The sequence below is a fragment of the Psychrobacillus sp. Z16_25 genome, from assembly GCF_056856695.1.
Genome location: NZ_JBXEOV010000021.1, coordinates 1 through 40372 on the forward strand (window position 1 = coordinate 1; position 40372 = coordinate 40372).

Below are 40372 nucleotides of genomic sequence, written 5' to 3' on the forward strand. Positions count from 1 at the left end.
AATGCGGGATAAAGTGAAACTTTGATTGGTGGGGGTTTTCTTTCATCCCCCACCAATCATTAGTTGAACCAATCGGGGCTTTTAGGGACAGTGGATCTCCCACTTAGCTGTCTCATTTCTTTTGCCATCTTGAAGTGGGAGTCATACTGTCCCTTAATGCGGGATAAATAATCTTACCAAGAATAACGAAGCTTTTAAAAAAAGTCGCCCCTAAGGACGACTTTTTTATTTTCCGAATGAAGATAAGAATTTCACTCTGTCTCCCATTGGTGGAATGTTATTATCTACCAAAGAGATTTCCAGTACAGCTGGTCCGTCTAGATACATCAGCTTGGAGATTGCTTCTTCCGTTAAATCATCCAGGCTTTCTACTCGGTAGCTCGGAATGTTCATCGCAGCGGCCATCGCTGCAATATTAATAGGCTCCTGTTCAAAGGTAGCGTGCACTCGTTTGTATTGTAGAGAATGTCCATGGTACACCATACCTAAGCGTGCGTTATTCATAACGACAAAAAGGATTGGGAGCTTGTACTCTTTTGCTGTCAATATTTCCATTCCATGCATAAAGAAACAGCCATCACCCGTAATTGCTACGGTAGGTCGCGCCGGTTCAGCAAGCTTGGAGCCAATAGCCGTTGATAATCCACTTCCCATCGCACCAAAATGAACATTGATATCAAAAGTAGCATAGTCTAGTACCTTCATGTTATGAATAACATAAGCCATGAACTCCCCAATATCAATTGTATATCTTGTAGATTTAGGAAGGTAGGACTGAAGCTGGAGTAACACATTTTTCGTATTGTAATCCCTGGTGATCAGTTCATCTATAGATGGCGCTGTTCTTTCCATGCTATTCTTCGAATATCCTAATGCTTCCAGCTCTTCTATTAACATAGAAAGACCTTCACCAATATCTCCTAAAACCGGCAGATCGATTGAATATTTTCTATTGAATACCGTTTCATCGAAATCCATTTGAACAGTAAAACGATTCTTTGTAAGATTGTCATTATAGTTATTGGTAGCTGTTTCTCCTAAGCTTGACCCGACCACCACTAATGCCTTACCATCTCCGGCATTAATGAGACTAGTAGCCTCTTCTGTTCCAGCAAATCCAAATACCCCTTTTACTAACGGATGATCTTCATTAAAGTATCCTTTTGCAACAGGAGTCGTCACAATTGGCCAATTAAGCATTTCTGCTACTGTTAGTAAAGATTCGACCGAATTTCTTACACCTTGTCCAGCAAATAGATAGCCACTCTTTCTTTCATTTAGCTCCTTAGCTACTTGACGAATCATTGCTCTTTCAGGCATAATTTCATGTTTTTCAAGTTTAACAGGAATTTCATCCCCACCCCATGGTCCTTGCTGAACATCAATTGGCATTCCAATGTGGACTGGGCCCGGGACTCCTGAAACCGCAATTTTGGTCGCCTTTACAATTTCCTTTAATAAATCCTTGGAGTCTCTAACTGTCACGCTATATTTTGTAACAGAATGAAAAATTGGATCAGCATCTAATTCCTGCGAAGCATTTAATCCTTCCGTACTCACTGGGACAGCTCCTGTTAAAAATAGGACTGGTAAGTGCTCACGCATTGCATTAGCTGCACCTGTTACAAGGTTTGTGCCTCCAGGTCCACTACTTCCAATACAAACACTTAATCTATTCCCATATTTAGCGTAAGCGGCTGCCATATAGGAAGCTGCTCCTTCATGCTTTGTAACGATTGGTGTAATCTCCGGCATATCGTATAGTTCATTAAAGAAGGCATTTACGGACCCTGCTGGAATGCCAAATACATGCTCTACTCCGATGTTTTTCAAATACTCTAATACAGATCGAACTGCTTTCATAATAAAAACCCCCTAGTTTTTTAAAGCAGATACTTCTCTCTAATCTGATCAGCTGGTAATGGCTTACTAAAATAGTAACCTTGCATCATATAACAATCTTTTGATAAAAGAAATTCTAATTGCTCTTTTGTTTCAACGCCCTCTGCAATGACATTCAACTTCAAATTCTGAGCAAGTGTAATGATAGTATTTGTAATGGCAGAGTTACTATCGTCTTCCGTACGAAGATCTTGCACAAATGACTTATCAATTTTTAGCGCATCTATCGGAAAGTTCTTAAGATAACCTAAGGAAGAATAGCCTGTTCCGAAATCGTCGATGGCAATCTTCACTCCCAGATCCTTTAAATGTTCCATTTTTTCTATCGTTACATCTGTATTTTTGATGATTTGATTTTCTGTTAGCTCTAAATGTAAGAATTCAGGAGCAAGATCGACCTCCTCTAGCACCTTTTTCACCATGTTTACCAAGCCTTTTTCTTCGAATTGACGGCTGGACAGGTTAACAGACACACTTAGCTTTTTATGCCCTGCATTATGCCATTCTTTTACTTGCTTACATGCATTCAGCAACACCCATTCTCCAATAGGGACAATTAACCCGGTATCCTCTGCAAGCGGTATAAAATCTGCAGGTGAAATGATTCCATCTGTCGAATGGTTCCAACGTAGCAAGGCTTCTGCCCCAAACATAACTTTTCTATTATAATCCATTTGCGGCTGGTAATAAATCTCTAACTCGTTATTATCTAGTGCTTTATATAGTGCGTTTTCCAGTTTGATACTATCTAGCGTTCGATCCACCATTTCACTTTGGAAGAAATGATGAGATGTCCCGGATTTCTCTTTCGCTTTATACATAGCAGCATCCGCATTTTTTATAAGCTCTTCCCCGGTTTCTCCATCCTTCGGAAACATGCTGATTCCAATGCTTGTCTTCACGAATACATCCGTTCCCATTAAGGAAAAAGGCTGCGAGAAAATATCGGATATTTCCTCTACTACATGTGACACGTCATTCGCACTAGTTACTTCAGGAAGGATGATTGTAAATTCATCGCCTCCTTGTCTGGAAACAATAGAATCTCTTGGAATGACAACTTGGAGTCTTTTAGATACATCTCTCAAAAGCAGGTCTCCATAGCTATGCCCCATACTATCATTTATTAGCTTAAATCTATCTAAATCCAGGTAGAGGACTGCCACCTGCTTATCCTCTTTTTTTGCTTTCGCAATTTCTTTATTTAATCTTTCCTGAAGCATGATTCGGTTTGGTAAATCAGTCAAACTATCAAAATACGCAAGGTATTTAATCTCTTCTTCCAATTTCTTTCTTTCCGTTATATCTTTGAAGGTCACTACCTTTCCTAGGGTAGTTTCTCCTTCTTTTATTAAAGAGACTACATACTCTACAGGAAAGTACGTATCATCCTTTCGACAAAATTCGCTGTGATTTTCCATGTTTAAATCTAGGTGCTGGGGAGTACAGAATATTTCATTGTAATCTTTCCCAAAGAGTTCATTTTTCTCATAGCCAAGCATAGACTCTGCTGCTGGATTACAAAAAGTAATTTTCCCTTCCAGATTTAATCCAAAGATTCCTTCCCCAGCCGAATTTAGAATCAGCTCTTTTTCCCTACTAAGATGTTGCAGCTCTGAAATCACCTTTTCTAATTCCTTGTTTTTCTCTAGCACCTCAGAGGTTCTTTCTTCAATAATTATTTCTTGTTTTTCCATATACAACAGGTTCGAAAAAGATGAAGCAGTTGCGTCTACAATGGACTGAGCTAAGAGTACATCAGACTCTGAATAACTCATCGTATTATCCTCTAGGTTAACTACAGCAATTGCTCCTAGCACCTCGCCCATTGACACTAATGGGAGCATAAACATCCCTTTAATGCCAAACGTTTTACACGCCTCGTGATTCGGCCGATCATCTGTAAACACATTCGGAATAAGTAAAGGCTTTTTCGATCGGATAACTTCCTGGAACACTAAGTCATTTTGATCAATATTGTGCGAATGATGTGTCCGTATCCAATCTTCCTCTGTCCAATCACTTTTTGCACTTAGACTTGCGGGCTTAATTTTTTTCTCAGCAATAGGATCTAATAAATGAACACCGACATTATCATTTCCCAACACCTTAGCTACGTAGAAAAAGCAACGATCTAATATCCCTTGCATCGAGGAGCACATAGAAAGCTCTCTAGTTAGATCCAAAAGCAACTGCTTTTCAGCTAAGAGAGCCTCTTTTTTCTTTAAATTCGTAGCGTTTTGAATAGCAACCCCTGCCATGTTGACATACGCCTCAACAGTTTGAATCTCTTCTTCTGTTAAATCCATTGGAATTCCATAGTCAAATAGAAAAGCAAGCCCAAATAATTCTCCTTCAAAAGAAATAGGAAGTGCTAACAACGATTTAATTTTAAAACCTTCAACAGCCCGAGGATCCGGTCTAGAATCCTTTGATGTATCAGGAATATAGATTGTTTTTTGCGTTTCAATAACCTCTTTCGCAAGCAAATCATATTCCGTCTCAATTAGGTGCATATCCAATGTCATTCCATTGATAAGCTCCGGCTTCCCTACGAACCCACGAAACCCATCCTCCTGTGGCAAGTAGATTCCTACAGAATCACATTGTACGATTTCTTCTGAAATTGCTTTTACAACTTGCTCTAGCACTTCCCTCAAATCTAACTTCGTATTAATCAACTTTGTAATATGTGCAAGACGAGAGTATCTCGTTTGTTCTTTCACTTTAGGTACCTCCAATATTCGTGCATTTTCGTTATAGTTCGACTTATTAGTATTTTCTATAATCATACCATTTTTCTTTCCGTTTTTACCCATCATTTTAATAAAAACACCACTATTATGAACAATAACCATTTATAAGTCCTTCTTTTTTCTGATAGTGAACTAGTGATTACTAATGAAAGATACAGGTGCTGCAACGAAGATAGGAAGAAACCACTTTGCAAACTTATATAAGGGAAAATTGTGTGTGTTGTGAGAAAGGAAGTTGATGACGAACGAAGGTCAAGGTAAGCATCTGATGTCTAGTTCAACTTTTTATTTTACGAGGTGATCGAAAAGATTATTTTACTAATATCAGACAAGTTAAAGCCATAAAAAAAAGAGTACGCGAGTTTTATCTCACGTACTCCATTTCTAATTTTATACACTTATTATAAGAACATCCCTGCAATTGATGCGCTCAATAAGGAAGCAAGAGCACCAGCTAATACTGCTTTCAATCCTAGGCGTGCAATATCTGCACGACGGCTTGGCGCAAGAGAACCAAGACCTCCTAGTAGAATTGCCATAGAGCTTAGGTTCGCAAATCCACACAAAGCAAAGCTTACAACGATTACTGTTTTTGGATCCAAAACTGCAATTTCAGGTGCGAAAGACATATAAGCAACGAATTCATTTAACACAAGTTTTTGTCCGATAAATGAACCCGCATCAATAGCCTCAGCCCAAGGTACCCCTATCGCAAAGGCAAGTGGGGAGAAGATATATCCAAGAACTTGTTGAATCGTTAGCCCTTCAAGACCAAATAATCCTCCTATGAAGCCAAGTAAACCGTTTAGCATTGCTATTAATGCGATAAATGCAAGTAGCATTGCCCCTACATTTACTGCGAGCCTTAAACCATCACTCGCACCACGAGCAGCTGCGTCCACCACGTTCACAGCAGCTGTATCTTTTTCTAGCATGAAGTTTTCTTCATTCACTTTCTCTGTTTCAGGCATGATTAACTTTGCCATAACTAAACCTGCAGGTGCAGCCATAAAGCTTGCAGCTAATAAATACTCCATCGGCACCCCAAGTACTGCATAGCCAACTAAAACGGAACCTGAAACAGATGCCAATCCACCAGTCATGACTGCAAATAACTCTGATTTCGTCATTCCAGCAATGAATGGACGAACAACTAATGGAGCCTCTGTTTGTCCCACAAAGATATTCGCCGCTGCAGAAATAGATTCTGCTTTACTTGTCCCAAGAAGCTTGGAAAGACCCCCACCAATAAATCGAATCATAGCTTGCATAATACCTAAGTAGTAGAGGACAGAAATTAAAGCGGAGAAGAAGATAATAATCGTTAACACAGAAATAGCAAAGACCGTTCCATGGGCTTCTGTATCGGCTAATGAACCAAATAAAAAGGATATCCCCTCGTTCGCATAACTAATAAGATTCGTCATGAAATCGGAAAGTTTTTGAAGAAGCCATCTACCCGCATCCCATTTTAACACCATAAATGCAAATAATAATTGGATAGCTAATCCACCCAATATAGTGCGAAGATTCAAAGACTTCTTGTCACTAGAAAATAAGAAAGCAATTCCTAAAACGACTAGGATACCACCTATTCCCCATAATATGTTCATTATTACACCTCTTTTTATTTCACCCCAGAATTGTATCGTAAATAAGCTCCCATTTAGTTCCCCTAAATCCCATTCATGAACTGAGCCACGTACATTTTATCATAGAATTTTCGCCCCAAAAGTTTAAAAAAAATTCGATTACTTACGAACAATAAATAATCAAATTTAGATAATATTTCATTATTTATAGGGATTATACTAGCGGACGGGTAGTACTTCGCTGCTAATACAGAAGTGTCAAATCAAACAAATAAAAGCGAGCACGTGAACGACTATCTTCACGTACTCGCTATTTCATTCATAAGCTTATCTCTTGTTTAAATTATAAAAACATACCTGCAATAGCAGCGCTCAATAAGGAAGCAAGAGCACCAGCTAAAACGGCTTTCAATCCTAAGCGAGCAATATCCGCACGGCGGCTTGGTGCTAGAGAACCAAGACCTCCTAGCAGAATCGCCATAGAGCTTAGGTTCGCAAATCCACACAAAGCAAAGCTCACAACGATGACTGTTTTAGGATCTAAGACTGCAATTTCAGGTGCGAAAGACATGTAAGCCACGAATTCATTCAATACAAGCTTTTGACCAATAAATGAACCTGCATCTATTGCCTCTGCCCAGGGCACCCCTATCGCAAAGGCAAGTGGGGAGAAGATATATCCAAGAACTTGTTGAATCGTTAGCCCTTCAAGACCAACCAATCCTCCTATAAAGCCTAGTAAACCGTTAAGCAAAGCAATCAGTGCGATAAATGCAAGTAGCATTGCCCCTACATTTACTGCGAGCCTTAAACCATCACTCGCACCACGAGCAGCAGCGTCCACTACGTTCACAGCAGCTGTATCTTTTTCTAACGTGAAGTTTTCATCATTAATTTTCTCTGTTTCAGGTATGATAATCTTCGCCATAATTAACCCTGCGGGCGCAGCCATAAAGCTTGCTGCTAATAAGTACTCCATTGGTACTCCTAATAATGAGTAGCCAACTAAAACGGAACCTGAAACAGACGCTAATCCACCAGTCATTACTGCAAATAACTCTGATTTCGTCATTCCTGCAATGAACGGACGAACAACCAAAGGAGCCTCTGTTTGTCCGACAAAGATATTCGCCGCAGCAGAAATAGATTCTGCTTTACTTGTCCCAAGAAGCTTAGAAAGACCCCCACCTATAAATCGAATCACGATTTGCATAATACCTAAGTAGTAAAGGACAGAAATTAAAGCGGAGAAGAAGATAATGATTGTTAACACAGAAATAGCAAAGACTGTTCCATGGATTTCTGTATCGGCTAATGAACCGAACAAAAAGGATATTCCCTCGTTCGCATATCCGATAAGATTGTTCATCAAATCAGAAAGCTTCTGAAGAGCCCATCTTCCCGCATCCCATTTTAATACCATAAAAGCGAATAATAATTGAATAGCCAATCCACCTAATATCGTACGTAAATTTAAAGACTTCTTCGCATTAGAAAATATGAAAGCGATTCCTAAAACGACTAGGATACCACCTATTCCCCATAATATGTTCATTGTTACACCTTCTTTTTGATTTGTGGCACCCCAGAATAATATCGTAAATAAACTCCCGTTTAGCATTCCCCTAAATCCACAAATAAAACAGATTAATTTGTGCATTGAACATTGTACATTCTACCATAGAATTTTTTTCTTAAGAACATAAAGAAAATTCGATTACTTATGACAATAAGTAATCGAATTTCAAAACGATATCAATATTTTTAAGCATTTTTGTTAAACATAAAAAGTAGGTCAACTTATTGAACCGTCACTCCACCTCTAATAGAAACTTGCTCACCTAAAAATATTATATTTAAAAAGATAATCATACGTAATGTCGATAAATAAATATTCATTATCCTCTAAAGGAATGGAAAAAGTACGAGTCATTTCACCTGTGTCAATATCGCTGTAGACATCAGAGAAAATGCCTCTTTGATCATTTTTCATTTTAATAATATTTTTTAAGAAATATGGACGCCAGCTCCAATTTTTATTTACCGCTTCAGTTTGAACATTCCATTCTCCATTTACCCTCATAATATTTGGTGATGTCTGAAAGCCTTCCTCATCACAAATATAAATACGGAAGGTACAATAATCCAATCTTCTTGCAAGCTCCAGCAAAAGCTGGGGAGCTTGACTTGTCGGTGCGGCCTGCTGAACCTCTTGCTCCAGCTCCCCTTCCAAACGTTTTAGTGTATTATAATTTTCTTCCAATAATCGCTTTTCTGTTGCGATAAACTGGCGACACTTATCCTTAAAGCTATTTTTTAATTGGTCACGAGGTATTAAATTAGTAGCCGCGTCAGCAAGATACTTCCCTTGATAATATCTTCCACTGTTTTTCCAAGCGAATTGAAGCTGATGCACTGTATCAATGCCCTCAAATAGCATATTTGCACCTATTTTTCTTGCAAGAGCGCCTAAAGAAGTAAAGAGGTCATTTTGAGCCCCCCAGGATTCGTAGCTAAGCTGCTCAATATTCACCTTAAGAATATTTGGCGACAACTTCTTAATATAATCTAAATGGCTTTCTGAACCTACTTGGTTTATAGCAATCTTTACTCCATAAGTTTTGTAATATCGCAGAATATTATTGAGCTGGTTAAAATCCCCTTTAAAATTATGTTCAGAAATAACAATAACAATTCTGGATAGCTCATCTTCAGGTATATACTGTTTAATAATGTCAAAGTAGCTCTCTCCATAATCTAACACTAAGAGATTAGCATTACATGGTAGGAAGATATCAAAGGTATTCGGCTCTGTTTTCAACTGAGAGAGGGCTGTATGTAAAATTTTGTGTTGTACCTCTACTCGATACTCTTCTGGTATATCTTCATCGTATGGAAAAGTATTTAAAGCAACCCAGTCCCCATTATTCATCAACTTCCCGGAGATTTCATATGCGACTACGACATGCTCATCTGCACTAAATATTGGTTGGTAAAATGCCGTTAAGCTATTTATATTAGTAAGGACTTCTATTGCATCCATTGAAAAACCTCCTCTTTAGAATTATCTGAAAAATGAAACCTTATCATTCTATCATAAGTTTTTCATTCCTTTTGTGCAAATCACATAATTGTATTTTTAATTGTTCGAATGAATTATTATACACTATTATCCTATAAGTTAGAATTGAAATTTAACTGTCACGGCTGCTTTCAAGATGGATTGACCCGGCTCGATCGGTGTACCCTCACTACTTTTTAACGCAGCAACTTCAAACGGTCTAATGGGAGATGGTCCCGCTGATTCTATGATCTCAATAGGCTGAGGCTGAACTGAAAGCTGCATCGCTTTTCCTATAGAATTTGCTTTAGAAAATGCATCGAACACAGCCATATTTAATGCTTTCTGATAGGCAACCGATGAACGGTCGACTAGAGGTTGTAGGGATGACACTTGATTCGCTCCGTTTTTTATAGCAGTATCAATTACACTGCCCACCTGTTGAAGATCTGTAATTCTTATGGTTAATCCATTTGTAATGTCATACCCTCTAAATATCTGTCTCCCATCTATATAGTCATAGCGCGGAAAAATCGTATAGGTAGAAGTTTGTATGTTCTCTCTTGGAACACCTATAGCTAAAAGGGAATCAATTACCTGACTCGCTTTTTTGGCATTTTCTTCTTGAGCCTTCGTCACTTCTACATCGGTCGTTGTAATTTCGAGACGAACCTCCCATTGACTAGGAGCTGTCATTTCAATCCCTTCACCGAAAACCGTAATAGTACGTGGGGAAGTATAAAAGTACATAGCCATCCATCCTTTCTCCTTCTCTTCCTATCTTATGCAAAAGGAAGAAGGCAAATGTTATCACATCTCATTCTAGAAATGATAAAGTGATTATAATGATTACTTGAACCGTTTTTGGGAGGATTGATTGCAATGAAGAAACAATATTACGTAAACGGAGAATGGAAAACATCAGAAAGCTATCGTCAGCTTACTAGTCCCCATACAAATGAAATAATTGCAGAAATACCACAAGCAACACGTGAAGAGGTTGAACAAGCAATAGAAATTGCCTATGACACAAGACAACAAATGGCTGCACTTACGTCACTTGAACGCGCTGAGATTCTCGAACATCTGGTGCGTCTCTTTAAAGAAAATCGTCAAAAGGCCGCTGAGTTAATTTCCTTGGAATCAGCCAAACCAATAAAATATGCACTTGGAGAAATTGACCGTACCATCGAAACCTACAAGTTTGCAGCCGAAGAAGCAAAGAGATTAACTGGTGAAATGGTTCCGATGGATGCAGCTAAAAATGGGGCTGGCCGTTTCGGTTATACTATTGAACAGCCAATCGGGGTCATTGCAGCTATTACCCCATTCAACTTCCCTCAAAATTTAGTAGCACATAAGGTGGGACCGGCGATTGCAGCAGGTAATCCAGTTGTTTTAAAGCCAGCATCTCAAACACCTCTATCCGCTCTATTTTTAGCAGAGCTCATCGACCAAACCGCCTTACCAAAAGGAGCCTTTAATGTGGTAACTGGAAGTGGAGGAACAGTTGGAAATACTTTAGTTGAAAGCACTAAAGTCAAAATGGTTACCTTTACTGGAAGCGCCGCAGTTGGAAAGGAAATTAAAAATAGAGCAGGGCTAAAAAGAGTGTCCTTAGAGCTAGGATCCAATGCAGGCTTAATCATCGACAAAAATGTAGACCTATCGAAAATAGTGCCAAAATGCGTAATGGGAGCATTCTCGAATCAAGGACAGCTATGCATCTCTCTTCAACGTACGTATGTGATGGAGGAAGTTTACGAAGAGTTTATTGATCAATTTACAAAATTGACGAAACAGCTAGTTGTAGGAGACCCATTAGAGGAAGCAACCGATGTAGCGGCGATGATCAGTTCAACAGAAAAGGAGCGTGCACTTAGCTGGGTACAAGAAGCAGTCGAGCATGGGGCGGAGGTCATTACTGGGGGCATTGAGGAGAATGGTGTATTTATGCCTACAATCCTTACGAATGTTGCAGCCATCTCGAAGGTTTCTTGCCAGGAGGTGTTCGCGCCAATTGTCGGGGTAAACCGTATTTCTTCTATCCAGGAAGGCATTGATGCCATTAACGATTCAAACTATGGGCTTCAGGCAGGTATATTTACAAATGATATTCAAACAGCGTTCCATGCCTCAAAAGAATTAGAGGTAGGCGGCGTGATTATCAACGACATTCCAACCTATCGAGTAGATCAAATGCCTTATGGCGGTGTAAAAGAGAGCGGAATAGGAAAAGAAGGAGTTAAATATGCTATTCAAGAAATGACGGAAACGAAGCTAATTGTTTGGAACCAGTTGTAAATTAGGAAATGCTGAGAGAAATCAAAAGAGAAGCAGTTATGATTCTGTATTACAATCATAACTGCTTTCTTTTTTTGAACCTTTGGTTCTACGCATCGTCGGACGCTTGGAGTGGAGGCCAACAGGATGTTGGTCAGGAAAATGTTGTCACACGACGTGACGTTCTTAGTTTTCCCTCCCCCGTAAGCCAGCACCCATCGCTAACGCGCATGGCTGTGCTGGCTTACCTACCACCCTGCTCCCGCAGGAGTCGCCGACGCTGCTCCGAACCAGTAGTGTCTACTACTAAAATTAAATTTTGATTTATAAATCTCAAAAAGGTCATCAAGAAAGAAATAGGTTTTGTCCCAATCTTTTTTATCCTTCTGTAGCCATTCTTTTACAAAGATAGAGGTACCTTCAACTGCCCCTATTCTGTTTTAAAAATTCTGCTAGGATACTTGTGTAGATCTCAGGCTGTTCTACATGTGCCAAGTGCCCTGCGTAAGGTACGATTGCCCCGTGAACAAATGAGTTGCTTAGTGGGTAGCTTAAAGCACCAGATGCCTCTACTTTATTTTTTTCTCCAACTAGGAATAAAACCGGAAAAGTAAAGGATTTAATCGCATTCATCTCCTCAAATGGATACCAATTCTCTTCCATCCCTAATAGTAAAAATTGTGTCCAGTCCGATTCATGGAGCGATTGAAAGTAACCTCTAGCTTCCTCACTATTTAATAAGTTATTCCATGTCGACACATCGGCTTCATGCTGCTCCTCCCAATCTTCAGGTTTATAAGGAAGAACCCCTGATAATGTCAACGTTCTTACATGCTCCGGGAACGACCTCCCAAACATAACTGCCACTATTCCACCAAGCGAGCACCCTACTATGTGAACCTTCCCCCATTGATAGTGCTCGATGGTTTCCTTTAAATCTCTCGCGCAGTCCTCAAAGAAGTTAGTGTAGTCCTCTGTAAACGACTTCCCATGCCCTCTCAAATCTGGCGTAATCACCTGAAAACTATCTTCAAAAAACTCTCTCTGATAAACAAAATCTGACTCTCCCACCTCTAAACCCGTATGTAGAAAAATTAGAGGCTCCCCTGAACCTTTTATGGTAGTATGCAACAACATTTTTATTCCCCCTTTCCAAGAACATACCATTACTTCCAGTGATTTACCATAATTAGTTTGACTAAATATAAGGAGGGGAAATGGATGGTTAAAGGAGGCGAAAACATATGCCATGGACTAAAAACGACTATCCAGACTCTATGAAAAATTTAGAGACACATGTTAGAGAAAAGGCTATAGAGATTGCAAATGCATTGTTACGTGATGGTTATGAAGAAGGAAGAGCTATTGCTATTGCAACATCTCAGGCAAGAAAAGCAATTAATGGCGATGAAAATAACAGAAGACAATATGAGGTACGAGCTCGCGAGGATGAATGGGTACTTGTAAAGAAGGATGGAGATAGAGCCATCTTCAAGGAAGATACAAAAGAAAAGCTATTAGAGAAAGCAAAGCCTTACGTAAATGACCATGACGGGATACTGGATATATACCAAGCTGATGGAGATCTAGAAACCCGACTATATGATTAATGCTTTAAAAGTGTTTCTTATAGAAATAGAGAAGCGCTTTTCTAATGATAGTCACCACCACACCACTTGACTTGTTGTATACAGGTGTATACATTAAGAAGAATACTACTGTATATGCAGAGGGAAGTGGAATAAATGAGAACTGATTCTTCTAGAGGACACTGTAAAGAAGGAAAAGAAAAGAGAGGGGCAAAAACCTTTCGTAGAGGTCGAGCGATAGCCTTTTTGGAGAGATTAAATACTAGAAAAGAGACCTTAAAAAAACAATTAGAAACTCCTGAGCTTCAAACAATTCATCCACACTTGGTTGGTGAGCTTAAGGCAATCGAAATGGTGATTGATGAATTTATTCAATTGTTCGAGCTTCATGAAGTAGAGGAAAATCAAAAAGAAGACGTGGAATAACATATCTAACCAACCAAATAAATAGAGGAGACCCCGAATTAACCGAGGCTCCTCTTTCTATTTTCATTTTCTTCAATTTTTACGCTGACTATGGCTCAAGAAAAGAAGGACTTAACTTCATTCTGATAATCATAGAAAAAATCAGGAATCTCTTCTTTTGGAAGATTTTCAATCCCACTGTTCGCTACACCGGAGAAATACCAACCTTGTTCTGTTCTTCCACGCTTGAAAGCTAAAAATACATCTTCTCCTTTACATTCATATATACGCTTTAGCTCTAACAAATTAGCGTATTTATCTGCTACCACAAGAGCTTTTTGATGTAATGTACCTGTCTTTAGCTGATCAATAGTATGTCGCTTACGCTCTTCCCATGTATTTTCTTTTTCCTCGGTATTATATGCCACCAATTCTTTTACTTCCGTGCCAAATTCGCGTTCAATGTCTTCCATTGTAACGTCTGTATCCTCCACTGTATCATGCAAATATCCTGCAACTACAACTGCGGCTGGCATTCCTGCATCTTCTAGGATTTTGGCTACATGGAAAGGGTGTCCAATATAAGGGGCACCTGTTGTTTTTCGGACTTGGTTCTTATGAGCCTCTTTTGCAAAACTCCTTGCTTTTTCAATCATTGTATCCATAATAATTCATCCTCTCTTGCCTAAGTGTTACTAAGAGCATTCGTTCTACATAAGCTGAAGATTTCTTTAGAAAACATACATATCATTTATTTATTAGTATAATATTTTTTTCATATCTACATCATCTATTGAGGAAGAATATGCTTCCCCATCTTAAAGAGAATTTTACTATGAAGCAATTAAAAACTAGAATGTTTCCATCTATCTGGGTCAATCATATGAGCAGTTAGAGCTTACAGACCCTAGAGCTGTTATCGTAACAGACGATGTGTTAGCAAGAGGTTGTGCTACAAATACATTCGTCAGCCATAAAACACTATACAAAAAGTATGAAGCAGTTTAATGAATTTGTAGCAGACCATCCAAGGCTCGAGTCTATTCTTATTCATTCAGACGATGGAATGACAGTAGCTAGACTAAATCTCGACTCTCTGTCCACTGCATTATATTTATATATTTCTTTAAAGAAAAGAGAAGACATTGAGTTAACAAGGTCTCCTCTTTACATTTTTAGCCGTTTCTCTACAATTGCAGCCAAAGCTTTTACCGTATCAAAGGAATCCCCTGGGAATTCTGCTCGAACAAATTCCGCCTTTAGCTCCTCCGCCACTGCTTGACTATCTGCTCCTATTTCATAATAAGATTCAATGTCCGCTACCAACGTCAAAAGCTCACAAGTAACAAATCCCTTTGCCCCTATAGACGCAAGCCTTTTCATTTCATCCTTTACATCAGGCAATAGCCATTCACCTGTTTGGCCTGCACTTCTATAGACAGTCCTCCAATTAGGGATGTTTGCTTGCTCTGAAATAGCTTTAGCCATCTCTTGAAACTGCTTTACGTATACATCATTCCCTTTAGATGTTATCCGGTGACTATGGGCCGTGTATAGCACATAGGAATCTGAGCGTATATGCGTCGGTATCCATCTATACGCTCGCCTTACTCTGTCGGAATAAACAGAAATTAGTTCAGGCGAGACATGCCAATTATCAATATGAATCAGCTCAATTCCACGAGCATTTTCTAGGCACTTTTCTACCTCTCGTTGAAACGCTCCAGTTACACTAGGTGTGTACAAGGAATATATGGTCATGGTAGCGATTGTTGTAACCCCATCCGAAAGCATTTGCTGAAGGGCATCGCTAGCAAATGGAGGTGTGTGCTTATAAGCATTGTAAACCTTTATTCCTTTTGGAAAACGTTCAGACAAAATGCTTTCTAGTCCTTCTGCAATTCTTACTGTTTGGGCGCCCAAAGGATCAACTGTTCCTAGCTCCCGAAATTTCCTTCCTACATCGGCTAATGCCACATCAGGTACAGATTCCCCGCTAAACAAGTGCTGAAAATATCCCGGTAGCTCATCGGTTGATTTAGGAGCACCGTATGCATATAACAATAAACCGATCATAGACGAAGCAATCCTTCCTTTTACTTTCTCTTTCTGGCTTGAAAGTCCTTTTCTATTTCCCTTTTCCAGGTTTTATTCAGTCTATGACCACGACGATAATTGGTAACGGCTTGACTTACTGCCTCGTAATTTAGTGTAGTACCTCTCTCATCGGCATGATAATTAACTGCAAAATCCTTATCTATCCCAAATTTCTCAGCAGTAGCTAATGCATCTATATTGGCACCTAAGAAGATAAACTCCCAATTGTATTTTTCTTTTTGGTGATTGATCATTTTTTTAATTTGTTCCGCTTTATATTCGCAGCTTGCATTTTCCATTCCGTCTGTTGTGATAACAAATAATACTTTCTCCGCTCGCTCCTTCTCGCTAACTCTCTTTTGCACGTTTCCGATTTTTTGAATAGTTGCTCCAATAGCATCTAGTAGTGCCGTCATTCCGCCTACTTGGTAGTCTTCCTCTGTAAGTGGTGACACTCCTTTAATAGAAAGTCGGTCATGGAGTAGCTCGTATTTATCGCTAAATAGCACGGTCGTGACAATAGCATCTCCTTCCTCTTTTTTCTGTTTCCTTAACATGGCATTGAACCCCCCGATTGTATCTGCCTCCAGCCCCGACATGGAACCACTCTTGTCAAGAATAAACACCAATTCAGTTAAGTTCTTTTTCATATCAATTCCTCCTCTTCGTTTGTAAATAGATGATATCAATTCTTTTTTCCCAGTAGGTCGCTTCGGAGGAGACAAATTTGATTGAAAATATAGACTTTTAGTAATTGAGTTTAATTTATTGAAATTAAATTTATCATAATATAATATATTCCTATAAGTTTAGTATGAATTTAAAAAGGCGGGATTTATTTGTTATATATGATTATTACCGGTTTAATTTGTGGCGCCTTACTAGGCTTTGTTATGCAACGTGGACGCTTCTGTCTTACAGGCGGATTTCGTGATATGTATTTAGCGAAGGATAATCGTATGTTTTATGCGTTATTAATCGCGATTGCAGTACAAAGTGTTGGTGTGTTCACCCTTATGGAGCTAGGAATTTTTGAATATAATGCAGGCACGCTTCCGTTGCTTGCAGTCATTGTCGGATCTTTCATTTTTGGTATTGGTATTATTTTAGCTGGTGGCTGCGCAACAGGAACATGGTACCGAGCAGGAGAAGGCTTGATAGGAAGCTGGATCGCTCTTGCAGGATATATGCTGATGGCAACAATCATGAAGTCTGGAGTGCTTGCACCTCTTAACGCACAAATTCAGTCATCACAGCTGCCAACTAACTCTATCCCAGAAACATTTGGTCTAAATGTATGGATTTTTGTTGCCATCCTGTTAGCAGTAGTTGCGTGGATTGTGTATAAAGAAGTGACGAAGCCAAAGGTATTTATTCCTTCTTTAAAACCGAAGAGAACCGGACTAGCACATATCTTGTTTGAGAAACGCTGGCACCCATTCGTAACTGCTCTATTAATCGGAGCAATCGCAGTTCTTGCTTGGCCACTTAGTGCGGCAACTGGCCGTGTGTTTGGATTAGGAGTTACTACTCCGTCGGCAAATATCCTTCAGTATTTAACTACTGGAGATTCAGCAGTTCTAAACTGGGGCGTCTTCTTAGTTCTTGGTATTTTCTTCGGATCATTTTTTGCAGCAAAAGCAAGTAGAGAGTTTCGTTTTAGAATGCCTGATGTGAAAACGGGTATTAATAGTTTCATAGGCGGTAATTTAATGGGATTCGGGGCTAGTCTTGCGGGAGGCTGTTCGATTGGGAACGGTCTAGTAATGACTGCTATGATGACATGGCAAGGTTGGATTTCTCTAACGTTTATGCTTTTAGGAACATGGACTGCTGTTTACTTTGTATTTGTCCGTGGTCGCAAGAAAAACAAAGCAACAGCTACCAAAACAGCTGTGAAACCAGCATAATTTAAAGGAGTGTATTTGAATGAAACAAGTATTAGAAGTAATGGGAATGGTATGTCCTTTCCCTTTAGTAGAAGCAAAAGAAGCAATGACGGAGCTATCCTCTGGAGATGAGCTAGTAATCGAGTTTGATTGTACACAAGCTACGGAATCTATCCCACGCTGGGCAGCTGAAGAAGGTCATACAATCACTAACTACGAACAATTAGATGATGCAGCTTGGACCATCACTGTTCAAAAGAAATAACGAAAGTTGAAAGCCCCCGAAAAATTTTTCGGGGGCTTTTATAAGGAGAAAATTGTATAGAATTAGTTTTAGATCTTAGAAGTCACTGATTTCCGTTACAGGCGCTTCGCTTTCCACGGGCACGGCCTCAGCCTTCTCCCTCGCTATGCTCAGTCCGAGTGCGGGCCAACAGGATGTTGGTCACAAAGGCAATGTCACACGATGTGACGTTATTACCTTTGTTCCTTTGCGCGCTGTTCCCGTAGGAGTCTGCACGCCTTTCACTTCAATCAACTTGTTTATGCTACTGAAAAATGTTTCACTAAATCAAATAATTCTATCAGGGCTTACTCCAACTATTTTCTTCTTTGGAGCTTCTAATTTTTTATTATTGGACTTTAATAAAAATAAGCCGGTGATACCTGCTACCACAGTGACTGCTATCACAATTAGATAAATCCGCGGCTAGACTCTCTTCTAGCCAGTACATTCTTGTAAAGGATATTGCCAGTACAAAAATCCCAGAATGTACCCATGTAGTAATCTCATCCATTCCCCCTGTTGTGTTAAGTGTTAAGCCCCTAGTAAATCCTGTTCAAACGCGAATAACGCTTCGTTGATTTCAAATATGTCGTATTGTTCTTGTTCAATAAAATATCGAATGATTAAATCAAATGTATGGCTTTTAGACAGTGTATAGCCAGCACGCCCCAATAGGTCCTCTGTTTCTTCAATGGTTAATTCCAAAGCGATTGCAAAGGCTACAGCTGTCTTTTTCATCGGTGTATAGTCTATGTTATTTTTAATTTTAGAAAAAAGCCGGCGGTCGATATTGGCTTTCTTATAGGTACCTACATCGGTCATTCCCTTTTCATCTATCAGCCAAAGCAAGCGTCTAGAGAAAGATTCATCTTTTTTATGAATAAGTTGCTCCAGGTCTGTCTTTTTTTCAAAAGTAGTCTCCGACACCTGAAGCATTTCAATTTCCTTCGGCATCCTTCGTAACTTATGGCTTAAAGTTTGAACTGTATGTTCGTCAATGTAGGCACGAATGGAACTAAATAGTTTTTCACTTAACACGAAAGCACTTCGATCAAATACCACTAGATAGACAAGTAGGTCGTGCTTCATAAGGAAGGAACTTATGGTAGATATTGCAACTTGGAGAGCTTGATCCTTCGGGTAGCCATAAATTCCAGATGAAATGAGGGGGAATGCAATGGATTCATATCCCTCTGTAATAGCTAATTGTAAAGTATTCAGGTAACAATTCTCCAATTGTTGCTGCTCCTTGTTAGATCCACCTCTCCAGATAGGACCAACTGTATGGATAATGCGCTTTGCCGGAAGCTGGAACGCCTCCGTCATCACTGCACCACCGACTGGGCAACTCCCTATTTCATTACAAGCAGCTTGCAATTGCTCCGCTCCGGCAGCTTGAAAAATTGCACCACATACCCCTCCACCCATTTGGAGCTGTGAGTTTGCTGCATTCACAATGACATCCACATCCATCTTGGTTATATCGTTTCGGACAATCTCAAATGGCATAATCTTTCTCCCTTCTATGATAATGGTTCTTCACCATTTGTTGCGGTCAACTAACATAATTTCATTTTAGTGAATACTAGGAGGCTTGAAAAGTGTGTTACACTACAAAAAAAGGAGGAGAATGGATGCAAACTTTTAACTACGAAGCTTCTTGGGATAGAGCAATTTCCAAACATGATCGACAAGAATTAGAGGCAGTATTTTCTAGCTTGGACACCTTTCCCCCTTTCTCTGTTATTCGTCATGCCGTGAATTATAAAAAAGAGCTTTTAGTTACAGCTATCGTACATAACACAGCTGATCAACCTTTGCTATTTCAAGAACAGAGAATGACGTATTCAATAGATGGAAAACAAATAGCAGAAAATACCTTCAGTCTTTCTTCATTCGTTGTTCCCCCAAAGACAAGCATGCCATGGACCTTTATTTTTCCTGCTGGCAGCTGGCAGGGTAATGAAGCTAGGCTTGGCGAATTGTATTTTGGTTAAGTAAACACGAAAAAAGAGCCAACCTCTGATATTGGCTCTTTTTTCATGAATATTGGGAGTTATATTAAATAGTTTTACAACTAATTTAATAACAATGGAAATCCGTCGAATGAAGCCGAGGGAAATGACCACTTGGTTACCTATACGTATAATGACTGCTACAAGTTCTTATTTGCTAGTAGCATAGTCACTCAACGCCTCTTTTATAGGCATTAGGATGAGCGTATTTTTTTCTTTTTACGTTTCACCCTTTATATTTGTAACCTCTTTTACATAAAAAATCAAATAGTTTACTATCAATTAATATTTATCTGATTTCCTTTTAAATGGTTAAACAAAAGCCGTAGCACCAAAACATTCGTGTTACGGCCTCCCTTAATCTTAAGCTTGCTTTTGCAAGTATTCTAGCAACCCCATGGAGCATACCCGCATATCCAATTCGATAATTGGGTATACAGGATGGTTCGGAGCAACTTGATGGGCATCCAGTGCAGTACGAATCCGTTCATTTAATCGAGCAGCTAATACTTCATGAGATTCTCCATCCGCAAAAACCGATTTTGCTTCCTTCATAAACACATCTAACCAGTTAGAAACCATGATCAGCGCTTGCTCAACATTGGCTGTCATTCCATAATGACCAAAATAGATGTAATCGAGCTTCATCTCTTTCATCTGATTGATTGCTACAAGCATAGCCTCTGTATCAAATTGGTTTGGAGAGGTAGAAGGCAAATAAAAACCGATTCCTTCCTTTGCAAGCTGCTCATAGCGTACGCCTACTGTATCCCCAGTAAACATTCCATTGCTTACTGGATCATAAATACTAAAATGATGATTTGCGTGACCTGGTGTATGGAAAAATTTCAGCGTGCAGTTTTCGCCAATTGATAAGGTTTCGCCATCTTCTTTTACGAGTAGCCTGTCCTCTGGGATAGCCTCTATCGGTGCAAAAAGACCATCAAAGTCATCCCCATAAACAGCTTTTGCTCCTGCAATCAGACGTTCTGGATTTGCAAGGTGTCTAGCACCCTTTGGATGAACTACTACCTTCGCATTCGGACAATCCTGAATCAGTACTCCTGCTCCGCCCGCGTGATCTAAATGAATATGGGTGACAATAATATATTTCACTTGTCCTAAAGAAAAACCTAACTTAGACAACCCTTCCTTAATATGTGGAATTGAAGGACTAGGACCTGTTTCCACTAATGTTAGCTCTTCCTCATCAATCACATAGGTCCCCGTTCTCTCGAGCAGTCCCAAATCCATTCCATCAATTAAATAAATTCTCCCATCATTGTGTAATCTCATAGCTTCACCCCTTGTATAAGTTATGTATATCATAGCATGCCTCAAAATCAAACGAAGGGTTCAAGTCCTATTCTTTTCATTTTTTTCAAGTTTCCGTTAGGGTGTAAGGGGGTAGGATTTTTAGAGATAAAGGAGTGGTATTTATGACAAGTAACATTTTCCAACCATTTACATTCCCTTCTGGGGTCACATTAAAAAATCGAGTGATGATGGCTCCTATGACAACCTATTCTTCCGAGAAGAATGGAGATGTCTCTGAACAAGAGCTTATCTATTATGCGCGCCGAGCAAGAAGTGGTATCGGTGCAGTTATTACAGCATGTGTCTATGCAGAGCCACTTGGTGTGGGCTTCCAATATTCTATAGGTGCTGAAGACGATGCTCGAATCCCAAGCTTACGCAAGCTAGCCAGTGCTATAAAGGATAACGGAGCTAAAGCGATCTTACAGATTTTCCACGCTGGCAGAATGTCTAGCTCTTCAATATTACAAGGTGAGCAGCCTGTTTCTGCGAGCAATATTCCTGTTCCTAGAGAAAATGCAGAAACTCCGCGTGAAATGACTCTGGAGGAAATAGAAAAAACAATCGCATCCTTTAAAGAAGCAACACGTCGTGCGATAGAGGCCGGTTTCGATGGAGTAGAGATTCATGGTGCCAACACATATCTCATACAGCAATTCTTTTCCCCTCATTCAAATCGCCGAACAGATCAATGGGGTGGAACACTCGAAAAAAGAATGGCTTTTCCTTTAGCGCTTGTTGATGCGGTAAAAACTGCTGTAAAGCAACATACTTCTAATCCATTTATCGTCGGTTACCGTCTCTCTCCAGAGGAGCCTTTCGAGCCCGGTATTACTATGCAAGACACATTAGCACTTGTCCGTACACTTGCCGATAAAGGCTTAGACTATATCCATATTTCTGCTTCCGAGTTTATGGGTGGTTCTATTCGAGATAAAGAAGATACAAGCTCCCGTATTGCTTTAATTCAAGAAGAGGTAGGAGACAAGGTGCCGATTATTGGTGTTGGAGCATTACAAACCAAGGAACAAGTAGAAAAAGCTCTAAACATTACTCCACTTGTAAGTCTCGGCCATGCCCTTGTTCAAGATCCTGAGTGGATGCAAAAGATTGAACAAGGAAAAGAGGATACAATTTACCAAGCAGTATTCAAAAGTAAACGAGAAGAGCTCGATATCCCGGATCGTCTATGGGATGCAATTACGCAGAATCCCGGATGGTTTCGAGTAGAAGAATAAAAAACAAAGGGCGACGGTTCTCCGTATCGTCGGACGCTTGGAGCGAAGGCCAACAGGATGTTGGTCAGGAAAACGTTGTCACAGGATGTGACGCTTTTAGTTTTCCTTCCATAAAGTGAGCCACAGCCGAACGCTTACGCGTGCCGTTGCTATGTCTCACCTATCTCCCTTCTCCCGTTGGAGTCGCCGACGCTGCTACGAACCAACAGTGTCTCTTACTAACATGAAGTATTGATTAATAAACCAAAAATAGTATATTTCCCATCAACAATGGAATGGCTTTGTATCTGGCTCCGTTTTTATTTGACAGGTTATTTCAAAGTGCCTTACCAGCCACCTTATTCTACTTCCACAATAACATTTACAATGGAAGCATCATGCCCTTTAATTCGTAAAGGTGCTGTGAATGCTGATAGTAGCTTTTTTCCTATTAACGGTTCGGGATTTATATCCTCATAGATGAGCATTGTCGGCTCGCTATACTTTTCGTGATTCAAAAAAGCATGATGAACTGCATATCCATTGTCTCTTGCTTCCGTCAAATTTTCTATACTGAGGGTATCAATCGCAACAGCCTTACAGTTCGGCAGCTGCGTTCTTATGTACACTGCTGCATCCGGCGAAACTGCAGGAAAATTATTGGAGTATCTTTGGAAATCACTCTCTCTAAACTTCCAGTGGCCTGTATTAAAAATAAGAATGTCTGCCTCCTGAAGCTCTTCTCCGTAACTTTGTAGAGTCTCTATCGTTACAAACCCATTTGCCCCGACCGGACAATCTATTAATAAAGGCTTTTTGTAAATAAAATCTTCAATAGGAATGGCATCAATCCCTTTCCCATTGGTCATATGATGCCAAGGAGCATCTACATGCGTACCAGCATGTAAATACATACTCAAGACACTTCCGTTCCAGTCATCCCCTTTTTCTTTTCGCTCTCTTGGCTCTAAGCGCACCTCCGGTAAACCCGGGTAGACTGGCATCCCCTCGTAAATCGGATAACCAATTTCCACATACTTCGCCATTCCCTTCACTCCCCCTTCAAGTTTCTGCAAACTTAATTTTACCATATTCTTCTATCGTAGCGATGTTAAATTGACTATATATTCAAATAATTACAGCTTTCATGTTACCTTCTATGTGAATCACTAGCTCAGTTGGATTTCCAAAAGGTTTCCATCAGGATCAACTAGATAGGAAGCTCTCCGTTTCACACAGAAAATGTACAGGCTCTTCAAAACAAGTAAATCAGATTAAGAGGACATCACAAATTGATAACAAAATATCATGTCCTCTTGCATTTACCAATAGTTTTTCATTAAAGAGCTCGACCAAGTAGGCTGTTTAACTTCTGCTCTAGGGAGAAACTCTTTCATTAGAGGTTTAATATCTATGATTGGTGTTCCGTCGATAGCATCTAATCCTTTTACTAGTAAGGATCGATTTTTTACCTCCTGAAGCTCCACGATAGTAACCCCCAATTTATTCGGTCTATTTTTTCCCCTCTGCGCAAATATCCCAACTTCCGGAAACTCATTGTTATTTCTTGGATGTCTCGCTTCATACTGGATGTCGCCATCGCTTACCTGATTGAAATAAAAAATGATCTCTAAATGGGAAAATTCCTGTATGCCCTTTAATGAAGATTCTAGAATACTTTCTGCTAGCTCAATTTTTGACAAGACTGAACCCCAGTTATCGTCGACAATGTCCGCTCTATCGTTCTTTACAAATGCTATCGGTTGAATAGAAAATTCCATATTTCATCCCCCTATCTATCGCTATCATAACAAAGGCTTAAGCAAGATAGAAAATACCGATTCCTTATACAAATCCATAAGTTTCTCTAATATAACAAATAGGAAGCCCAATAACTCGGGCTCCCATATGTTAAATTAAATAAAATAAACCACCATTGATGATCTCCATTTTTATACGGGGACTATACTGCTCCTCCATTGCCTTCTTCTCCAGCTCATAGATTTCTGGTTTTTCTTCTACATCTACATAAAAGTACTCCAGTACCTCTAAATCCCTTCGCCATCTTTCCTTTGCTTCCTCGGCCCATGCATGATCATCGCGTAAAATCATTTGCTCGACAAATTCCTCTAATCTTTCCAACGCCCTGCTAGGTTTAATCACGTAAGGGAGGTTGAATATATTACCGGCAGGCTTACTATCGAGCCGAAGCTCTCTCAGCCTATCTTGAAAATTTTCTTCAACCATCCCTGTCATAAGGTTCACTCCTAACGAATGAAGCATTTCCTTCGTCTGGTCACAGTAATAAGAAACCTTATAGTTTACAGCGAGCCAAGGGGTACGGATTGTCTCCATTTTATCGCTAGCGACCTCATACATTTGTACAAAGGAGCCTAGCTCTCGGGTTGCTTTAAAGAGTAAATTTAACCTAGGAGACCCAAAGTGAATAGTTTCTCCCCTAATGTCCCCTTGAAGACTCAATCTGTCTGTAATGAGGGTGAGCTGAGCAGGGTTTGGTTCGCCTCCCGAGCTCTCTATATATTGCCAATAATAAGGACGATTCATTACCTTCTTGTCCATATCGACGGTCAACTGAACAGTTAGGTAATGCGGATGCTCTGTCAAAATGAGACATCCTGTTTCTTGAAAGAGAGTTTGAAGATAATTGTGCACTTGTTGTGGATACATACTCTCCCTCCTTTTCTATATAGATTTCTTATACGTAGAAAGGATATCGTCTAGCTCTCCCACTACCTTTTCAAACACACCAATCTTTTCGTAAAGTAAATCTAAAATATGCTGCTCTATCGTATCTTGGATGGCAAGATTGTAGATATGCACATCATGCTCTTGTCCTAACCGATGCACACGTCCAATCCGTTGCTCGAGCTTCATCGGATTCCAAGGAAGGTCATAGTTGATCACATGGTGGCAAAATTGAAGGTTAATACCCTCTCCACCTGATTCCGTAGCTATTAATACCTGGACCTTATTCTGGAATAGCTGCTTCATCCAGTCTCGCTTGCTTTTATTAAACTTCCCGTTAAATAAAACACTGGAGATTCCTTTTGTACTCAAATACCATTGTAAGTAGATTTGACTTGCTCGATATTCGGTGAAAATAATGACCTTATCATTCGCGTTCTGGATAATTTCCAATGCCTTCTCTGCTTTTGAATTCACCTGTAGACCCATCATTTTCTGCATTAAACTCTGAACAAATGCTATCTCTTCCTTACCTGTACACTTTGGAAGCATGTTGTTTAACGTCAGACAGGTTGCTTCTTTACTACTACACATCTCCTTTTGGAGCGTAATCATTGAAAAGGCACCTGAGAAGACAGGGGAGACCTCCTTCAATTCCAACAGCATATCGTAGACCGCCCGCTCCTCTTCCGAAAAACGAATCGGTATAATTTCTACCTTTCTATTTGTCCACTCCACCCCAGTATCCTGTCTTCGATTTCGCACCATCACCTGATTCACTAGCTCCTTGAGATATTCCTCATGCTCCACCGTACGCTTGCGCACAGAGAAGGACTCTTGAAATGCCTCGAAATTACCTAAGTGTCCCGGCTTTAACAGCGAAATTAAATAGAAGAGCTCAAACACATCATTTTGAACAGGGGTAGCAGTTAATAGCAGACAAAACTTCTTCTTTAGGCCTTGAACAAATTCATATACCTTTGTTTTATGATTTTTCAGCTTATGCGCCTCATCAATAATAATCATGTCATAGTCCTGCTCATAAATCAGTTCCTTGTGAGGACTTTTCTTCGCCGTATCCATACTCATGATTACAATATCCGACCAGTCAAGCGAATAGCTCTTTTTGTAAGCAATTGCTGGAATAAAGAACTTCTCATTCAGCTCTTGAACCCATTGATTAATAAGAGAGGCTGGTGCTAAAATCAATGCTTTCTTCACTAAGCCACGGATAAGATATTCCTTTAGCACAAGACCTGCTTCAATTGTCTTTCCTAGACCCACCTCATCAGCGAGAATTGCCTTTCCGTTCATTCTCTCTATGACCATTTCCGCTACCTCTAACTGGTGCTTTAACGGGGTGAGATTTGGCAAATACTTTGGAGACTGTAGACCAGTAAATTCTGTAATCAGATTATTTTTTGCAATATCATAGCTCATATTATAGAGAGACCAGCTGTCCCACGGCTCTACTTGATCTATTCGTTTTAAAAATCCTTCTTTCCAATCAGACGGTCGTTCTATCAACATAAAAAACACACCTCGCGGCAACTATTTTAGTGGTAGATTGCCCTAAATCGAGATGTGTATGATTATTAAACGGCTGGTAATATTATTTTTGTTGCTCTCTAATTTTTTCTACCTCTGTTGCCCAAGCCTCAATCTTCTCTTTTATGCTGTTATACTGGTTCTCAACCTCATCATCTTTTAATTGCTTGAGCTCATCATTTAGCTTATAAAGCTGCTGTTGTTGTTCCCCCGCCATCTTTAAGAGCTCACCCCTTTGCTCCTTTGTAAAGATTGCTTCCTCTTCTAACAGAATTATCATATCTCTAATACGTGCACTTTCAATTGCTATGATTGATTGAAGCTTAATAAAGTTTTGTCCTACATTATATTTGGCATTGGAAGCTGCCCAAATATCGTTTCCATTGATTTTTTTATAAATCACATCTGTGCTGCTTGGAATAATCCATTTCTCTTCAATGGTAATCTTCAAGTCTTCTTGCGTTTCAGCAGATAGGTATTCTCCATTCCCAGCAGCTGCTACCGCTTTTAACTGGTCTTCACCCTTTTGATCTACATTAAATCCAATGATGTTTACCCTGCGATTTTCTCCATCCATCGTAAAGCTTTCCGCCTCTTTTACAGGATCTCCATCACAAGTTTCCGCTCCATCACTTACAATATACACAGTAATAGAGCCTTCATAGTTTTTATTCGCCTCATAGACTGTTCGAATTGCCTCTGCAAGTGGCGTCCAGCCCTTTGCCTTCACTTCATCAACCGTTGAATCAAACTTCTGCTGATCATATTTTTGAAGAGGATATACTTCATCTATTTGCGAGCAGGATAACTGTTTATCTTTGTCTGCCTGTGTTCCCGCGTGCCCATAGACATATAAAGAAAGCTCACTTTCCTCTCCAATGGTACTCGCAAAACGCTTAACGGCAGTCTTCGCAATACTCATTTTTTGCTTACCTTCTACAGATAGAAGCATGCTAGAGCTCGCATCTAAAAGTAATATTCCCCGAGACGGCACAGCATTTCCTTCTGCCGTAACAGAATGCTCTTTGTATGGGTCAGGAAGATACGGCTCTGTCAATTCCGCTGCATAATTAATTTGTTCCTCCAGCAGCCCCTCTGATGCATTGCTGGCAAAGTAATAACGAAGCATCTTATAGAGAGTTTGTGTATCATTCATTTCTTTTGTCACTGCCCTCAGCTCTTCAAGCTCCTCCTGCTTTAATTCCCTTGAGTCCTTTGGGAATTTAGAGGTCTCATGCTCAAAAGGGTAATCTAAAGCAAAAACGCCTGCCTTAGAGGCATGCCATTCTTCAATAGTCGTGGGTATAACCACTTCTTGAATCTTCTCTAAGATGGCAGGATTTATATGTTCATTAGAATCTTTTGTAGAGGATTCCACCGAAGCATTTTCCGGCTCAATCTCTTTCTTAGTTTCTGCTTCCGACTCTTTCTGTACACAGCCAGCTAAGAATAATGGAATTGCTAATAATAAAATAAAGTGCTTCATACTTATGGCCACCTCTTTAGATTGTGTTTATTTCCATACGAGGTAATAAAAGTATATGTTTCATCACCTTTTTAAAATAAGCGCAAGGAACTATCACAGTGTAAGATAAAAGTCACAAAAAACGCATGATTACTATGCATAACCATTTGTGCGTTTCTATATATCGATGAGAAAATCATGAAAAAAATACCAAAATATTTTTTAAAAAAAACATTGCATTTCTCTTAAAAAAGCAATATACTATTTTATGTTGTCACGTAAACAACTTATACATTTGGAGGAATACCCAAGTCTGGCTGAAGGGATCGGTCTTGAAAACCGACAGGCGGGTCAAACCGCGCGGGGGTTCGAATCCCTCTTCCTCCTCCATTTATTTTCATAAAATAGGTCCCGTGGTGTAGCGGTTAACATGCCTGCCTGTCACGCAGGAGATCGCCGGTTCGATCCCGGTCGGGACCGCCATTTTGCGGGTGTAGTTTAGTGGTAAAACCTCAGCCTTCCAAGCTGATGATGAGGGTTCGATTCCCTTCACCCGCTCCAAACAAATAATAATCCAGCCGACTGATGCAAATCAGTCGGTTTTATTTTTTATTCAATCCTCTATAAAAAAGCAAGTTATCCACATCTGGATAACTTGCTTTACTTATTACTCCACCATGTACTCTGTGGATATACTCCATCTGCCGTTAAACATATTAGCATAAATCAAACTAGTAAGGGGTGGCTGAACGAGAGTAAATGGGGGCCATCCGAGAGTAATTGTTCACCGAACGAGAGTATTCCTGCTGAATGAGAATAAATCGTCCCTATCTGAGAGTAAGCCACGCCCATACGAGAGTAACCATCCCCTATCCGAGAGTATTCTTCTCTTGAACGAGAGTAAATTTTATAATGCCTATGACAGAGGAAAGCTTCTGGATCTCGCCCTTTTCCATATGACCTGCATACATTGACCATGCCCTTCAACATAACAGTTTCACCTAAAACAGTTTCCGGATAGGAGATTACCGGGATATATCTAGCCTAGAACACCCGAGAATAAAATCACCTTTTTCGAGAGTAATTGCCCACTGAACGAGAGTATTCTAGCTGAATGAGAATAAATCGTCCTTATCCGATAGTAACCAACAGCTATCCGAGAATATTCCTCTCTTGAACGAGAGTAAATTCTCTCGAACAAAAGTAAGTCCATTTACTAAAAATCATTACCTTCTAATAGAACCTTCATGTATCCAAAAACAGAAATCCTTCTCTATAACAACCTTTCTAGAAACTAAACCTATATACAAGATTCAAAGGATCTTTAAACTGCGATATACTATATTAGTCTAATTATTTTAATTATTCTAAATAATATCTTTACGTATCGAAACAATAGATTTAATATAGTGATAGGTTACAATATTTCAAAATTTAGGGGGGATGTTCAATGAGAACAGGGGTTAAATGGATATATTTGTTGGGTTCCATCATGATGTTACTTTTACTAGCGGCTTGTGGTGCTGGAGATTCGGCAAATGAAGAGAACGGGAGCTCCGATGGAATTGTGTCAGCTAAGTTAGGCGTTATCTCTTTCATGACTGGATCTGGTGCTGCCTATGGAGAAGCTATTACAAACGGATTAGAACTAGCCTTGGAAGAAATTAACGAGAAAGGCGAAGTGAAGATTGAGCTTGTCATTGAAGATTCTGCCGGTAAGCAGGAGCAAGCATTATCAGTTGGGCAAAAATTAATGAGCGATAATGATATTGTGGGAATTATCGGACCAACTCTTAGTACGGAGATGAATGTAGTAGGTCCTGAAGCAGACTTAAACGGAATTCCTATTATGGGAACTTCTACAACAGCTGCAGGTATTCCGCAAATAGGAGATTACGTTTTCCGTAACTCCATTCCCGAATCTCTTGCTATACCAGCTGCTCTAGAAAAAGCAGTAAACAAGTATGGAGCGAAAAAGGTAGCAATCCTTTATGGAAACGACGACTTATTTACACAGTCCGGATTCGACACCATGAAGGCTGAAGCTGAAAATATGGGTCTTGATATCTTAACTATTGAAACGTTCCAAAAAGGACAATCTGATTATAATGCACAACTTACAAAAATTAAGGATTTAAATCCAGATTTAATTCTAGCGTCTGCTCTTTATAACGAAGGTGCAGTTATTATGGATCAAGCGAGAAAAATGGGCATTGACGTACCTTTTGTAGGAGGAAATGGATTCAACTCTCCTCAAGTAATTGAAATTGCAGGAGAAGCTGCAGATGGTTTAATCGTAGCTACACCATGGTTTGCCGAGAAACCAGATGATAGAGTGCAAGACTTTGTAAAGAAATACGAGGAAGCTTACGGGCACAAGCCAGACCAATTCGCAGCTCAAGCGTATGACGCGCTGTATATCTATGCAAATGCCTTAAAAAATGCAGGAAAAGCTGATCGCGATGCATTACGTGATGCGCTTGCGGAAACCAAAGACTTGGAAGGTATTTTGGGGAAAATTTCCTTTGATGAGGTTGGAGACGTCGTAATGGATCCTACTGTATTAGTTATTAAAGACGGGAAGTTCCAGCTATTCGAGGAGTAATAATAGAATTCAGCAGGTAAGGGTGTTGCACCCTTACCTTATTTTGAAAGGGTGAGATGTTTGCTATTAGAACAAATAATTAATGGAATCACACTGGGAAGCATCTATGCAATTGTTGCCCTTGGATTCACACTTGTCTTCGGGGTGCTAGGTATTATTAATATGGCACACGGAGAAATATTCATGGTTGGTGCTTTCATAGGAGTATTGGTTACAAGCGTATTAGGACTTCCACTATGGATAGCATTTCTTTCTGCCATCATTGTCACAGTGATTTTAGGGTACTTGTTAGAACGAATTGCACTAAGACCTCTTCGTGGTAAGCAAGGAGTCTCTCATCTTGCTCCTTTAATAAGCACGATCGGGGTTTCTATTCTTCTAGAGAACCTTACCCACCATCTTTTTGGTGCAGGAAACCATCCTTTTCGTCATCCCTTTGCGCAAATCCAATACCAGATTGGTGATATTACTATCTATTTGGTACAAATTTTAATCTTTGTTATTTCTATTACATTAATGATTTTATTCACCTATTGGCTTGCAAAAACAAAGGCTGGTAAAGCTTTACGTGCAACAGCTGAAAACTTAGAGACTGCTAGCTTACTAGGTGTTAATACTAAGAGAACGATTACCACTACCGTTATTCTCGCTTCAGCCCTTGGAGGAATCGCAGGAATCTTAGTTGGAATGGCATTTAACTCTGTTAACCCACAAATGGGGCTGTCCATGGGACTTAAAGGTCTAGCCATTATCATCCTTGGTGGAATGGGCAACGTAAAAGGCGCTCTGGTTGGAGGTCTGCTTTTAGGTCTATCTGAAACAATGATTGTTGCCTATGGTGATTCCGGTTACCGAGATGCAGTAGCCTTTTTGATTATCATTGTCATTCTTTTAGTAAGACCACAAGGAATTTTTGGTAAGAAAACTGCAGAGGTAGGAAGGTGATCAATTCATGCTAGGAGAAATTTTAAATCCCTACTATCTCCAGATTATAGGGTTCATACTCATTAACATTTTGCTTGGTTTAAGCATTTACATAACCTTATCCTCTGGACAATTGTCCTTGGGAAGTGCAGGCTTTATGGGAATTGGCGCCTATACATCCGCATTACTAACCTTACATTTTGAACTACCTCTTTATCTTACGGTGATTATAGGTGCACTAGCGGCAGGAGTGATAGGAATCATTATTGGAATTCCTGCCCTCAGATTAAGCGGGGTATACCTTGCCATTGCCACATTAGGCTTTGGAGAGGTTATTCGTGTTATTTTTGTTAATTCCGAATCATTGACGAAAGGATCGATTGGTTTATCTGGTATACCTCATTTAGGAAGAGAGCTATTAAGCTTCACTACTAATCTTGGTTTTGATCCAGCTATGCTAGGCTTACGAAACAATCAGGCAGTATATTTATTAGTAGTTTTTTTACTATTAATTATTACCATTCTTATTGTTTGGTTCTTTATTCGACAATCAAAATCACGCGTCGGCCGAGCATTTGCCGCTATTAAAATGGATGAAAAAGCCGCCGAAGCGATGGGGATTAATATTACTTACTATAAGGTGCTATCCTTTGCACAAGGTGCTATGTTAGCCGGTTTTGCAGGAGCTCTCTTTGCTCATGTAATGGGCTATATAAGTCCTGCAGACTTTTCTTATCATAGGGCTATTGATATCTTAATCTTTGCTATATTTGGCGGAAGCGAAGTAATATGGGGCGCTATTTTTGGAGCCACTTTTATGACAATGCTGCCGGAAGCTCTTCGTTTTATAAGTGAATATCGATATATGATTTACGGTATAATCTTAATCCTCCTTATGGCATTCCGACCACAGGGGATTATTGATATCACCGTTCTAAATTGGCTAAAACGAACATTTAGAAGGAAAAGGAGGACGAATGATGATATTGCAGATAAATAATATAACGAAAAACTTCGGTGGGATTTCTGCATTAACAGACGTCACCTTCCATGTTAATGAGGGCGAAATATTTGGACTCATCGGGCCTAACGGTGCTGGAAAAACGACCATGTTTAATATCATAACCAATATGTTCCCCCCTACCTCTGGAGAAGTAGTATTTCTTGGAGAGAAAATTTCTGGGGAAAAGCCCTATAAAATTACCGAGAAGGGAATCTGCAGGACCTTTCAGAATATACGTCTTTTCTCTCAGATGTCTGTTTTAGATAATGTGCTTGTCGGTGGACATTGCAGGAGCTCATCCGGAGTATTTAAAAGTGTTTTTCGGACAAAGGCACAAAAAAAGGAAGAAAAAGAGAATCACGAGAAGGCTTTAGACTTAATAGAGTTAGTGGGACTCTCCCGTTTCTCCGATACTATTGCCGAAAACCTAGCATATGGTCAGCAAAGAAGACTAGAAATTGCAAGAGCCCTTGCTAGTGACCCCAAGCTGTTACTTCTTGATGAGCCAGCAGCAGGAATGAACGAAACAGAAACAGAGAATCTTTTTGAATTAATAAAGAAAGTACAAAAACGTGGAGTCACCATTCTTTTAATTGAGCATGATATGCCATTTGTGATGAAGCTATGTGATCGAATTACAGTTCTCAACTTTGGGAAGAAGCTCGCCGAGGGAACTCCAGACGAGATCCAAAGCAATCAGGAGGTAATCGAGGCTTATCTCGGCTCGGAGGAGGATGACGAAATTGCTTAAGGTATCAAATATTGAAACATTCTACGGAAAAATCCAAGCATTAAAAAGCGTGAGCCTAGTCGTTGAACAGGGCCAGGTAGTAACCCTACTGGGTGCAAACGGAGCTGGCAAGACTACTACAATGAAAACAATTACCGGTCTGTTAAAGCCTCAGAAAGGTACAGTTGAATTTCTTGGAGAAAACATTACTGGAATGAGACCCGACCAGCTTGTTCGTAAAGGCATCGCACTTGTTCCAGAAGGAAGAGCAATTCTTTCCACGATGACCGTATTAGAGAACCTTGAAATGGGCGCTTTTCATCGGAATGATAAGGAAATAAAAAAAGACATTGAACAGGTGATGGAGCAATTCCCCATTTTGAAAGAACGGCAAGAGCAGCTAGGCGGTACCCTCTCTGGAGGTCAACAGCAAATGCTGGCTATCGCAAGGGCCCTACTTTCAAAGCCAAAGCTCTTGCTGCTAGATGAGCCTTCGATGGGCTTAGCTCCATTAATCGTGGCAGACATTTTTAAAATGATACGTGAAATCAAAGATAACGGTACAACTGTTTTGCTTGTAGAACAGAATGCAAAGCAAGCCCTGAAGGTAGCCGATTATGGTTATGTAATGGAAACAGGAAAAATCATTATAAGCGGAGAAGCAAACAGCCTTCTAGAGGATCCCCGAGTGGTAGAAGCATATTTAGGGAAGAAATCCAGCTAAACTGAAAAGCGGTTGAAAGGATGAGCCATATGTCGAATACGATTGAAAAAATAGAATTGCCCTATTCTATATCATTATTAGAGAAACTTGCAGAGGAGAAAATAGAAATAGGACCGTTCACTTATGTACATAGCGGTTCAGGAAATGAAAGTACTTTGCGAGCAAATACACAAGCTTTTGAAGATTGGCATATAGTACCCCGATACTTAAACGATGTAAGTACACGTGACACAGCCACCACCATCCTAGGGACCACATTTCCATCATCGTTTGCCATGGCACCAATAGGCGTACAAAGTATTTTTCATCCTAACGGGGAGCTTGCTTCAGCAAGAGCAGCCGCTTCCTGCGGTGTGCCTTTTATCGCTAGTACCCTTTCCTCTTATTCGTTGGAGGAAATTGCCCAAAACTTAGGTAACACTCCTCGCTGGTATCAGCTGTACTGGTCAAGAGACGAGGAAATGGCTGTAAGTATGGTAAAGCGCGCAGAAAATGCTGGCTATTCAGCAATCGTGATAACAATTGACACTTCACTACTAGGTAATCGAGAGAGAGATTTGAATAATCGGTATTCCCCATTAAAGCTTGGAAAAGGTGCAGCGAATTATATACACGACCCTGTCTTCCAGAGCCGTTTCTCTTCTCCACCTTCGGCTAGTGACCCAGAGACTATAAAGCAAATCGTTGATATTATTTTTAATCCTTCCTTGAAGTGGGATGACATCCAGACAATTAAGAAACACACGAAGCTTCCAATTCTTCTTAAGGGAGTCCTTCATGAAGAGGATGCGCGAAAGGCTTTAGCTCATGGCATTGACGGACTAATCGTTTCCAATCACGGAGGACGTCAGCTAGATGGCTGTATCTCTTCCCTAGAAGCGTTACCCGACATTGCAGAGGTAGTAAAAGGAGAAATACCTATACTTTTGGATAGCGGTATACGAAGAGGATCTGATGTTATAAAGGCAAAAGCACTCGGAGCGGATGCAGTTCTATTAGGAAGACCCTTTATTTATGGACTGGCAGCTGCCGGAGAAGATGGTGTGCGCCATGTACTTCAAAATTTCATCACTGATATAGATACTACACTTGCATTGACTGGATTTTCAACGATGGAGAAAATTGATGGCTCGGTGATTAGAAGGAAGAAAAAATATTAATAGGCATACAAATAGCGCCCCCTGCACAAAAACAGGTAGGCGCTATTTACTTTTATAACCGAACATTCATTAGAAAAAAAGATAAGAAAACAGAGGTCAATCATATAAGTATGCAGCCTACAATAGTGAGTACGCCCTTCTCTACTTCTTACTCTAAATAAACTTTGCACTCTATTTCTATATCCGCTGTAAGTGTGTTTCCTTAAAATCAGTTGTGTATTTTAATCCAAAGCCAAAAAATCGATCCATACATATGTGAGCAGCCCAAATATTCGCCGTGATTAATAGATATGGTTCCGGCAGAAAGAAGTAGATACATACCAGGAGAAAAGGCAATAAAAAGCTATGTCCCACATTATAAATGAACGCACCTATTTTAGGATTTACCATATAGCCAACCATTGTAATATCAGGTACTAACAACAATAGGAAAAATAATAAAAGCGAGAACTCTAATTGTATGTTAAGAAATATGCATGTCAAAAATGCTAGCCCATTCTCTAATCCAATAATTTTACGATTCGACATCTGCCCCTCCCTCTATTTGGAGATACATATCTTGAACCATTTGGTCAATATAAGAAGCATTGTCTTTATATTTGCCATCACCCATTAATCCCTTTATTTCCTCCAATGTTCCATATGCCTTCTGCCAAAATTCAATCCGCCGTTTTATCCCTTCTAGTTTCCGTTCAAATAATTGAACTGATTCCTCATTACACTCAGCAGAAATTGGCTGTGCACCTATTTTCAAAAGTCCTTTTATTTCTTTTAAGCTAAAGCCCAATTGCTTTAGCACTATAATCAGTTGGATATCTTTTTCACACTCTCCATCGTATTCACGATAGCCATTAATGAGTCTTTTCGGGCGAATCATCCCAAGCTTTTCATAGTACCTAACCGAATCAGCAAAAATCCTCATTCTTTGAGAGAACTCTTTTATTTTCACCCCTACCACCCCCACCTCAACCATAACATTGGAGTTAACTCTAATGTCAAGTGAAGAAACAGTATAGTTAACTAATCAGATGCTTACACTGCCTTTTAGATATAACAAGGGATAAAATCTCTACACTACCTACATTTCCAATTTAGCAGTACACTTTCTTTTGGTAAATGTTTAAGATATAGATATAAATAAAAAATAGGGTGATTTTATGAAAAAAGTAGTCCATGTAGTCGGAGCAATAATTGAAAATGATAAGCACGAAATCTTTTGCGCATTAAGGAGTCCTAACATGACACTTCCTAACTATTGGGAATTCCCTGGCGGAAAAGTTGAAAAAGGAGAAACTCCTGAACTCGCTTTAGAACGTGAGTTTCAAGAAGAATTTAAAAGTACTATTGTTGTCGGAAAAAAAGTAGAGGACACTACTTATGAATACGAAAATGTAATTGTAAGATTAGAAACATACATGGCATCCATTAAGGAAGGAACACCAGAAGTGTTAGAACATGCAGAGGTAAGATGGGTTCCTAAAGACAAGCTATTAGAATTAAATTTTGCACCAGCAGACATTCCAGCAGTCGAAAAAGTAATAAGGAGTGGTGTAAATGGAAGAATTAATTCGCAAACTTGAGAACTCTTTATATAAAGGATTTATTGACCAAAACAAACCAGTGTCAACACCTTTTAAACCAAAGCTTTTAGTTAATAATACGAACGAAAATGTTTTGTCGACACTTTTACAAGAGTTAAAAACCTGTGAATCCTTTATCTTTTCCGTAGCTTTTATTACTGAAGGAGGTCTAGCCACCTTAAAAACCATGCTACATGATCTAAAGAAAAAAGGAGTTAAGGGGAGAATTCTCACTTCCACCTTTTTGCATTTTAACCAACCCAAAATGTTTAAAGAGCTACTTAAACTTGATAATGTAGAAGTTCGTTTGACTAATGTAAAAGGATTTCATTCCAAGGGCTATATTTTTCAACATGAGGATTACTACTCATTAATTGTCGGAAGCTCCAATTTAACCGATAGCGCTCTAAAAGCAAATTATGAATGGAATATTTTTGTAACATCTTTAGAAGCCGGAGAAGTGATAAATCATTTTAAAAATCAGTTTGAAGATGCTTGGAACGAAGCAAGTCCCTTAACCGAAGAATGGATTAATCATTACAAACAAAACTATGAGCGTCCTCCATTTATTAAGCACGGTGTGTTAAACACACTAGAAATGAATTCACAATACTTAACTAATCCACTTGCTGACAGCTTATCTATTCAACCTAACAAGATGCAAGAAGAGGCCTTACGTCAATTAAGTAATCTCAGAGCAACAGGGGCTCAAAAAGGGATTGTCATATCTGCAACCGGTACAGGTAAAACGTTTTTGTCTGCATTTGACGTAAGAAATTTTGCGCCAAAAAAGATGTTATTCGTCGTGCATAGAGAACAAATTCTAAAGAAAGCACTCCAGGATTATCGTTTAATCTTAGGCGGTAGAGAAGAAGACTTTGGTATTCTCTCAGGTAATTCAAAAGATAAAGAAGCAAAATATCTATTCGCCACAATTCAAACCTTATCTTCTTCTCAGCATTTACACCAATTTGCGAAAGATGAGTTTGAATATATTCTTATTGATGAAGTCCATCGTGCTGGTGCTGCTTCCTACCGATCTATTATCCAATACTTTGAACCAAAATTCTTACTTGGCATGACCGCTACTCCCGAAAGAACTGATAACTTTAATATATATGAGCTCTTTGATTATAATGTAGCTTACGAAATTCGTCTCCAAGCAGCTTTAGAGGCAGAAATGCTTTGTCCTTTTCACTATTTTGGTGTTACTGATTATGAGATAGATGGGAAAACTGTTGATGATACTACACATTTAAAAGACCTTGTTTCGGAAGAAAGAGTGCAACATATTTTAGATAAAATAAATTACTACGGGTATTCTGGAGATCAAGTAAAAGGACTAGTGTTTTGTCGTTCAAAGGAGGAAGCACGCACACTTTCAGCAGCATTAAATAGCCGTTCTTTAAAGACAATTGCTCTTACAGGGGAAAATACCCAACTGGAACGTGAGGAAGCAGTTGAAAAGCTGAAGAGCGGAGACCTTGAATATATTTTGACGGTAGACATATTTAATGAAGGGATAGACATTCCCTTTATTAATCAAATAGTTATGCTAAGACAAACACAATCTGTCATTATTTTTGTTCAGCAGCTTGGGAGAGGATTGAGAAAACATAATTCTAAAGACTATGTCACAATAATAGACTTTATAGGAAATTATAAAAATAACTATTTAATCCCTATTGCATTATCAGGCGACAAGTCGATGAACAAGGACAACGTGAGGCGCAAAACAGTTAATACAACTTATCTCCAAGGTGTCTCTACTATTAACTTTGAAGAAATAGCCAAGAATAGAATATTCTCTGCTATTAATAATTCTAATTTATCAACACTAACAATCTTGAAGGAATCTTATAGCGAGGTAAAAAATCGTCTTGGAAAAATACCAACAATGGTGGATTTTATTCAACAAAACTCACTTGATCCAGAAGTCATTATAGGATACTCAGATAATTATTATAATTTTCTTTTAAAAATGAAGGAGGATATACCTTCCCTTACGGATTACGAGCTTTCTATTCTAACGATGTTGTCAAAAGAAATTTTGAATGGAAAAAGAATACACGAAGTCTTGTTAGTACAAGCATTATTAAAGAATGACTCGGTGAGTAAAGAAAAATTTGTAGAAGCTTTGCAGAGTTATGGTACTTTTTATGACGATGCTACAATTCAGTCTGTTGAAAATATCTTCTCTTTAAAGTTTCACATCACCAAGGACAAGAAGAAGTTTGGAGACAGACCAATCATCGAAAAGAAGGATAATAATTATCTCTTCAATGACTTAATTCAGTCTAGCCTTAAAAACTCTTTTTATAGAAGTTTTTTTGAAGACATTGTTACTTGTGCATTAATAAAGAATTTGGATTATGATCGAACTAGACCACTAACTCTTTATAAAAAATACTCCCGTAGAGATGCGTGTAGACTTCTTAACTGGTCTAAAGATGATTCTTCTACTATCTATGGCTATAGGGTAAAACATGGTACATGCCCAATCTTTGTTACATACCATAAAAAAGACGAGGTAGATTCAAGTGTAAACTACGGGGATGAATTTTTATCAGCGGAATTATTCCGTTGGTTTACAAGGAATAAACTTACTCTAGAATCTAAAGAAGTAAAAGCAATACTTGATTCCGAGAAAACTAACACAGATATCCATCTATTTACTAAGAAAGATGATGGTGAGGGGTTTGATTTTTACTATATGGGTACCGCTTCAATAGTAGCTGATAGTCCAAAAGAGGAAACAATGTACGATAAAACAGGAAAAGAGTTACCTGTTGTAACGATGAATATGGTATTAGAACAACCTGTTCAATATGATATTTATCACTATCTAGTGGAAGAATAATAGAATGTTTGTTATTTTAAGCGGAGCCTCATTTTTTGGAGCTCCGCTTTTTTCTCTAAGGCCAACTCTCCTATAATATTAAAAAGAAGGCAGTTATCCGAAAATAACTACCTTCTCCCTAATTCTAATACTTCACTAAATTACAGCTGTGTATCAATTAAGCCGCAGAATGCATCGACTGGGCTTACACCTGTGAATTCTGAACGTCCCAGCAATTTCTCGATGATTGCAGATATTGTGTGCTCATGACTGTCATAAGCATTGATGTATGTTTTCACTTGTGGTACATCCGCCAAGTGGAATGGACATTGCAACGAGATGAAGATTGTTGGCACTTCATTTACATAGAACGGGATATCCGGCGTTCCTTTTGAAGGATTCCATTGGATGCGTTGGTCTGTACTTGGTGCTACATCCGCTACATTGATAACTAAATCGTAGTTATTTGTTAAGTCAGCGATTGGACGTTTTTGTGCATAGACGTTCATTACCGCACCTAGCATTTCTTGTGGTGGAAGTTTTAGAAGCTTATCAATTGCAGATTCATAAATTTCCACTTCAAATCCTGCTTTTTCAAGTAATTCCTTCATTACTTCAATTGGTTTTTTCTTTCCACTTGACATAGCAGCCATGATTTTACCGTATGCAGACTCTGGTC

The 40372-nt window shown here is 39.3% G+C and carries 35 protein-coding genes, 3 tRNA genes and 1 pseudogene; 18 read left to right on the plus strand and 21 right to left on the minus strand.

The window, feature by feature from the left end; translation table 11 throughout:
- Positions 1 to 225: 225 nt before the first annotated feature.
- The 6 genes from AC1VU3_RS15585 to AC1VU3_RS15610 all read right to left on the minus strand — a co-directional run bounded on the left by AC1VU3_RS15585 (position 226) and on the right by AC1VU3_RS15610 (position 10067).
- Positions 226 to 1863, minus strand: a complete 1638-nt coding sequence (locus AC1VU3_RS15585; RefSeq protein WP_482983934.1) for a thiamine pyrophosphate-binding protein — start codon at positions 1861 to 1863, stop codon at positions 226 to 228.
- Between the two features lie 20 nt (positions 1864 to 1883).
- Entirely contained in the window at positions 1884 to 4760 is a 2877-nt protein-coding gene (locus AC1VU3_RS15590) for a bifunctional diguanylate cyclase/phosphodiesterase (protein ID WP_482983935.1), read from the minus strand.
- Positions 4761 to 5059: 299 nt separating this feature from the next.
- The gene (locus AC1VU3_RS15595; RefSeq protein WP_482983936.1) at positions 5060 to 6271 is read right to left on the minus strand and encodes a NupC/NupG family nucleoside CNT transporter; all 1212 of its coding nucleotides are present in this window, start codon (positions 6269 to 6271) and stop codon (positions 5060 to 5062) included.
- A 322-nt stretch (positions 6272 to 6593) separates the two neighbouring features.
- Positions 6594 to 7805 carry a NupC/NupG family nucleoside CNT transporter gene (locus AC1VU3_RS15600; protein WP_482983937.1) on the minus strand — a complete coding sequence of 404 codons (1212 nt, stop codon included), beginning with the start codon at positions 7803 to 7805 and terminating at the stop codon, positions 6594 to 6596.
- A 282-nt stretch (positions 7806 to 8087) separates the two neighbouring features.
- Positions 8088 to 9293, minus strand: a complete 1206-nt coding sequence (locus AC1VU3_RS15605) for an EAL-associated domain-containing protein (protein WP_480389930.1) — start codon at positions 9291 to 9293, stop codon at positions 8088 to 8090.
- Positions 9294 to 9431: 138 nt separating this feature from the next.
- Complete coding sequence (locus AC1VU3_RS15610; RefSeq protein ID WP_482983938.1) at positions 9432 to 10067, minus strand: SIMPL domain-containing protein; 636 nt, start codon at positions 10065 to 10067, stop codon at positions 9432 to 9434.
- 126 nt (positions 10068 to 10193) lie between these two features.
- On the opposite strand from AC1VU3_RS15610, the gene AC1VU3_RS15615 reads away from it, so the two are divergent.
- A complete protein-coding gene (locus tag AC1VU3_RS15615) occupies positions 10194 to 11615 on the plus strand; it encodes an aldehyde dehydrogenase family protein (RefSeq protein ID WP_482983939.1) in 1422 nt (473 codons plus the stop codon).
- 399 nt (positions 11616 to 12014) lie between these two features.
- Here AC1VU3_RS15615 and AC1VU3_RS15620 read toward each other — a convergent pair whose 3' ends face one another.
- Positions 12015 to 12731: an alpha/beta fold hydrolase gene (locus AC1VU3_RS15620; protein ID WP_482983940.1), complete on the minus strand. Its 717-nt coding sequence runs from the start codon at positions 12729 to 12731 to the stop codon at positions 12015 to 12017.
- Between the two features lie 107 nt (positions 12732 to 12838).
- Here AC1VU3_RS15620 and AC1VU3_RS15625 point away from each other — a divergent pair, with 107 nt between their 5' ends.
- On the plus strand, positions 12839 to 13204 hold the full coding sequence (locus AC1VU3_RS15625) for a DUF2188 domain-containing protein (RefSeq protein ID WP_480389926.1): 366 nt from the start codon (positions 12839 to 12841) through the stop codon (positions 13202 to 13204).
- A 135-nt stretch (positions 13205 to 13339) separates the two neighbouring features.
- Positions 13340 to 13609, plus strand: coding sequence for a hypothetical protein (locus AC1VU3_RS15630; RefSeq protein WP_482983941.1), 270 nt, complete (start codon positions 13340 to 13342; stop codon positions 13607 to 13609).
- A gap of 95 nt (positions 13610 to 13704) precedes the next feature.
- Here AC1VU3_RS15630 and AC1VU3_RS15635 read toward each other — a convergent pair whose 3' ends face one another.
- From AC1VU3_RS15635 to AC1VU3_RS15645, 3 genes are all read right to left on the minus strand, one after another.
- Complete coding sequence (locus AC1VU3_RS15635) at positions 13705 to 14253, minus strand: HD domain-containing protein (protein ID WP_482983942.1); 549 nt, start codon at positions 14251 to 14253, stop codon at positions 13705 to 13707.
- A gap of 502 nt (positions 14254 to 14755) precedes the next feature.
- On the minus strand, positions 14756 to 15664 hold the full coding sequence (locus AC1VU3_RS15640) for a ferrochelatase (protein WP_482983943.1): 909 nt from the start codon (positions 15662 to 15664) through the stop codon (positions 14756 to 14758).
- A gap of 20 nt (positions 15665 to 15684) precedes the next feature.
- Positions 15685 to 16335 carry a vWA domain-containing protein gene (locus AC1VU3_RS15645; RefSeq protein WP_482983944.1) on the minus strand — a complete coding sequence of 217 codons (651 nt, stop codon included), beginning with the start codon at positions 16333 to 16335 and terminating at the stop codon, positions 15685 to 15687.
- A gap of 198 nt (positions 16336 to 16533) precedes the next feature.
- On the opposite strand from AC1VU3_RS15645, the gene AC1VU3_RS15650 reads away from it, so the two are divergent.
- Together AC1VU3_RS15650 and AC1VU3_RS15655 are read left to right on the plus strand one after the other, a co-directional pair.
- The gene (locus tag AC1VU3_RS15650) at positions 16534 to 17595 is read left to right on the plus strand and encodes a YeeE/YedE thiosulfate transporter family protein (RefSeq protein ID WP_480389972.1); all 1062 of its coding nucleotides are present in this window, start codon (positions 16534 to 16536) and stop codon (positions 17593 to 17595) included.
- A gap of 19 nt (positions 17596 to 17614) precedes the next feature.
- Entirely contained in the window at positions 17615 to 17839 is a 225-nt protein-coding gene (locus AC1VU3_RS15655) for a sulfurtransferase TusA family protein (protein WP_480389921.1), read from the plus strand.
- 367 nt (positions 17840 to 18206) lie between these two features.
- Here AC1VU3_RS15655 and AC1VU3_RS15660 read toward each other — a convergent pair whose 3' ends face one another.
- Both AC1VU3_RS15660 and AC1VU3_RS15665 read right to left on the minus strand, forming a co-directional pair.
- Positions 18207 to 18371: a hypothetical protein gene (locus AC1VU3_RS15660; protein WP_482983945.1), complete on the minus strand. Its 165-nt coding sequence runs from the start codon at positions 18369 to 18371 to the stop codon at positions 18207 to 18209.
- 20 nt (positions 18372 to 18391) lie between these two features.
- The gene (locus AC1VU3_RS15665; RefSeq protein ID WP_482983946.1) at positions 18392 to 19369 is read right to left on the minus strand and encodes a macro domain-containing protein; all 978 of its coding nucleotides are present in this window, start codon (positions 19367 to 19369) and stop codon (positions 18392 to 18394) included.
- Between the two features lie 125 nt (positions 19370 to 19494).
- On the opposite strand from AC1VU3_RS15665, the gene AC1VU3_RS15670 reads away from it, so the two are divergent.
- Positions 19495 to 19857 carry an SLAP domain-containing protein gene (locus AC1VU3_RS15670; protein ID WP_480389919.1) on the plus strand — a complete coding sequence of 121 codons (363 nt, stop codon included), beginning with the start codon at positions 19495 to 19497 and terminating at the stop codon, positions 19855 to 19857.
- 381 nt (positions 19858 to 20238) lie between these two features.
- Here AC1VU3_RS15670 and AC1VU3_RS15675 read toward each other — a convergent pair whose 3' ends face one another.
- Complete coding sequence (locus AC1VU3_RS15675) at positions 20239 to 21171, minus strand: MBL fold metallo-hydrolase (RefSeq protein ID WP_482983947.1); 933 nt, start codon at positions 21169 to 21171, stop codon at positions 20239 to 20241.
- A gap of 143 nt (positions 21172 to 21314) precedes the next feature.
- On the opposite strand from AC1VU3_RS15675, the gene AC1VU3_RS15680 reads away from it, so the two are divergent.
- Positions 21315 to 22430, plus strand: a complete 1116-nt coding sequence (locus AC1VU3_RS15680; RefSeq protein ID WP_482983948.1) for an NADH-dependent flavin oxidoreductase — start codon at positions 21315 to 21317, stop codon at positions 22428 to 22430.
- A gap of 338 nt (positions 22431 to 22768) precedes the next feature.
- Here AC1VU3_RS15680 and AC1VU3_RS15685 read toward each other — a convergent pair whose 3' ends face one another.
- From AC1VU3_RS15685 to AC1VU3_RS15705, 5 genes are all read right to left on the minus strand, one after another.
- Entirely contained in the window at positions 22769 to 23455 is a 687-nt protein-coding gene (locus tag AC1VU3_RS15685) for a cyclase family protein (protein WP_482983949.1), read from the minus strand.
- A gap of 276 nt (positions 23456 to 23731) precedes the next feature.
- Entirely contained in the window at positions 23732 to 24190 is a 459-nt protein-coding gene (locus AC1VU3_RS15690) for an SAM-dependent methyltransferase (RefSeq protein WP_482983950.1), read from the minus strand.
- A gap of 130 nt (positions 24191 to 24320) precedes the next feature.
- Entirely contained in the window at positions 24321 to 25097 is a 777-nt protein-coding gene (locus AC1VU3_RS15695; RefSeq protein WP_480389912.1) for a YqhG family protein, read from the minus strand.
- Positions 25098 to 25112: 15 nt separating this feature from the next.
- Positions 25113 to 26645 (minus strand): DEAD/DEAH box helicase, encoded by a 1533-nt coding sequence (locus AC1VU3_RS15700; protein ID WP_480389911.1) that lies wholly within the window; start codon positions 26643 to 26645, stop codon positions 25113 to 25115.
- Between the two features lie 82 nt (positions 26646 to 26727).
- On the minus strand, positions 26728 to 28149 hold the full coding sequence (locus AC1VU3_RS15705) for a vWA domain-containing protein (RefSeq protein ID WP_480389910.1): 1422 nt from the start codon (positions 28147 to 28149) through the stop codon (positions 26728 to 26730).
- Between the two features lie 276 nt (positions 28150 to 28425).
- On the opposite strand from AC1VU3_RS15705, the gene AC1VU3_RS15710 reads away from it, so the two are divergent.
- From AC1VU3_RS15710 to AC1VU3_RS15750, 9 genes are all read left to right on the plus strand, one after another.
- Positions 28426 to 28518: transfer RNA gene (locus AC1VU3_RS15710), tRNA-Ser, on the plus strand.
- Positions 28519 to 28535: 17 nt separating this feature from the next.
- Positions 28536 to 28611 (plus strand) — tRNA-Asp (locus tag AC1VU3_RS15715).
- Between the two features lie 4 nt (positions 28612 to 28615).
- Positions 28616 to 28689, plus strand: a tRNA-Gly gene (locus tag AC1VU3_RS15720).
- Positions 28690 to 29578: 889 nt separating this feature from the next.
- The gene (locus AC1VU3_RS15725; protein ID WP_480389909.1) at positions 29579 to 30733 is read left to right on the plus strand and encodes an ABC transporter substrate-binding protein; all 1155 of its coding nucleotides are present in this window, start codon (positions 29579 to 29581) and stop codon (positions 30731 to 30733) included.
- Positions 30734 to 30793: 60 nt separating this feature from the next.
- On the plus strand, positions 30794 to 31678 hold the full coding sequence (locus AC1VU3_RS15730) for a branched-chain amino acid ABC transporter permease (protein ID WP_480389908.1): 885 nt from the start codon (positions 30794 to 30796) through the stop codon (positions 31676 to 31678).
- 7 nt (positions 31679 to 31685) lie between these two features.
- A complete protein-coding gene (locus tag AC1VU3_RS15735; RefSeq protein ID WP_482983951.1) occupies positions 31686 to 32657 on the plus strand; it encodes a branched-chain amino acid ABC transporter permease in 972 nt (323 codons plus the stop codon).
- Complete coding sequence (locus tag AC1VU3_RS15740) at positions 32638 to 33411, plus strand: ABC transporter ATP-binding protein (protein WP_482983952.1); 774 nt, start codon at positions 32638 to 32640, stop codon at positions 33409 to 33411. Before AC1VU3_RS15735 ends, AC1VU3_RS15740 begins: the two co-directional genes overlap by 20 nt.
- Positions 33404 to 34114: an ABC transporter ATP-binding protein gene (locus AC1VU3_RS15745; protein ID WP_482983953.1), complete on the plus strand. Its 711-nt coding sequence runs from the start codon at positions 33404 to 33406 to the stop codon at positions 34112 to 34114. Before AC1VU3_RS15740 ends, AC1VU3_RS15745 begins: the two co-directional genes overlap by 8 nt.
- A 29-nt stretch (positions 34115 to 34143) precedes the next feature.
- Positions 34144 to 35274: an alpha-hydroxy-acid oxidizing protein gene (locus AC1VU3_RS15750; RefSeq protein WP_482983954.1), complete on the plus strand. Its 1131-nt coding sequence runs from the start codon at positions 34144 to 34146 to the stop codon at positions 35272 to 35274.
- A gap of 177 nt (positions 35275 to 35451) precedes the next feature.
- On the opposite strand, the gene AC1VU3_RS15755 is transcribed toward AC1VU3_RS15750, so the two are convergent.
- Together AC1VU3_RS15755 and AC1VU3_RS15760 are read right to left on the minus strand one after the other, a co-directional pair.
- Positions 35452 to 35802, minus strand: a complete 351-nt coding sequence (locus AC1VU3_RS15755; protein ID WP_480389903.1) for a DUF4260 domain-containing protein — start codon at positions 35800 to 35802, stop codon at positions 35452 to 35454.
- The gene (locus AC1VU3_RS15760) at positions 35789 to 36223 is read right to left on the minus strand and encodes a MerR family transcriptional regulator (protein ID WP_480389902.1); all 435 of its coding nucleotides are present in this window, start codon (positions 36221 to 36223) and stop codon (positions 35789 to 35791) included. Before AC1VU3_RS15760 ends, AC1VU3_RS15755 begins: the two co-directional genes overlap by 14 nt.
- A gap of 208 nt (positions 36224 to 36431) precedes the next feature.
- Between AC1VU3_RS15760 and AC1VU3_RS15765 the strand changes: the two genes are divergently transcribed.
- Both AC1VU3_RS15765 and AC1VU3_RS15770 read left to right on the plus strand, forming a co-directional pair.
- On the plus strand, positions 36432 to 36854 hold the full coding sequence (locus AC1VU3_RS15765; protein WP_482983955.1) for a (deoxy)nucleoside triphosphate pyrophosphohydrolase: 423 nt from the start codon (positions 36432 to 36434) through the stop codon (positions 36852 to 36854).
- Positions 36829 to 39714, plus strand: coding sequence for a DEAD/DEAH box helicase (locus AC1VU3_RS15770; RefSeq protein WP_482983956.1), 2886 nt, complete (start codon positions 36829 to 36831; stop codon positions 39712 to 39714). Before AC1VU3_RS15765 ends, AC1VU3_RS15770 begins: the two co-directional genes overlap by 26 nt.
- Positions 39715 to 39854: 140 nt before the next feature.
- Here AC1VU3_RS15770 and AC1VU3_RS15775 read toward each other — a convergent pair.
- Positions 39855 to 40372 (minus strand): annotated as a pseudogene (locus tag AC1VU3_RS15775) (hypothetical protein); the annotation flags it as partial.

Coding starts and splice junctions, on each gene's coding strand:
- AC1VU3_RS15585 (WP_482983934.1), bottom strand. CDS start 1,863: ATGAAAGCAGTTCGATCTGTATTAGAGTATTTGAAAAACATCGGAGTA.
- AC1VU3_RS15590 (WP_482983935.1), bottom strand. CDS start 4,760: ATGGTTATTGTTCATAATAGTGGTGTTTTTATTAAAATGATGGGTAAA.
- AC1VU3_RS15595 (WP_482983936.1), bottom strand. CDS start 6,271: ATGAACATATTATGGGGAATAGGTGGTATCCTAGTCGTTTTAGGAATT.
- AC1VU3_RS15600 (WP_482983937.1), bottom strand. CDS start 7,805: ATGAACATATTATGGGGAATAGGTGGTATCCTAGTCGTTTTAGGAATC.
- AC1VU3_RS15605 (WP_480389930.1), bottom strand. CDS start 9,293: ATGGATGCAATAGAAGTCCTTACTAATATAAATAGCTTAACGGCATTT.
- AC1VU3_RS15610 (WP_482983938.1), bottom strand. CDS start 10,067: ATGGCTATGTACTTTTATACTTCCCCACGTACTATTACGGTTTTCGGT.
- AC1VU3_RS15615 (WP_482983939.1), top strand. CDS start 10,194: ATGAAGAAACAATATTACGTAAACGGAGAATGGAAAACATCAGAAAGC.
- AC1VU3_RS15620 (WP_482983940.1), bottom strand. CDS start 12,731: ATGTTGTTGCATACTACCATAAAAGGTTCAGGGGAGCCTCTAATTTTT.
- AC1VU3_RS15625 (WP_480389926.1), top strand. CDS start 12,839: ATGCCATGGACTAAAAACGACTATCCAGACTCTATGAAAAATTTAGAG.
- AC1VU3_RS15630 (WP_482983941.1), top strand. CDS start 13,340: ATGAGAACTGATTCTTCTAGAGGACACTGTAAAGAAGGAAAAGAAAAG.
- AC1VU3_RS15635 (WP_482983942.1), bottom strand. CDS start 14,253: ATGGATACAATGATTGAAAAAGCAAGGAGTTTTGCAAAAGAGGCTCAT.
- AC1VU3_RS15640 (WP_482983943.1), bottom strand. CDS start 15,664: ATGATCGGTTTATTGTTATATGCATACGGTGCTCCTAAATCAACCGAT.
- AC1VU3_RS15645 (WP_482983944.1), bottom strand. CDS start 16,335: ATGAAAAAGAACTTAACTGAATTGGTGTTTATTCTTGACAAGAGTGGT.
- AC1VU3_RS15650 (WP_480389972.1), top strand. CDS start 16,534: ATGATTATTACCGGTTTAATTTGTGGCGCCTTACTAGGCTTTGTTATG.
- AC1VU3_RS15655 (WP_480389921.1), top strand. CDS start 17,615: ATGAAACAAGTATTAGAAGTAATGGGAATGGTATGTCCTTTCCCTTTA.
- AC1VU3_RS15660 (WP_482983945.1), bottom strand. CDS start 18,371: ATGGATGAGATTACTACATGGGTACATTCTGGGATTTTTGTACTGGCA.
- AC1VU3_RS15665 (WP_482983946.1), bottom strand. CDS start 19,369: ATGCCATTTGAGATTGTCCGAAACGATATAACCAAGATGGATGTGGAT.
- AC1VU3_RS15670 (WP_480389919.1), top strand. CDS start 19,495: ATGCAAACTTTTAACTACGAAGCTTCTTGGGATAGAGCAATTTCCAAA.
- AC1VU3_RS15675 (WP_482983947.1), bottom strand. CDS start 21,171: ATGAGATTACACAATGATGGGAGAATTTATTTAATTGATGGAATGGAT.
- AC1VU3_RS15680 (WP_482983948.1), top strand. CDS start 21,315: ATGACAAGTAACATTTTCCAACCATTTACATTCCCTTCTGGGGTCACA.
- AC1VU3_RS15685 (WP_482983949.1), bottom strand. CDS start 23,455: ATGGCGAAGTATGTGGAAATTGGTTATCCGATTTACGAGGGGATGCCA.
- AC1VU3_RS15690 (WP_482983950.1), bottom strand. CDS start 24,190: ATGGAATTTTCTATTCAACCGATAGCATTTGTAAAGAACGATAGAGCG.
- AC1VU3_RS15695 (WP_480389912.1), bottom strand. CDS start 25,097: ATGTATCCACAACAAGTGCACAATTATCTTCAAACTCTCTTTCAAGAA.
- AC1VU3_RS15700 (WP_480389911.1), bottom strand. CDS start 26,645: ATGTTGATAGAACGACCGTCTGATTGGAAAGAAGGATTTTTAAAACGA.
- AC1VU3_RS15705 (WP_480389910.1), bottom strand. CDS start 28,149: ATGAAGCACTTTATTTTATTATTAGCAATTCCATTATTCTTAGCTGGC.
- AC1VU3_RS15725 (WP_480389909.1), top strand. CDS start 29,579: ATGAGAACAGGGGTTAAATGGATATATTTGTTGGGTTCCATCATGATG.
- AC1VU3_RS15735 (WP_482983951.1), top strand. CDS start 31,686: ATGCTAGGAGAAATTTTAAATCCCTACTATCTCCAGATTATAGGGTTC.
- AC1VU3_RS15740 (WP_482983952.1), top strand. CDS start 32,638: ATGATATTGCAGATAAATAATATAACGAAAAACTTCGGTGGGATTTCT.
- AC1VU3_RS15750 (WP_482983954.1), top strand. CDS start 34,144: ATGTCGAATACGATTGAAAAAATAGAATTGCCCTATTCTATATCATTA.
- AC1VU3_RS15755 (WP_480389903.1), bottom strand. CDS start 35,802: ATGTCGAATCGTAAAATTATTGGATTAGAGAATGGGCTAGCATTTTTG.
- AC1VU3_RS15765 (WP_482983955.1), top strand. CDS start 36,432: ATGAAAAAAGTAGTCCATGTAGTCGGAGCAATAATTGAAAATGATAAG.
- AC1VU3_RS15770 (WP_482983956.1), top strand. CDS start 36,829: ATGGAAGAATTAATTCGCAAACTTGAGAACTCTTTATATAAAGGATTT.